Consider the following 57,671-nt stretch of genomic DNA (forward strand, 5'->3'; position numbering starts at 1 on the left):
GAGTATGCCAGGAGAGCCCGCAGGACGCGGGCGAAAGGTGGCGCTGGAACATGGATGTTCCATCGGCACCGGTCCGTTAAGGCAGACGAGTGAAGTGAAGGCACCGCGACAGCGGCGCGAGGACCGCCGGCCCCGGTGCGGCTCCAGACGGCGTTATCATCAGTCGCTTAACTGACAAGCATTACGCCCCTGCGCCCCATGCCATTCTTTAATCATGTTAACGATTCTGTGACCCGCCTCTAAAAAATTAAAGTTAAAACATTAACAACCGATAACTGATAGCGCTGACACCGGCGCTGCCATACCAGACCAATCACGCTGGCAAAGTATTTTCACTATATAAAACATCAACCTGATGCGGGCGGCACGCCTGCTTTTCCATTTTGAAAACAACACATTTTGGCATTACGGGGAGAACCAATGTTGAGCTTAAAGAATATGAAAGTGGGCGTCCGTTTAGGGATTGCCTTTGGTTTGGTTGTGGCACTGTTAGGCGTGGTCGGCGTGACGTCGATTATGAAAATCAACAACATCAAAAATGGCATCACCTCTATTGTGGAAGATCGCTATGTGAAGGTGCGCCTCGGTTTTGATGTGCGTGATGGCGTCAACGATCAGATCAAGTATCTGCGTGGCATGGTGATCGATACCCTGCGTCCAGAATATAACGTGCAACGCTATAAGCAGTTGGATGAAGCCACTGATCGCACCAACAGCGCGATGAAAAAGATCGAAGCGATTCAGGTGACGGAGATTGGTAAAAAGAAAATCGCCGGCCTACTGGCTGCCAGCCAGTTGTTCGAACAACAGAAGAATGAAGTGCTGGATCTGGTACGCGCTGGCAAGCTGGAAGAAGCCAGTACCTATGTACTGAAGAAAATCACCAGTACACAGAACGCCTACCTCGACAGTGCGGTCGCTTTTGCCAATTCCCAGTCTGACCAGTTACGTAACGAAGGTTCCGGCATTATTGATGATGGCTCCACCGCGATTGAAATCACCTTGATCTTCTCAGCCATCGCGATTGCCGCCTCGGTACTGCTTGGCTTTATGCTGACCCGTTCGATTGTACGCCCACTGAATGAAGCGGTAGAAATTGCCGGAAAAGTGGCAGCAGGCGATCTCAGCTCACACATTGAGGTCAGCGGGAAAGACGAAACCGCAGTATTGATGCAGGCACTGCAGGCGATGAATGACAATCTGTTGACCATTGTCTCCAATGTCCGCGCCGGTTCTGACACCATTGCTGTGGCTTCCAATCAGATTTCCAGCGGCAACATCGATCTCTCTTCCCGCACCGAGCAACAGGCCAGCTCACTGGAAGAGACCGCCTCGGCGATGGAGCAGATGACCGCCACCGTGAAGCACAATGCCGATAATGCGCGTGAAGCTAATCAGTTGGTCGCCACCACCTCAACTGTCGCGAAAGAAGGCGGCGTGGTGATGGAACAGGTGATTGAGAAGATGGAAGCTATTACCCTCTCCTCGAAGAAGATTGTCGACATCATCAGCGTGATCGATTCTATCGCCTTCCAGACCAACATTCTGTCACTAAATGCCGCAGTAGAAGCCGCGCGCGCGGGTGAACAAGGTCGTGGTTTTGCGGTGGTTGCCACCGAAGTGCGTAACCTGGCACAACGTTCAGCCTCCGCTGCGAAAGAGATCAAAGTATTGATTGAAGATTCCGTGGCGAAAGTGGATGAAGGTAGCCGTCTGGTGACGCATGCTGGCTCAACCATTGGCGAAGTGGTCAATAGCGTGAAAAGCGTGGCAGACATCATGAGTGAGATTACCATCGCCAGCAGCGAACAGAGCAGTGGTATCAGTGAGATCAATCTGGCGATTACCCAGATGGAAGCGGTGACGCAGCAGAACGCCGCGCTGGTGCAGGAAGCGTCTGCCGCTTCTCAGGCGTTGCAGGAACAGGCCGATCGTCTGGCGCAATCAATGAGTGTGTTTAAGACGGCAGCGGTGTAATTTTATTGTTGTCAGGTCGCCATCAATGGCGACCTGGCAACGGCAGTCATTTTTGTAGGGTGCGCATTGATGCGCACCTGGCCAACATGATTAGCTCATCAGCGAATACGCAATCGACGAAATCGCTAACAAACCAACAATCACCACAAAGACGTTACTGATCTTCCCGCTGTACTGACGCATTGCCGGAACTTTTTGAATGGCATACATCGGCATCAGGAACAGAATCATCGCAATGATCGGCCCGCCAAGGGTCTCAATCATGCCGAGAATACTCGGGTTCCAGGTCGCAACCAGCCAGGTTGTGAGCAACATAAAGCCCGTGGTAACACGGTTCAAACGCTGCGGCGTAACACTTTTGCCACGGCTACGCAGTGATTTCACCACAATGCCGTTGAAGCCTTCACGCGCGCCGAGGTAGTGTCCGAGGAACGATTTAGTGATGGCGACCATCGCGACAATCGGCCCCATCCAGGCAATCATCGGCACGTTAAAGTGGTTAGCCAGATAGGACAGAATGGTGATGTTCTGGTCCTTCGCTGCCTGCAAATCTGCCGGTGACAAGCTCAATACACAACTGAAGACAAAGAACATCACCGTCACCACCATCATCAGATGGGCGCTGGCAAGTATGCGCGAACATTTTTTCTCTGCACCTGCACCATACTCCTCACGCTTCGCCACCGCGAACGAGGAGATAATCGGTGAGTGGTTAAAGGAGAACACCATGACCGGAATCGCCAGCCACAGCGTCATCCAGATGCTGCTATCGCTGCGGTTGTGACTGAAAGAGAGGGTTTCCAGCGCTGCACCGTGCCAGTGTGGCACCAGATAAGCCGCCAGCAACATCAGCACCGCCACAAACGGGAACACCAGCACGCTCATCGCTTTGACGATCATCTGTTCGCCAAAACGTACCACCGTCATCATGCCGATGATCAAAATTAACGACAGCACAGCACGCGGTGGCGACACCATGCCGAGTTGATGCACGATAAAGCTGTCAACCGTGTTGGTTATCGCGACGCTGTACATCAACAGGATCGGGAAAATAGCGAAGAAATAGAGCAAGGTGATGATTTTCCCTGCGCCCACACCAAAGTGTTCTTCCACCACTTCCGTAATGTCTTCACCGGGATTCTTACCAGAGAGCACAAAACGCGCCAGTGCACGGTGTGCATAGAAAGTCATCGGGAACGCAAGGATGGTCATTAAAATCAGTGGAATTAATCCACCCGCGCCCGCATTGATTGGCAGGAATAATACGCCTGCACCAATAGCCGTGCCGTACAAGCCCAGCATCCACACCGTATCACTCTTGCGCCAGCCCGTTGCACTGACCTCAACCGTGCCTTGGGCAACGGTTTGTGAGTTGTCCATCTGTCTCTCCAGAATTTAATGCTTTATCAAAATGCAGCCGGAACGACAGCTGCCAAACATGCCAATAGTACGACCGCGCACATGCTACCCGTTTTTGCCTGATTAAGGTTGCTTCAACGCAAGACATCCATCACAAAGGCACCAAAAATGCGCGAAGTGGCGATTTAATAGACGTAAACGCACAAATCATGCACGCAATCGTTTGCATGGGCGCTATTTGACCTGAGAGCGGGAGAGAGTGCAAGAAGACAACGACGGTTAGCCGGTAGGGGTAAGCCTTGGTGCGCCCGAAAGCGACTAAGGGAGGACGGGCGGCGGCGGGCGGCCTAAAGGCCGCACCCTACAAAACTCAGGCGTGTAAGACGCCAGGAAAGGTGAAACTCCCCCGGTAACTCGCCTCTGGACCCATCATCGCTCCGCGTGTTCCAGAAGGAATAACAGCCGCAGACAATAGCAGAGAAGAATACCGGGGGAATTTCAAATCAGAATGCGCGCATCCTGTAGAGGGCATAAAGGAAATAGTACGCTGTGATAGTATTTAAATTCATAATCATGTACTTCAACTTTTCATTTTTATTGAGCAAAATAAAAATACCTTTTGAGTATTTACCTCGCTTGATTTCATTAATTTCCTGCGCGATATCGGCAGGTGAAAAAGATGAATGATACATCGCCGTCACGATTTGCATATCCAACGCCAGAACGCGTTTAGAAATGCCTTTAAGAAAATAATCGAGATCGCTGCCCTGATATTTTTCCACAATCGAGTCATATAACGCCGTCAGAAACTGCTTTCTGACTTTCAATTCGCTGTATTGCACCTTCCGCTTAGAGAGTGAACCCGCCACATCCTCATAGTGATAAGCGGCACCCGGCGTCACCAGGAAATTACTGATGCAGCTAAAAAACTTCAAATTAAATAGCAGATCCTCACTCATAGAGATTCCCTCCATGAAACGCAGATCATAATCACTCAGAATCTGGCGGCGATAACATTTGTTGTGCAAATAGCCAATGTTATCGCTCATTTCCAGTTCGCCAAGCACATAGGGAATATCCTCGTTGCTGAAAAACCCTGCTTGCGAAACTTTCCCTATCCGGTTGTCATTAAGGTTGCCGACCATCAAATCAACCGATTCCGCGGGCCACGCATCCAGATTCTGCTTGAAGATCATCAGGAAGTTATCATCTACCCAATCATCAGCATCCAGGAATAACACATACTCGCCACTCGCTTGCTGCAGCCCATTATTGCGTGCTGCACTCACTCCGGCATTGATTTGGTCAATCACCGTCACCTGGGAGTAAGATGAAAAACCGGCTAAGATTTGCTGGCTGGAATCCGTGCTGCCATCATTAACCACCACAATTTCATAATTGCTATAGGTCTGTTTAAGCACACTAAGCAACGTACGCTTTATGGTTTTTTGTGCGTTATAGACGGGAATGATAATACTAAATAGTGGTTTTTCATTCATGATAAACTCTCTTTACTGTCTGAGGTTTTGTAATTGATAAATAACAGCCATAACTTCCTGGGGTTGAAGAAAACCTGGTGAATACGCATAACGGGTTGCGCAGAAAAGAAATAATTAAGCAGCGAGAATGAGACGAATTCGGTTAATACCACACTCATTGCGGCACCGGTTAAACCGAAATAAGGCACCAATAAAACAGAAGATGCCAGGCAGATAATTAATACAGCAAAGGTCTTTTTGACTAAGAATCGATAGCCGTTGTACTTAATAATGAAGCGGTCCATCAAACTGCTGAGCACACCGCACATCGCACCCACGCTGAGCAATAACGTCGGCGCAACGGCATCGAGATAAGCTTCACCGTAGAAGTCGCGAATAAACCAACCCGAGAGTTGCCAGATCGCCATGATGACGACCGCCGACACTCCCAATACCAGCAGATGGAGTTTTTGCGCTTTGATAATCGATTGCTCATCATCGCGCTCAGCAAAGAATGCCGGGAAGAATGAGGCCAGCAGCGCATTCGGCAGAAACACCCACGCCGTTGACAGCGTCATCGCTACCGCAAAGATCCCGGCCTCTTTCACGCCGAGGAAATAAGAGACGCTGAGTTGATTGACGCGGGTGTAAATCGCAATCGCGATCACTGAGAACACCAGAGAAACGCCCGATGCCACCATGTAGCGTGAATACTTTTTGATATGGCGCAGCGCAGGAATCGGCACCTGGCGGTGATAGCGCAGGAAGATGGCCAGTTTGATGCTGAACGGCAGTAGCGTGGCGAGTACGATCGGTATCGCCAGGAATTGCGGATCCAGTTGGAACCAGGAAATAAAGAAACGCACCGTCAGGCTGATGGCGAGACCGATGACATTGGCGATCACGTTGAGCCGCGCATTCAGCATCGCCTCGTTGTAAATGTTCACGAGGTCGATCGATGAAAACAGACAGGCAATCGCCGCTGCACAGATAAACACCAGCGCTTCGCGACTCCACTCTTCGCCCATGATCACCATGCCGCTGATGGCTAAGCCGCAATAAATCAGCATCACTAGCAGAAAGGTCGCCATCATCAGGCGAATACCTGAGTGATGATTTTGCGAAATACGTTTGAGCAGAATCACATCGCTGCCCATCACCGCAATGGATTGAATAAACTGAAACACCAGCATGGAGAGTGAGATAATGCCGAACGTGGTAGGGCCAACATATTTCGCCACATAGGAGGTGACGAAAATCAGGCCGAACACCGCGATCAACTTTTCGGCAATCATCCACATCGAATTCTTTAATTTGTTTTTCACAGAACAACCTCAGTGAGATTCATTGATAAGCGATCATGCCATTCTCTTGCATGCGGCTTAACATTGGATTTCAAACTATTTCGGACTTTCCTCAAGGGTAAAGATATGGTCTTAAGCACCTGAGAAAATCTCAAATTAAATAAGACTTTCGCCATTAAATTTTCACAAGGCGATTCAGTTCTTAACGTTAAAATGGGCAGGCTACCGCCCCTGGCTTGCAGCTACCAATTTGCTAAATACATGTAATCATTTATTTTGGCGTAAAGAGGCCTGACTGCACCGATAGCGGTACAGTTAAAAATCAATAGGTTAGAGCCATCACATTTACGACACTCAGCTCATCATTCGTACAATCAAACGCGTAATTTAAATTAAATCAGTCATCTCTTAATCAACACGCTCAACGCGATAACGCGCTATACATGCCTGACGAAATGAAAGAAATGTCGACCGGGGCTGAAAAGGTGCATCTTTAGACGGGCCTTCTCAACGAACGTCACGACATTAACGATTTTTGCTGTATGCCCTGCCCTTTAATTATTTTGGCGCGTCTTTCGCGCGACCATAAAGGCAAGTGGCGTTAATCCAGCACGACTCTCGCAGTCGCACTGCAATGGGCTCTTAACCCTAAAATTGAGATCTGTTTCAAAACTTTTAACGGCATTCTCACCAGGAGCGGTTATAAGGTCAATGGTCCAAAGACCAATACGGAATTTACTCAGTTAGAAAATTGATAAGGCAGGTAGGGAAAGATTAGCAGCAATGAATTGACGTTAAATATATTGATTAGCCAACTGGTGATAGTTAACCAGGAATAATACGAGGAATGGCCCCACGCGAGGCCATACGAAAATTAAACGGAAGGTAAACTGATAAGCATGGCAGGTGCCACGGGAAGTCTTGCACTACTTGCGATGTGTCTGCACGAATGCCGTTAATGCCTTAAGCGCGGGCGGCACTAATCGATGCCCGGGGTAATAGAGACAGAGCGTACCGAGGTTCACCTGCCACTCTGGCAATAATCGCACCAACTTGCCCGCCTGGATGTCAGCGGCAATGTGTTGTTCGGACATACAGGCAATGCCAAGTCCAGCCAGCGCCGCCTGGTGCATGGATGCCACATCGCTCACGGCGAAACGTGGCTCACCTTGCAAGGTGTAGGTTTGCTGTTGGTGGCTCAATGCCCAGCGATAAATACTGCCATCAGACATGCGCATACACAGCGTTTGGTGCTCGCTCAGTTGCTCTGGCTGATCCGGCGCCGTAAAACGTTCAAGATAATCCGGAGCGGCAACCACGATCATCCGCAACTCGGCGGTAAGCTTAACGGCGATCATATCGGCGGGAATGTCTTCAGCAAGACGGATCCCCGCATCAAAGCCTGCAGAAACGATATCCACCTTCTCTCTTTGGCTGCAAATATCCGCGCGAATACGCGGGTATCGTTTTAGAAACGGCATCAGCACGGACTCATACCACAGCGCATGACTTTCTGGCGGCACGTTTAAGCGGAGAATCCCCGAGGGATCGTTGGGTTCGCTGCTGATCTCTTCGGAAGCGCTGCGAATCACCTCAAGTGCAGGGGCGATTTTATCAATAAAGCGTTGACCGGCATCCGTCAGGGCCACACTTCGCGTGGTGCGATTGAACAGACGCACACCCAGCCGTTTCTCCAGCGCGGCCACCGCGTTGGTGATCGCAGAAGGTGACATTTCTAACTCACTGGCTGCGCTTTTAAAGGTTCCGCGCCGCGCCACTGCCAGCAGGATTTCCAGTTCTGTCATACCGGTCCGGTTCATGAATTATTCCGTTTGTCGCAATACCCTTTGCAGGATGAGGCGGATTATTTACGCGCGTCTGGCGTGCTAGTTTTCCTGCATACTCATTTCAGGAAGCTTAACCATGCATATTATCGAACACATCTATATTAATGGCCGTTTTGTTACCCCTGCAGGCAACGAGTGGCTGGAGATGATCAATCCTGCTGATGGCAGCGTCATTGGCAAAGCGCGTCTGGCAAACGAGCAAGACGCTGAGCGCGCGATCGCCGCCGCTCATGCGGCATTTCCCGCTTATGCTCGCACCTCCGTTGCTGAACGTATCACGCTGTTAAAGAAGATGCATGACGCAGTGAAAAGCTGTGAAACCGAGTTGTATGCCGCCGTCCTCGAAGAATATGGCGCACCGGCCTCACGCTCACAGTGGATGGCACGTTATCCGGCTGACGTCATTCTCCAGGTGATGCAAGAGTTGGAACAATACCCTTTTAGCCAGCAAGCCGGACGCGCGCATGTTCAAATGCTTCCCCTCGGCGTCGCTGGTCTGATTACCCCCTGGAACAGTAACGCGGGCTTTATTTGCCACAAGCTGGCCACCGCACTGGCCGCGGGGTGTACCACGGTGATTAAGCCCAGTGAATTTAGCCTGTTACAGACCGAAGTGATCACGCAAGCGCTGCATCGGGCGGGATTGCCTGATGGCTTGTTTAATATTGTCACGGGGCGCGGTGCCGAGGTCGGGGATGCGATTAGCCGCAGCCCATTGGTGGCAAAAATTTCCTTCACCGGTTCAACCGCCACAGGGAAAACCATTTTGCGCACGGCCGCTGAGACTTTTAAGCGCGTGACGCTGGAGCTGGGTGGCAAATCGCCCACCCTCATCCTGCCAGATGCGGATGCCACTAGCGCAGCAGAACTGGCGGTGCAGGCGGGGTTTATCAATAGCGGACAAGCCTGTATTGCTGGCACGCGCATTCTGGTGCCCGAAGCGCGCAAAGCTGAATTTGAACAGGCGCTGACGCGGGCTGTGGCCGCACAATGCTCGGGCGATCCCGCTTCCCCAGCGACCACCATTGGCCCGATGGTGAATGAAAAGCAGTGGCAACGGGTGCAACATTACATTGGCCTCGGCGAACAGGAAGGTGCGCGTATCCTGAGCGGTGGTCTGGGGCGTCCGCAAGGACTGACTCATGGCTGGTATATCAAGCCGACGCTGTTTAGCGATGTGACGCCGCAGATGCAGATTGCCCGTGAAGAGATCTTTGGACCGGTGCTGAGTATCATGAGTTATCGTGACGAAGCTGAGGCGATTGCCATCGCGAATGACACCGATTATGGCCTGTCTGCGCTGGTGATTGGTGCCGACGAGCAGCACGCCCGCGCCGTGGGTGAACAGATACTGGCGGGTCGAGTGATGATCAATACATTGGCACATGAACCGCGCGCGCCATTTGGTGGCTTTGGTCATTCAGGAATGGGCCGGGAGATGGGGCAATGGGGGATTAGCGCTTTTCTGGAGCCGCGAGCCGTCACGGTTGCCTGTTAAACGACTGATGATAACGCAGGCCAGGGCCGCCCCAGCCTGCTCATCAGCTTCAGTGCGAGTTGTCATAAAGGGCATATTGCCTGAAGCCATGTCGCCCCCTTACGTCCGCGCCTCTTTTAACAACTGCTGAATCACCTGCTCCTGTTCCGCATGTTGACCTTCGCCAAACGCGGTGTATCGCAACTGCCCGTGCGCGTCGAAAATATAATGGGCGGGCCAGTATTGATTACCGAAGCGGTTCCAGATGTTGTAGTTGTTATCCGCCACCACGGTATACGGCAGTTGCCACTGTTTAATTGCACGACTCACCGCTTTCTCATCGCGTTCCCACGGATATTCCGGGGTATGAACGCCCACCACTACCAAGCCCTCGGATTGATACTTATTGGCCCAGTCACGTACATGCGGCAGGGTATGCTGACAGTTAATGCAGTCGTAGGTCCAGAAATCCACCAGCACCACTTTGCCTTTTAACGTTTCCGGGGTGACAGCGGCACCGTTCAGCCATGCGGTGCCGCCTTGCAGTGAGGGCAGCGTGCTACGGGTTTGTGGCATCACCACCGGTTCGAGGCGTGGTTTCGTCGCAGGCTCTGGCACCCATTCGCTGAGCCGCTGCTCCAGACGCTGCGCAAACGCGGGGCCACTTTGCAACTGCCCTTGCGCGCCGCTGGCGATCAACAATACGGCAGCCAACATCGATCCCCCTGCCACCTGGCGTAAACGGCTGGTCACTGCCAGGCCAGGCCGCAATCGCATTACCAATCCACGCCCCGCCATACACAGCAGCGCCAGCATCAGTGCGGCACCGCTGCCATAGACTGCCAGTAGCAGACCAACCGAGACGGGATCTTTTCCCACCACCGCCAGGCTGAGAATCGCGCCTAATACTGGCCCCGCACAGGGTGCCCACAACATGCCCGTTGCCATTCCCGCCAACCCTGCCGCGACTAAACCGCGTCGGCGTTGGCTGGCATCATTCATGCGATTGCCTAACGCTACAAAGGGTTGAGTAACATACTGAGCCAGGCGCGATGACAGTAAGGTGAGCGCCGTCACGGCTAAAAAGGCCAGTGCGATCCACCTTCCCGCTGCGGTCACGCTGGCGACCCAATGGCTGGTCACCGTGACCAGCAGTGCCACGGCGGTAAACATCATCACCATGCCACTCAATAACGCCAGCAACTGTCCTTTTTGTCCGCGTACGCTGGCGAACACAAAAGGAATAACGGGTAAGGTGCAGGGGCTGAGCAGCGTCAACATGCCTGCGCAGAAAGCAATTAGAAGTGTCATTGTAAACCTCGTGACAGGGGTTAATGGGTTGCGTGCTTTAGCACGTGCGCTCATTTAACCAGGCTGTTGTGTTCACGAAGTGTCTGGCACCGCCCGTATTGTCAGTCTGTATGTGTACAGGCGGTGCAGATACAAAAGGCTACAAATCGGTTTGCTTTAACGTGATGTGTGCGTCGAGTCCCCCCTCAACCCGATTGGATAAATGCAGGCTGCCAGACATCTGGCTCACCAGTTGCGTGGCGATAGCCAGACCCAATCCGGTTCCGCCGGTGTGACGATTGCGCGAACTCTCCACCCGGTAAAAGGGCTCCAGCACCGCCTGCAGTTCCGCTTCAGGAATACCGGGGCCATTATCCAGCACGTGAATGTCGACCTGATCCCCCTGCGGAGCGCTCATCACCATCTGCGCTTCGCTGCCAAACTTTAGGGCGTTATCGATCAGATTGGTCATGATGCGGCGCAGGGCCTGCGGGCGAACGGCAAAACGGTCCTCGCCGCGACAGGAGGTAAAGCTGACCGCTTTGCCGATATCCTGGTAGTCGCAGGCAATGCTGTCGAGAAAGGCATTCAGACTCACAACCTGCCGCGCCTCCTCCAACACTTCCGATGAGCGTGCGTAGGCAATTCCTTCTCGCACTAAACGGCTCATATTATCGAGGTCGCCCAACAATTTATCGCGCAGCTCCGGTTGTTCTGACATCTCCACTCGCAGTTTCATACGCGTGATGGGGGTTTGCAGATCGTGTGAGATCGCGGCCAGAATCTGCGCGCGCTCTTTGAGATGATCCTGGATGCGCGTCTGCATCGCATTAAAGGCACGTGCCGCCTGCTGCACTTCATCGGGACCGCTTTCAGGCATCAGCTGCGCACGGTTTGATGCCGGTGTCAGCCCTTCGACCGCCTGGGTAAAGCGCATAAAAGGACGCACCACTTGCCGTACCGCCAGCCAGGCACAGCACAGCAACAGCAGCAGTTGGCCGATCAGCACTGCTGGTAACCAGCGGGCGATGGCGGGCATACGCGGCCACAGATCCAGCGTCAAGGGTGCGCCATCGTGGAGTGTCAGATGCACCTGAAGATGCTCACGCGGCCCAGGAATCGCGTGAATACTCATTTGATAGCGCCCGCCGAGGCTCTCCTGTAGCGAGCGCACGGCATCCCGCGCACGCCAACTGCTGGGATAAGGCCCCGGTAAGCCTGCCGATAATTGGTAGCGATAATTGCCGCGTTCCAGTTTTGCCAGCCAACCGGGGCGTTCAGCCGCGGGAAGACGATCAAGAATGGCGACGCTGGTTGCGACGTCATATTCAAGGTTGCCCAGCATCACGGTTTTGGCGCTGCTCATGCGTTCAACCATCAAGCTCACCAGGGTGGTGGCATTCGCCAGCAATAATCCGCCCAGGACGATGATCAGCAGACGAGTCAGTAACGATCTCGGCCACAGTTTCATTCATGCGTCTCTTTGATGATTACCGGTGCGGCCAGCACATACCCTTCGCTGCGTACCGTTTTGAGGTAGGCAGGCTCGCGCGCATCATCACGCAGGCGCTGCCGCAAGCGACTCACCAGCAGATCAATGGATCGCTCGAACAGTTCGGCATCGCGGCCTTGGGTCAGATTCAACAGTTGGTCGCGATTCAATACCCGCTGCGGATGATCAAGAAACACGCGCAGCAGACGATACTCTGCTCCGCTGAGCGCCACAATCACGCCTTCATTATCAATAAGATGCCGGGCAGAGGTATCCAGTTGCCAGTCGCCAAAGGCAATAATACGACCGACCTCAGTAATTTGCAGATTGGGCGGCAAGGCGCGTGTACGGCGCAAAATCGCTTTAATGCGCGCCAGCAGTTCACGCGCGACAAAGGGTTTAACCAGATAGTCATCCGCACCCATTTCCAGGCCGAGAATGCGATCGGTATCCTCACTGCGGGCCGTGAGCATTAAAATCGGTAAGTTGCGCTGCGTATCACTGCGTAGCTGACGACACAGCGTCAGCCCATCATCGCCGGGCATCATAATATCGAGGATCACCAAATCAATGGCATTGGCCGATAACATCGCACGCATCTCTCTACCATTGGCGGCGCCAGTGGCGCGATAACCTGACTTGATCAGGTAATCGGTAATCAGTTCACGGATATCCCGGTCATCATCTACCACCAGGATGTGATCAATGTGCTCCAAAACAACCTCCTGTTTTCAACCTACGCAAAAAAGACCGGCACTCAAGTGCCGGCCCTTAAAAAATTCGCGATTACAGCGCAGCGGCATCTTCCACCGCTTTGACAAACGCCTGCGGATCTTCTGCTGGCGGGTTATGTCCAATATTGCCGGTAAAGGTACGATGCTCATACTTGCCGCTGAATTTCGCGCGATACGCTTGTGGCGCGGGGTGCGGCGCACCGTTGTTATCCCCTTCTATCGTAATCGTCGGCACGCTGATCACGGGCAAGGTGGCTAGCTTTTTCTCATAAGCATCATACTTCTGCTCGCCTTTTTCCAGGCCAAGACGCCAGCGGTAGTTACTGATGGTCACCGCGACCTGGTCCGGATTATCCAGTGCTTTCGCACTCACATTAAAAGTGGCATCACTAAATTTCCAACCCGGTGAGGCTTGCTGCCAGATCAGTTTGGCAAAATCATGGGTATTTTTCGCGTAACCTTGTTCACCACGCTCAGTGGCGAAATAAAATTGATACCACCATTGCAACTCTGCTTGCGGCGGTAAGGCTTTCTTGCCCACGTCCTGGCTGCTGATCAGATAGCCGCTGACGGATACCAGCGATTTCACACGCTCCGGCCACAGTGCCGCCACGATGTCCGCCGTGCGAGCCCCCCAGTCGAAACCAGCAAATACCGCCTGTTTAATGCCCAGTGCATCCATCAACGCCACGGTATCCGCCGCCAGTGCCGAAGGCTGACCGTTACGTGGCGTGTTATCTGACAGGAAGCGAGTGCTGCCGTATCCACGCAAATAAGGCACGATAACGCGATAGCCTTTGGCTGCCAGCTGCGGCGCGACTTTGGCATAGCTTTGAATGTCATACGGCCAGCCGTGCAGCAGAATGACAGCCTGACCATCGCGTGGCCCGATATCGACATATCCAACATTCAGCACCCCGGCCTTAACCTGATGAATGGTGTTAAAGGCGGCAGCGTATTCCGCTTCAGTTGGGGTAGCAGCAAAGGCAGAACTGGTAGCGGTTAAGACCAGTGCAGCAAGCAGAGTTTGGCGTACAAAGAACATGATGTTGTCTCCTCAGACACGGTTGATGTGTATAGAAGACCACGCCCATGTATAGGTGATGTTTGCAGAACAGCGGGTTATGCAACGGGATGTATGTGTGTGGTGGGGAGATACAGTGGGATACAAAAAGGCAGGAGTTGATCAGAGGGTCAGACAGAATAAACGGTTCGTTCTCAGCTAATATTTCATCCGAAATGCTTCAGAGATCATACCGATCTTGTGCATGTTATTGTTATTACGTGCTATTTTATGCTCATTACTTAAACTCAGAGAGATCCTTGTCGTCGAGGCTTTGAAGTAAATTCTTTCCATCTTCAGCAATAGTATGTAAACGCTCAGCCGTTGGTCTAAATCGCGCAGCAGTGTGTAAATGACCTTGCTTCTCTTCTATCAATTCAATGATTTCTTCAAACTTCTTAGCGCTGACCATGTAACCTCCGAGGCGATTTTTTGAAAGTACAGCAACCTGTTCATCAATAAAATACTTCGCTGCTTTTTTCTTCAACTATGTGATGTTAATTGATTTTTCTGCACGAATGCGCTCCATTACAAACAAAAAAGGCGAGGCCGAAGCCTCGCCTGAACGTGTTTGACCTCAATCGTAATAGGGAAGTTTACGATCGACACCGTTGATATTAACCAGCACAAAGCCTGTTGGCGTAGCGGCATTGGTGGGTGTACCAGCAGCGGAAGCCAGCGTCAGCACACCCTTCTCGTTGGCACCGATGCCTGCCAGTCCGTTGTGCATGCCGAAGCGCGCAGCGGGTTTGTACGGCCCCAGCGTGGTGGTATCTGTCACTACTGACAGGTCCGACTGGAACAGTGAGCAAGAGCCGGTATCAAAGCGTGTTGGACCGGTGTTTTTCAGGTTCAGCATGGTGTCACCACTGTTGGCTTTCAGCTTCACCCACACCACGGCATAGGTGGTGCCCACACGGTTGTAACGGATATCCATGATCGCGGGCTGCCCCATATGAAAGGCATCCGCCCATACGGTTTCCAGCCGTTGCAGGTTAATCCAGGTTTTCCCGCTACTCGCTACGTTAACCGGTGTCCCGGCGGTTCCTGTCGGCTGGGTGGCATCGGCTTTGCCAATAAACTCCATGACCCACTGCTGATTCGCGTTCGGGAAGAACAATTGCCCAAGGCGATACCAGTTATCGGTGGTAGTGTTGTTGGTGATCTTGTAGCCGCTGTAGTAACCCGCTCGCAGCGATCCGGTCAGGAAACTGCCGTAGCTTTCGTCACGGCGGTAACCATATTCGAAGGTCGATAACCATTTCCCCGTCACCAAATCGTTCGACACTTTACTGCCAGACTGCACGTTGATTTGGCGCATGGTGACGCGGGCATTGTTGAGGTTGAACGGGTTCAGGCAATCCTCCACGTTCAACGTATCAATGGTCCAGCCACCGTCCGAGAGATCGCCAGGATTGCGCGTATGTTCTATCCACACGTTACGCAGAATCCCCTGCGTACAACGGGGTATGTACAGCGTGGCATCACCATAGCCGGTCTGGAAGTTACAGTTGCAGATCTCAATTGCGGTAGAGTGATCCCATGCGCCGTTGGGGGAATTTGACCAGCCGACATCAAATACACGCGCATAGGTGTACATGGTGTAGATCTGATCAAATTTGCTGTCCAGCGTATCCAGCACCTTTATCACCGTACCGCCGTTATTCTGCGCGCGGAAACAGTAGATATTGACCGTGGTGCCTTCGATGCAGGTATTTTCGAAGAACGGCTGCACGTTGCTGCACATTGCTGAAGTAATGGTGCCTTTGTTGGTGGTGATATCGGCCGACGCCTGGCCGTTCCAGGTGATACCGCGAATCGAGGTGCGGCGCGCCTTTACCTTAAACACCGGGCTGGTACTTTTATCGGAAATGATGGTGGTACGTGGCAGCGAACCCAGTTCCACATCATCACCTTGCAGGCCAAAGAACGCGTTATCCGTGCCGCTGATGTCGATCGGGCTGATCAAAAATTTACCGCCAGGGAAACGAATCGGCAGGTCAACAATATTGGTGTTGTAGGTCTTGGTCCATGCCAGCATACGATTGACCGCATCGGTGTCATTGACATAGCCATCCCCTTTCGCGCCAAAGTGGTAGACGTTGATATCAGAGGGATTGTTAATCACGCGCTTCCAATAGAACCCGTTACCCACCGCCAGCGTACCGCCATCATCCGTTGCGGTGGTGGTGCCAATAAAACCGGTGAAGTCGCCGCCCCCACGAAAGGTGGAGTCCGCGTTATAGCGACGCAGAAAAGCCAGATCGCCGTTTTTGGTGGGCGTGGTGGTACGCAGTTCAGCATAAGAGTTAACTTCGATCATCATAGCCTCCTCGGCCTTTTCAGGTTTGCAATACAACAGCGGAATCAGCCTTACTGCGCATGTTGGCCGCAGTGCTGATCCCAGAGATCGTTGTGATTGTTGATGGCACGTACGGTCCGTACGTCCATGCGTTGGGCGTCATTGCCGTGGGTATAAATCGGGGAAAACAGAGTACAAGCGGAGTCGATAACGACGGGGGATTCAGGGCTGGTTGTATTTCGAGTGCTGCAGCTTGTCACGAGCAGCAGCGTCATCAAGATTAAGGTTGCTGGTTTCCACACGTTTGGCCTCCTCACGCAGCTGTTGCTGCTGCTGACTGACCGCCACCGCCTGAGCGGCGGTTTTTTCCGCACTTTCGGTTGCGGCTTTGGATTGCTGCTGCACCTTGCCAATCTTCTTGCCACCGAAGTAACTGGCAGCCAGTGCCGCAATGATGCCCGCCAGCGCAGCAAGCCAGTGCCAGCTGCCCCCGAGCATTGCCGTAAGAAAAGTCATGGTTTCTCCTCCAGGGTTTTGCGCTGCTCAATCAGGTTCTTCTGCCGCACAAACTGCGCCAGCACCCCCATCGCCACCATGAAGGCGCCAATCAATCCCAGGTAGTTGTGGGGCAAAATATCTTTGATGTCCTGCGGCAGTGCGTTCCAGGCATCCAGAGCCGACGAGGGAAAAGATTGCGCCCACGCGCTGAGCATGGAGCCTAACGATGCCAGCCAAACGGACCAGGTTTTGAACAACAACCGCGCATGTTTCACAAACTCCAGCGTGGTGAAGCGCTGAAGCAGCAGCAGTACGATCACCGCCGTCAGTACGGCGATGACAAACACCATCCATTTCAGATTCATAACAGCCCCCGATAGATGTCATAGGTGCCGCTGCGCATCATTTCAGCATGACGACGGGCGCGCCCCGGTGTTTGGCGAGCCCACAGGCTGTCGAGCATGGCGTTGGCGGCACCGTTGAAATCACCTTGCGTTATCGAGGTCAGCATGCCGCGAAACAGTGCCAGTCCATCGACGCCCATTTGGTACGCCATGCTGATCAGCACATCACAGCGCGCATCACTGCATTTGCTGATCGCCTGCTGTACCAGCACCCGCTGGTTCATCTCTTGCACCTTGTTTTCGACGATGCACTGTTTCCATACATCGCCCACCCGTCGCGGTACCTGAAAGATATAGTTGCTGAGTGACGCACCTTTCGGCCCGATGCGGATACCGCCGGCTACGGTGGGAAATCCTTGGGTATCGAGATAAGGCGCTTCGCGATAGCCCTCTTCAAAATTCAAAATGGCAATAATCTGGCTCATAGCGTTTCCTCTTTGACGGGCGCAACTGTCTGAAAATCACTGCGCAAAAAATCCAAAAACATAAAGTTTGCTGATCGGTTAGCCACGACAGCGCAACGCTAACCCGGCGTGACGCTCAAGCAAGGCTAAAGAGTGAGCAACACCAAAGTGTTCCGCTTAAAACTGGGAAGGGTTAACGCACGGCATAAAGATGAACGTGGGGCAAACAGCAGTTATCGAAGCTGGCACTCTCGGGTTGAATGCGGGTGGGGGCCATCACGGCATTGTCAGCACGCGAGTGTGTCTGGCGCTGACAGATACGTTCGGCACTGCGCAAGGTGACGTTATCGGGTTCAAGACCTAAGGCGCTGTCGATACTGCGCTTGAGGCGGCTGAGGGACTGGCGGCGTCGGTGACGGCGAGTGCGCGCGTTCCCGGTGAAGACTGACTTGCCATACTGAATAATCGCCATAACTCCTCCTGTGAATGAGTCTTTGGCGATGGGGTGACTGGCACGGCATGTCGGCATCGGCCGATGCGTCCGTTGAACCGCTGCAAGCACTCACCATCAGCCAGCCCGGCTGCATTCGCGGCCAGGTATAAGCAGAGGAGAGTGAAGTCAGAGGAGAACTGACGACGCTACAAAGTGCGTATCCACCCCATCCCAAAATCCACTGACTTTGGGTGGTCGGTATCGCGCTTGTGCAGCGCCTCAATTGTTTAAGAGCGGGCTCATCCGGGAGCAGTGATCTCGTCTTTCCATGGTCAAATTATTAACAGGTTCTAATGCATTGGCAAATACCAACAGTTAATTTTTTATTTACCATCAGTTAAATTTATGATTTCAGCCAGAATATTTTTTTGGCTGATTTCGCGCTATTGGCTCTAACCTAAAATCTGGTAATCACGCGCCTGGCTCATGATGACACGCGCAATCACCTGCAGTGTTGCCGCTTCATCCAGCGTAAGATACCAGGTTTCATAACGCTTGTTATCAGAGATCACCGCGACCTTTTTGTGCTGCAGTTGCAGTCGTTTGAGATAGAGTTGATTGTCCAGCGTGAACAGGTAAATGCCATCACCATCAAAGCGCTGCACGCTGATATCGACAAACAGCTGGTCGCGCGGTGCGAAGGTTCCCGCCATCGAATCATTGTTCAGGGCGATCAGCCGAATGTACTCCGCAGCACGGCCGTTAAACAGCACGCGCGCCTCATCCAGACCATACTCAATCGCTTGAATGGTTTCGACCAGCTCATCACGCGCTGCGATGCCTTGGGCGCTACGCTGCCCAATATCCAGACTCTCAACACGGAATATCGGTTTTGTATCAATTCGCGCGGGCGGGTCAATCAACGCAGCAGGTTTCTCCATGCCAAATTGCAACCACTCCACGCGCACGCCCAACAGCTGGCTAAGTGCCAGCAAATTACTGTCATCTGGAATCGATTGGGCGTTAAACCATTTCCAGACCCCCGGTGTTGAGATCCTGCATCCCCTTTGCTGCAGTGCTTGCGCAACCTGTTTGTTTCGTCCATGTCCGACAATTCCCGCGCTGTCACACGCGGCAATCAGCCTGGCAGTAAAAGCTTGTCTCGTACTCTCTTTTTTAACCATCAGTTAATAATCTGCCATCAGTAAAAGACTGAATGTTATTTTCGTTTTTGCTACCAGTTCATTTTATATTACCGCTGGTTTACTACCCAATCGCTTTTATCAATGAAGCTGGATGATCATTATCCCCTTCGGCTCGATGGAAACCAGTAATGAATGCCCGACAGCTTGTTCTGACAGGGGTTTTCAGGAATGTTCTGTGACGCTAAGACCAGCGCCTACAGGAAAAAATGGGCGAAAAGACGCTGACGCGCCATAAATGACAGAATTAAATCAAAAAGCTTTGGAAATAACTGGATCGAAAGCCAAAAAAAAGGCACCCATCAAGGGTGCCCATTGTGATGCAGGAGCGAAAATTAGCCGCGCAACGTATCGTCGCCCCAACCAATCCACTTGTAGGTTGTCAGCGCTTCCAGCCCCATCGGACCGCGCGCATGCAGTTTTTGGGTGCTGACCGCCACTTCCGCGCCCAGGCCAAACTGACCGCCGTCGGTGAAACGGGTGCTGGCGTTAACATAGACCGCAGAGGAATCAACCTGGTTAACGAAGCGGTTAGCATTGCCAATGCTGCGCGTCAGTATGCCGTCAGAGTGCTGTGTACCGTGCTCGCGAATATGCGCCACTGCCTCGTCAAGATCGGCGACCAGCTTGACGTTGAGATCGTTGGATAACCACTCATCGTCGTAATCCTCCGCTTTCACGGCAACCACGCTGGCAGGACCGCTCTGCAGCAGCGCTATTACGTTCTCATCACCGTGCAGCGGAATATCTTCCTGCGCCATACGTTGCAGGAACGCAGGAATAAAACGTTCGGCCTGATCGCGGTGGATCAGAAGCGTTTCCAGCGAGTTACAGGCACTTGGGCGCTGTTTCTTGGCGTTAACGATCACGTCCAGCGCCGGTTCTGTCTCCATGGTTTCATCGAGATAGAGATGGCACACACCAATACCGCCGGTGATCACCGGGATGGTGGAGTTTTCACGGCACAGCTTGTGCAGGCCCGCGCCGCCACGAGGGATCAGCATATCGACGTAACGATCGAGCTTAAGCAGCTGATTGACCAGCTCACGATCCGGGTTCTCAATAGCCTGCACGGCGCCAGCCGGTAAACCATGCTGAGTGAGTGCGTTTTGGATCACGCGCACCGTGGCTGCGTTAGTGCGGTAGGTCTCTTTGCCGCCGCGCAGAATCGCTGCGTTGCCGGTTTTCAGGCACAGGGAAGCCACATCAACGGTAACATTAGGACGCGCTTCGTAAATCACGCCAATCACGCCCAGCGGTACACGGCGGCGTTCAATACGCAGGCCGCTGTCCAGCATGCCGCCATCGATCAACTGGCCAACCGGATCGGCAAGACGGCACACCTGGCGCACGTCATCCGCGATGCCTTTCAAACGCTGAGGATTCAGCGTCAGGCGATCCAGTAAGGCGGCACTCATGCCATTTTGGCGTGCATCAGCCAGATCCTGCTCGTTCGCCGCCAGAATGTCAGCGCTTTCCGCTTCCAGACGATCGGCAATGGTCAGCAGCACCTGATTTTTTTGTTCGGTAGAGAGTTCCGCCAGTTTGTACGACGCTGCACGCGCCGCTTTACCCATTTCTTCTAACATCATCCGCTCCTTAACTGACGATCATGTCGTCGCGGTGTACCGCAACCGGGCCGTATTCGTAACCCAGAATATCGCCAATTTCCTGGCTATGATGACCCGCAATCATGCGCATCGCATCGCTGTTATAACGGGTGACGCCGTGTGCAATATCGCGGCCCTGCAAGCTACGAATGCGGATCACTTCACCACGAGAGAAGTTACCCTGCACTTCGCGGATGCCTTTCGGCAGCAGCGAACTGCCACGCTCCAGCACCGCTGCCAGCGCGCCATCATCAATGGTGATTTCACCGGCTGGCGGTGCACCGAAGATCCAGCGCTTGCGGTTTTCCAGCGGCGACTGCTGCGCGTGAAAACGGGTGCCCACCGGCTTGCCGTACAGCACATCGCTGATCACATCCGGGCGGCTGCCTGCGGCGATGATCACGTCGATCCCCGCGCGACAGGCGACATCAGCGGCCTGCAATTTCGTGGCCATGCCACCGGTGCCCAGACCCGAAACGCTGCCACCGGCCAGCGTACGCAGCGCGTCATCAATCTGATGCACATCGCTGATCAGCTCGGCTTCCGGATTGGTGCGAGGATCGGCGGTGAACAAGCCTTGCTGATCGGTCAACAGCAGCAGTTTATCTGCGCCACCGAGCATCGCCGCCAGTGCGGAAAGGTTGTCATTGTCGCCCACTTTGATTTCAGCGGTGGCAACGGCATCGTTCTCGTTGATCACCGGAACGATATGGTTGTCGAGCAACGCACGCAGCATGTCACGCGCGTATAGGAAGCGTTCACGGTCTTCCATATCGGCGCGCGTCAGCAGCATCTGCCCGATATGAATGCCGTAAATGGAGAACAGCTGCTCCCACAGTTGAATCAAACGGCTCTGCCCCACCGCAGCCAGCAGCTGCTTTGAGGCGATGGTAGGCGGCAGTTCGGGGTAACCCAGGTGTTCGCGTCCAGCAGCAATCGCGCCAGAGGTGACGATAACGATACGATGACCCGCCGCGTGCAGTTGCGCACACTGACGAACCAGCTCCACCATGTGCGCCCGATTCAGCCGACGTGAACCGCCGGTGAGGACGCTGGTACCCAACTTGACCACTAGGGTCTGACTGCCACTCATATTTTCCTGCCATGTAAGAAAAAATTCTGCGAAGGGACGTTTTATCAGGAGTCAGCGAGGAAGCCAACAGCAGCAAGGGGAAAAGCACAAAAATCCCCTGACAATGCGGTAGACCAAAAGTTCGCAATTAACAAGAAATCAGAAAAACTGTCATAAAACTTTCACCGCCAAACGGTAAAACGTCCCGTGTTTTACAAACCCTTTCAAGGGTACAACAAATTTTACTCATTGGGATTGATAGCAAATGAAGAAGAGCACACTGGCATTAGTCGTTTCTGCGTTGGCACTGACCTCCGCTGCACACGCCGCAGAAGTTTATAACAAAGACGGTAACAAACTGGACTTCTACGGCCGCGTTAAAGCTGAGCACTACTTCAGCGATGCGGATTCCAACAACGGTGACAAATCTTACGTTCGTATCGGCTTCAAAGGTCAGACTCAGATCAACGATCTGATGACCGGCTACGGCCAGTGGGAATATCAGTACAACGTCAACAACTCTGAAGGTTCTGACGCGAACGCAGGCAACAAAACCCGTCTGGGCTTTGCCGGTCTGAAATTCGGTCAATACGGTTCATTCGACTACGGTCGTAACTACGGCGTTCTGTACGACGTAGAAGCATGGACTGACGTATTCCCAGAGTTCGGTGGTGACGGTACTGCGCGCTCTGATAACTTCATGACGCAGCGTACTACTGGTGTGGCGACTTACCGCAACAGCAACTTCTTTGGTCTGGTTGATGGCCTGCGCTTCGCGCTGCAATACCAGGGCAAAAACGATGACAAAACCGCTAACGCCCGTGGTACTGCCACTGACGGTACTCGCCAGAACGGCGACGGTTACGGTGCCTCTCTGGGTTACACCATCGGTGATACCGGTGTGAGCCTGATGACGGCAATTACCTCTTCTAACACCACTCTGGCGCAGAAAAACCGCGTTTACGGCGGCGGTGATAAAGCGGATTCATGGGGTGCAGGTCTGAAGTATGACGCTAACAGCGTTTACCTGGCCGCGATCTACACTGAAACCCGCAACATGACCCCGTTCAGCGGAACCTGGCAGGGTGCGTCAATTTCTGGTGCAGCTAACAAAGCACAGAACATTGAATTGGTTGCACAGTATCAGTTCGACTTCGGCCTGCGTCCGTCTATCGGCTACGTGCAGACCAAAGGCAAAGATATGGAAAACGGTATCGGCGACGCGGATCTGGTTAAATACATCGACGTTGGCGCGACTTACTACTTCAACAAAAACATGTCTACCTTCGTTGATTACAAAATCAACCAGCTGGACGACAACAACAAACTGGGTCTGAACAACGACGACATCGTTGCTGTTGGTCTGACTTACCAGTTCTAAGTTGTTAGCGTTACCCTCATTGTGTCTATAAAAAAAGAGCCGGCTCATCACCGGCTCTTTCTTCGTTTGTGTTTCGGGCGGCCTTCAGGGCCTGCAAAATCAGGCACTCAACTTCACGGGCTCTTCTTTAAATCCTGCCGCGGGTTTGAGATCCAGTTTTTGGTCTTTTAACACAGCTTTCAGGCGCTCGTGGAAGTTACGCAGCGTGCTTTCCACTTTCTCGTTGTTCTCTTTGCCCTTAATCGCTGCCACGCTCCAGTCTCCGTCTTTATCGAACAGACCAAAGTGATATTCGTACGTGAAGTGATCTTCTTGCGCTTCCAGATTCATCCACCAACCCCAGAATTCCCGACTTTCTGGCGCAGGTTTCACGTTGACACAGGCTGCCAGACAATCGAAAAAGAAGCGGGTTTCTTCACATTTTCCTTCACGGATATACGGCCCCAATTCGGTGAAGCGCTTAAGCAGGCGACTACGGGGGTGACCACTCGGTAACGTCATGCTAATTCTCCCTCAAATAACCGTAAATTGGCTCTCGTTGCGCTCATCTCGCGCGCAACGTAAACTTTCCCGGATATAAGTTGTAGCAGAGAATGCGTTTTTTGCCAGTCAGACACCCAATTGTTTTGCCAGCCAGTCACAAATTTGATTCAGCGCCTTCTCGAAACTGGAGAACACCGGCTTGGTCGGGATCGCCAACACCTTGCCCTGCGCGGAGGAGTTAGCAATCAACTGTGCCTCTTCCTCAGGGCTAAACAGATCATCCGGCCAGTAAGCGGCCAGCATCGGCGTCGGCGTGCGACGCCCTAACAGCCCCTGCACTTTCAGCGAATAGCGGTTCAGCTCAATACGCAAATTGCTGTCAGAAGCGGAGGACATACCCAAACGGCTGGCCAGCATATCCATATACATATCCGGCAACTGCTGCTGACGCTGTGTATCGACAAATACGTTGTGCACCATCGCGCCGAGCGTCGCCACTGCGCGCAGACGCGGTACTTCCAGATAGGCGAGTCGTGTGGCCACATTCGCACCAAAACGATAACCAAACAGCGCGACACGGGTGTGATCAATCCACGGGACGTTACTCAGCTCTCGCAGCATATGTTGATGCACCTGGCTGGTGTCCTGATTCAGCGTCCATTTACTGCTGAACCCAACCGAAGGCATATCCAGTGTCAGCATGGCAATGCCGCGCGGCGCGAGGTAGTCATGGAACAGACGATAATGGTCGCTTTGCAGTGAATCCAGGCCACCGCACAGCAGCACGGTAGGATATGGCGCGTCGGCCTGGGCCGGCATATGCAGGAATCCCGTCACCGGGCTGCCGCCAGCAATCTGAAAGGTGAGTGATTTAAGCTCACCTGGCAAACGTTTTGTGGCTTCTTCGTAGGCACGGTTCGCCAGCACCTGCGCTTGGTCAGCCAGTTCATCGCCCTTTATATAAGGATAAGCGGCGATGCTGTAGAGGTTTGAGGCGTGCAGCCACTGCTGACCCGCTTCGTCATGGTTTTCATTCTGCATGGCAAGCTGTTGCCACAAGGCGGCCTGCTTCGACCATTCGTAATTCCAGTTGCCGCTGCGATAGCCAATCACCGTGTCCAACTGCGTATCATCCGTGTGTTCAAGATCGCAGATGGCAATACGCGCCAGCACTTCGCTGATCTCTTGTGGCGTCAGGCCACGCCACGTCCACAACAGTTTGTTGAGCATACGATACCAGCAGCGCTGAGTATCGCCTTCAAGGGCACTGTGCACCTGCATCGTGTGATGATGTTGGCGATGCACCAGTGAGGAGGTTTCAGGGTGTTTAAAGCGGGGCTTAAAAAGCTCTTCGCTGAGGTTTTTATCCGACATCTTAGCCATTCTCCCGCGATAGTCGCATCAATGCCTAAGAGTGTACTGCACCCGCAAGATGGGTGCGAGGCGTAGAAAGCACAACGCCCGGCATAACCGGGCGTTGTTTGCGATGCATCAATTAGCTTTTGACGATTGGCGGAATGTACACCACGCCCATGTCCCAAGGCTGCTCGATCCAAGTGTTCTGGGGAATATCGACAATGTAGTCGTCCACCAGCGCACGACCCGCAGGTTTCGCGAAAATAGTGCAAAAACGCGCTTTTGGATACATATCGCGAATCGCTTGTGCAGTACCGCCAGTATCGACCAAATCATCGATCACGATGAAGCCTTCACCGTCGCCTTCTGCACGCTTCAGCACTTTCATTTCGCGCTGATGATCGTGGTCATAGCTGGAGATGCACACGGTATCGACGTAGCGAATACCCAGTTCACGTGCCAGCAGCGATGCCGGAACCAGACCACCACGGCTCACCGCGATGATACCTTTCCACTGTTCCACAGGAAGCAGGCGCTGGGCCAGTTTACGGGCATGGATCTGCAACATGTCCCAGGTGACGACGTATTTTTCGCTCATAAAAGAAATCCCGACCAACAATGTTGGTTTAAAAATAGGCAAGGGGGAAAAGGTTGCGCGAGATTATAAGGATCTGACGCGTTAAAAACCAGCATCTGTCGCACTGGATGCAGGATTTTAGCGCAGGCAAGTACGCACCCGGTGAAAAACAGTGATATTCTCAGCCACATCACGTCAGATGTGCTGACGGCGATCTTTCACTGGAACCCCGCGTGCGAGCGGTATGTCCGCCACGCTGACACAGGAGACGCGTTGTGTCTGAATTGTCGCAACTTTCCCCCCAACCGCTGTGGGATATTTTCGCTAAAATTTGCTCCATCCCGCATCCTTCTTATCATGAAGAAGCGCTGGCTGAACACGTTGTTAGCTGGGCAAAAGAGCAAGGCTTTTGGGTTGAGCGCGATCAGGTCGGCAATATCCTGATTCGTAAACCCGCCACCGCCGGTATGGAAAAGCGTACCCCAGTCGCGCTGCAGGCGCACCTTGATATGGTGCCGCAGAAAAACAACGACACGGTGCACGACTTCACCAAAGATCCGATTCAACCTTATGTTGATGGCGAGTGGGTGAAAGCGCGCGGCACCACCTTGGGTGCCGACAACGGCATTGGTATGGCTTCGGCGCTGGCGGTACTGGCTGATAGCAGCCTGACGCACGGTCCACTGGAAGTGCTGCTGACCATGACCGAAGAGTCCGGCATGGACGGGGCTTTTGGTCTCCAGCCAAACTGGTTGCAGGCAGATATCCTGATCAACACCGATTCGGAAGAAGAGGGTGAGATCTACATGGGTTGTGCCGGGGGTATCGACTTCATCACCACCCTGCCACTGAGCCGTGAAGCCGTTCCTGCGGGCTTTGAAACCCTGAAATTAACCCTCAAGGGTTTGAAAGGCGGACATTCCGGCGCAGACATTCATCACGGTCTGGGCAACGCCAACAAGCTGTTAGCGCGCTTTTTTGCGGTTCACGCGCAAGAGCTGGACGTGCGTCTGATTGAGTTCACCGGTGGTACGCTGCGTAATGCCATTCCGCGTGAAGCCTTTGCGACCCTGGCGATCGACAGCCACAAAGTGGATGCGCTGAAATCGGCTGCGGCCCATTTCCAGGCCACGCTGCTGAATGAGCTGGGTATTAAAGAGAAGAATATTGCGCTCGTCACCGAACCATTGGCGCATCAGGGCCAGGCACTGACCACTGACAGCCGCGATCGCTTCGTGAACCTGCTGAACAGCACCCCGAACGGCGTGATCCGCAACTCTGACGTGGCTAAAGGTGTAGTGGAAACCTCACTGAACGTCGGTGTGGTGACCATGGATCAGGACAATGCCGAAATCATCTGCCTGATTCGTTCACTGATCGATACCGGTAAAGACTGGGTGGTAGAAACCCTGACATCGCTGGGCCAGTTGGCTGGCGCGAAAACCGCACCTAAAGGCGGCTATCCGGGCTGGCAGCCAGATGCCGATTCGCCAGTGATGGAGCTGACGCGTAAAACCTACGAAGCGCTGTTTGGCAAAACGCCAAATATTCAGGTGATTCACGCCGGTCTGGAGTGTGGTCTGTTCAAGAAGCCGTATCCAAATATGGATATGGTATCGATTGGGCCGACCATCACCGGGCCACACTCACCTGATGAGCAGGTGCACATTGAGAGCGTGGGTCTGTACTGGAAACTGCTGACCGCGCTGCTGAATGTGGTGCCAGAGAAGGCGTAAGTTCTTGCTTTTTGGCGGCCTGAAGGCCGCCACTACGATTCAGAACCAGGCTTCGGCCTGGTTTTTTTATCAATTTTTTTAGCCGACTAAATCAGGTTAATCACAATGGTACTGCTGCCATAGAGATCGCCCGGTGATGGGCTGGATGCTCTGAGCGTTGAGGTCACCGTGTGTGTTGAATTACCTGCTGGCAGATATATCGTCCCCGAACTGCGACCATTAAAGGTCAAGGTAGAGGTGACGCCCTTGCCCAGGTTGATAGTGCCTCCGAGGTTAGCGATGGAAGCGTATGTGGCGCGGTTGCAATTGATGGAAATCGAAACGCTGTTTTGCCGACCATTAACCTGGTCTGCGGTCAGGGTGCCGTGATCGATATTGGGCGTGCCAGTAAAGGAACAGCTGGTGGGGTCCGGTGCAGGTGTTGCGACAACGCAGGAGGTGCCGGGTTGATTGAAGAAGCCATATCCACCGTCTGTAGCGCCGTAACAGATTGTCCAGGATGTTGGGCTTGATGTGACTGATGCCGTAAATGTCCCGCTCGCCGGATAGCGCCTTGTAAAGTTATCATATCCATTCACCCATGTGCCATTTGTTGTCATCGTGTTATTACGAAGTGGCCTGGCTTCAGATTCATAACTGTTCCTACCATAAATTCCAATCTGACAATGGACGCAACCAATGCGAGCAGAAGAGTTGCTTCCCGATGAGTAATAGCTAATTTCGACGGTGGATTGATTTAGCATTTTGGCTTGCGAAATAATCACCACCGCCTGTGCGTTTAATGATAGCAGCGCGAAAAATAACGCCACTGCAAGGAATATCGTTTTCATGGAGATCCTGGTTTTGGCAAAAAGAGAGTGATGACGCATGGCATCCGCAACAGGTATTCATCGCGACACCAAGCCCAAGCTTGAGCTATTGGATTTTTTGTAGGCAAAGAGTATGCCCATACGGAGTGGGCAAAGATGTCAGGCCAGGATGCTATATAGAAGGTGAGCCCTGATCGCGTTGTCATATTCCACTGACAATTCTACGTACCGCAACAACTCAAGCTCGTTATCCCCTTTTCGATACCAAACCGACGCAGGCACACGAGCAGCACATTTCACTACTGATTTTGTGGATCACCCCACAAATTCGCTACCACATCACACTCCGCCAGTTTTAGACGTCGTTATGCCCGGATGTCTGGATGGCTAATAAGATTTCGTGCTAGCTTATGCGCTTTCGATTGTTGCCCCGCGTTATGGCTTCAGAAAAAATGCGACCCACTACCTCTATTAAAGGCCTGACTCAATGAGTGCGATTAACCGCCTGGAGATGCGTAATATCTCCATCGCGTTTGGCGGATTTGCCGCGTTGACCCAGGTCGATTTTCTTACGGAAGGCGGCTCGGTGCATGCGCTAACCGGCGCCAATGGTGCAGGTAAATCCACGCTGATGGCAGTGCTGGCTGGTGCGCACAATCATTACACTGGCGAGATTTTGCTTGATGACGTGCCGGTCTCAATTCGTTCCCCGCGTGATGCCAAAAAGCTCGGCATTCACCTGGTACAGCAGGAAGTGGATGTGGCGCTGGTGCCACAGCTCAGCGTGGCGGAAAATATCCTGCTCGATCAGTTGGCCCAGCCGGGCCACGCTTACAGCTGGCGCGAGATTCGCCGCCAGGCACGTGCACTGCTTGAACAGCTTGAAGTCAATATCGACGTTAATCGTCTGGTCGATCGCTGCTCACTGGCGGAGAAACAGCAAATCTTGCTGGCGCGGGCCCTCTCCCACCACTGCCGCTTCCTTATTTTGGATGAACCTACTGCGCCGCTGGATCAGCATGAGAGCGAGCGCCTGTTTAAAGTGGTGCGCCGCCTGCAAAACAACGGCATTGGCGTGGTGTTTATTTCCCACCGCATCCACGAGCTGAAAGCGATTTGCGATCGTTTAACCGTGTTGCGCGATGGCCGACTGATTGAAAGCAGCCCAATGGCAGCACTCAGCGGTGAACAGATCGTTGAGAAGATGCTGGGACATCAGCTCACCGATGTTTACCCACCGCGCCGTGAAAGCAGCCAGCAGCCTGTGCTGCTGTCGGTGGAAGGTTTGCATGACGATCAGCTGCTGGCCGATATCTCACTGCATCTGCGCAAAGGAGAAATTCTTGGTATTGCCGGTCTGGCTGGCGCGGGAAAAACCGAACTCTGCAAAGCGCTGTTTGGTGCCAGCAAAAGCCGGGTGGAGAAAGGCGAGCTGCACGGTAAACCGTGGCGACCACGCTCACCACATGACTCGGTGGAAAACCGTATGGCACTGGTGCCAGAGGAGCGCCGCAAAGAGGGCATCTTTATTGACGAGCCGGTGGCGATGAACCTGAGCGTGACCGCTGATAACAGTTTTTCACGCTGGAGCCTGTTCGGCCATCGCAAGGCATGGCGCTGGGCCGAAGAGGTGATTCAGCGCCTCAACGTACGCACCACCGGCCCCGCACAAACACTGCGTCGCCTGTCCGGCGGTAATCAGCAGAAAGTGGCGATCGGCAAATGGCTGCGCAATAACGCTGATGTGCTGATTTTTGACGAACCCACCAAAGGCGTGGATATCAAGGCTAAAACCGATCTGTTCAGCCTGATTGACGGCTTAGCGCGCGAAGGCAAAGGCATCATTTATGCTTCGGGCGAGTTTTCCGAACTGGTTGGGCTGTGTGACCGTATTTGTGTGCTCTGGGATGGGCGCATTGTGGCAGAGATGGAGGGCAGTCAGGCCACAGAAGAGATGCTATTGCTTTATTCCACCGGAGGAACCCCTGCGTGAGCAGCAAAGAACTATCCCTGAACCCGCAGCTTTCTCTGCGTCATAAGTTATTCGATTTTCTCTACAAATGGGGCATGTTGCTCACGGTGGTATTGCTGATCGCCGGCTTTGGCCTCGCGTCAGACAGCTTCCTTGAGCCCACCAACATCATCAACATCCTGCGTTCGATTGCCATCGTCACGGTGATCGCGATTGGCGTCTCGATTTCGCTGACCATTGGCGGCTTCGACTTGTCCGTTGGATCAACGGCGTCACTGGCGAATGCGCTGGTGATTTCCCTGTTTGTCTGGCACGGCTTTGGCACCACGGAAGCGATTATCATCACGCTGCTGCTCTGTACCCTTGTGGGGCTGTTCAACAGCTTCCTGATTGTGATTCTGCGCATTCCCGACATGCTGGCCACACTGGCCACGCTGTTTGTGATTCAAGGCGTGGCGATGACCTACAGCTTTGGTGGCTCGATTACCGAGAATATGGTGATGCCGAGCGGTGACATGGCTGAAGGCACTATCCCAGCGGCATTTGGTTTGCTCGGTCAGGTGCCGACCATCGTGATCATTATGCTGGTGGTGACGCTGGTTGCGCAGTTGGCGCTGTCGCTGACCAAACACGGACGCCGCATGTACGCGCTGGGCGGCAATCCAGAAGCGGCACGCTTGTCAGGGATTCGCACCACGCGCTATCGCGTGCTGGCCTATGTGATTTCGTCTTTGCTGGCGGGTGTCGGCGGCATTTTGCTGGCTTCGCGTATTGGTTCCTCGCAGGTAAATGCAGGTAGCGGCTACCTGATGGATGCCGTTGCCGCGGCATGGATTGGCTTCTCACTGGCCGGTTCCGGCAAACCTAACGCGCTGGGTACCCTGGTTGGCGCGGTTATCCTCGGTGTGTTGCAAAACGGGCTGGTGATGCTGTCCGTGCCTTACTACGCCATGGACATTATCAAAGGGCTGGTGCTGGCTCTGGCCCTGGCCATTACCTACATTCAGCGCCGCTAAGGCGCGTTTACTGAGAAAGAGATCATAATGAAAAAAATCACCCTTTCGCTGCTGGCGGTAAGCCTGCTGAACGCCAGCATCGCCTTTGCAGACACCGTTGCACCTGTGCCTGCCGTGATTGCCAATCATGAAGGCCCGGTACGCATCGCTATCATCCGTAACCTGGGTTCTGACGATAACACCACGCAGTTTGTGGCCGGAGCCATTCAGCAAGGTCGCCAGTTAGGCTTTAAAGTCAGCACCTTCCTGAGCAACGGCGATGACGCGCGTTTCCAGGATTTCGTTGCCCAGGCGATCAGCCAGAAGTATGACGGCATTATTTTGTCGCACGGTAAAGAGCCCTACTCCACTGCGCTGGTTAAGCGCATCGTCGATGCCGGTATCAAACTGTCAGTGTTTGATACTCCGGTTGATACGCCAGTAAACGGCGTCACCGTTACCGCGCAAGATGATGCTTCACTGGCGCAGGCGTCTCTGGGTCAATTGATCAGTGATTTCCATGGCAAAGCCAACATCATCAAACTGTGGGTCGCAGGCTTCCCGCCGCAGGAACGCCGCCAGGTGGTGTATGAGAAACTGCTGAAAGAGAATCCAGGTATTCATCAGCTCGAATCGATTGGCGCGGTTTCTACCGATGTGCAGGGTGATACCGCCAACAAGGTTGGCGCAATTCTGGCGAAATACCCGAAAGGCAAGATCGATGCGATTTGGGCATCCTGGGATGCTTTCAGTCAGGGTGCGTACAAAGCGCTGCAGGAGAATGGTCGTACGGAGATCAAGATCTACAGTATCGATGTCTCTAACCAGGACCTGCAGTTGATGCACGAGAAGAACAGCCCGTGGGTGCAGACAGTGGCTGTCGATCCGAAAACCATCGGCGCTGTGAACATGCGTTTGGTCGCGAATAAGATTGCGGGCGAGGCCACACCGGCCAGCTACGAATTTAAAGCCTCTTCCATTTCGCAGCAGTTGCTGAGCAGCCAGCAAGGTGCGGTCAACGTGGCATCATTGAACAAGATCATTCCAGGCTGGGGTGAGAACAACGATTTCGTCGCGCCATGGTTTGCCACGCTGGAAGCAAAATACGGTAAGAAATAGCGGCCTTCCCCCCTCACCCCAGCCCTCTCCCGCAAGCGGGAGAGGGTGCAGTCTGAGCGGTCTGACAAAGTGAATACATTCCCCACCATCGCTTGAGCGGTCCCCCTCTCCCATTTTGGGAGAGGGTGCAGCCTGAGCGGTCTGGCAAATTGAATACCTTCCCCACCATCGCTTGATCGGCACCCTCTCCCATTTTGGGAGAGGGTGCAGCCTGAGCGGTCTGGCAAATTGAATACCTTCCCCACCATCGCTTGATCGGTCCCCTCTCCCATTTTGGGAGAGGGTTAGGGTGAGGGAAAACATCCGCACGATTACCAACCCAGCACCAACTGCCGTTCCAGCTGTGGATCCACCAGCGTCACATGCAACCCCACCAGCCTTACGCCACGCCCTGCACGCCGCTCATCCCACGCCTGGCGAGCGACAGCGATCATGTCATCCTTGTTCAACACCTGCCAGACGTGCTCTTGCGTGGTCTGTTGGAAGTCATTGAACTTGAGCTTCACGCCCTGGCGCGCGATCTGCTTATCAGGACGAATGTTGGTGAGCCGGCGATCCAACTCCTCATAGAGAAAATCGATGATCGCCAGACACTGCTCCCAGCTGTGAATGTCTTCCATCAATGTCCGCTCGACCCCCAGCGATTTACGCTCACGCTCCACCACCACATCGCGGTCATCAATGCCGTTGCTGCGTTCCCACAGCACACGCCCGAACTTGCCAAAGCGTTTCAACAACAGCGCCAGATCGCTGCGCTGCACATCCGCGCAGGTGTGCAATCCCATCTCTTCCAGCTTTTTGGTGGCCACTTTACCGACGCCGGGAATTTTGCTCAGCGGCAGCGTCAGTAAAAAGTCGGGCATCACCTGCGGCGTAATCACATATTGCCCATTGGGCTTATTCAGATCCGAGGCGATCTTAGCGAGGAATTTAATTGGTGCGATACCCGCCGAGGCGGTTAAACCGGTTTCACGCAGGATATCCGCACGGATCGCCTGCGCCATCAGCGTAGCCGACCCCTGACAATGCCCGCTGTCGGTGACATCCAGATAGGCTTCATCCAGTGAGAGCGGTTCAACCAGTGCGGTATAGCGCGAGAAGATGTCGCGGATCTGGCGTGACGCCTCTTTATAAGCATCAAAACGCCCAGGCAAGAGCCTGAGATGCGGACACAGCTTCAGTGCCGTTGCGGTTGGCATTGCGCTGCGCACGCCGTATTTACGCGCCGGATAGTTGGCGGTGCTGATCACCCCGCGCTGGACGCGGCTGCCGCCGATGGCGATGGGAATATCACGTAATGAGGGATCGTCGCGCATTTCTACCGCTGCGAAAAAGCAGTCCATATCAACATGAATGATTTTACGCATACGCCCTCCGAATACTGGATAAGTATACAGCAGCGAAAAATATCGGCAATAAATGTTGTGCGGCGAATTAAAGTTTACAAAATTCTGGTCGTAATCCCTTTAGGAATGCACCATTTTCACCGACACTGACTTGATTAAACGTCAGACAATGTTAATGTTGCGCTGCGGTAGCGGATATTTCCGATAATGCAATACCAAGACGCTCAGCGTCATCGTCTCTCTTCACTTCAAGGTATACACAGAATGGGCAGAATCGCATTGTTGCTTGCGATGATTCTTATGCCAGTCCTTAGCTGGGCAATTTCGCCAGAGCCAACCCAACCGTCGGCTCCGGTGAGCAAAGAGTTAAAGAAACAGTTACTTGGCACCCCCGTTTTTATTCAGATTTTCAAGGAAGAGCGTACGCTGGAACTGTACGGCAAAATCGGTAATGAATATCGTCTGCTGGACAGCTATCGCATTTGTAATTTCTCTGGCGGTTTAGGACCTAAGCGTCGTCAGGGCGATTTCAAAAGTCCGGAAGGCTTTTATAACGTTAAGCTGAACCAGCTAAAACCGGACAGCCGTTTTTACCGCGCAATTAATACCGGATTCCCGAATCAATACGACCGCGATAAAGGGTATGACGGTAACTATTTGATGATCCACGGTGATTGCGTATCGATTGGCTGCTACGCCATGACCAATGCATCGATGGATGAGATCTTCACTTACGTTAACGCCGCGCTGCGTAACGGTCAGCAGGACGTGCAGATTAATATCTTCCCGTTCCATATGACCGACAGCAACATGCAGCGTCATCGTTACTCGACGTACATCAATTTCTGGCGTGAACTGCAGCCGGGGTATGCGTACTTTGAAAAGTACCATGTGCCGCCGACGGTGAATGTGACCACCACCGGGCAATATGCGGTCAACAGCACGCCGGTGATTTCAACACCGGATGCTGCCTCGAAGTCATTCCTGGCGCTCACCCAGGCAAAATAATGCCCACTCGCCTGGCACTATCCGGTGCCAGGTTTCATTCCCCGTCAGCGGCTGTGTCGCAATCACCGTCACCACATCTTTTGGCGTGGTTTGCTGCAGGAAATCAATCTCTACATCCTGATCGAGCAAGGTGGCTTTGCCAAACGGCGCACGGCGCGTGATCCAATACAGATTGGTTGAACAGAATGCCATCAGGTAACGCCCGTCTGACAGCAGCATGTTAAACACGCCCTTCTGCCGCAGTTCGCCTGCCAGCTCAGCAATATAGCGAAACACCGCTGGCCAGTTGCCTGGGGTACGTGGATAGCGCTCGGCCAGTTTATGCAGGATCCAGCAAAATGCCTTCTCGCTGTCTGTTTCACCTACGGGCCTAAAATGGCCGGTTTCCAGCTGGCGATAGCCTTTTAACTGCCCATTGTGCGCATAAGTCCAGTTGCGGCCCCACAGCTCACGGGTAAAGGGATGGGTATTTTCCAGCGACACTTCACCACGGTTCGCCTGGCGGATATGTGCTACCACCGAATGCGATTTGATCGGGTATTCCTGCACTAAGCGGGCAATGGGTGAGTTAAAGCTGGGTTGTGGATCTTTGAAGGTGCGGCAGCCTTTTCCTTCATAAAAAGTAATGCCCCAGCCATCTTTGTGCGGCCCGGTTCCACCGCCACGCTGCACCAGACCGGTAAAACTGAAACAGATGTCCGTAGGGACATTGGCGCTCATCCCGAGCAATTCGCACATAGCAACCGCCTTAAGTCAGAACCTCCCACGCGGGTGGGAGGGACACGTCATTACTTAACCATCTCTTTTTCGATCAGCAGCATCAAGATATGAATCACTTTGATGTGGATCTCCTGAATGCGGTCGGCATAGCCGAAGTGCGGTACACGAATTTCGATATCCGCCGTGCCTGCCATTTTGCCGCCATCTTTACCGGTCAGAGTAATCACTTTCATGCCTTTAGCACGTGCCGCTTCCACCGCTTTGATGATGTTGGCGGAGTTGCCGGAGGTCGACAGACCGAGCAGTACATCGCCTTCACGGCCTACGGCTTCAATATAGCGTGAGAAGACGTAGTCATAGCCGAAATCATTGCTGACGCAAGAGAGATGGCTGACATCAGAGATGGCAATTGCCGGGTAGCCAGGACGATTTTCACGGTAGCGTCCGGTTAGCTCTTCCGCGAAGTGCATCGCATCACAGTGTGAGCCACCGTTGCCGCAGGAGAGCACTTTACCACCGGCTTTGAAGCTATCAGCCAGCAGCACCGCGGCGCGCTGAATTGCGTGAATGTTCGCTTCATCACTCAGAAACTTGTTGAGCGTATCGGCTGCTTCATTGAGTTCTGAGCGAATAATGTCCTGATACATAGGGATGTCCTTTAGAGGAAAGATTGACCCTGCAAGTTTAACGGAATGGGGCAAAGCCGCAAAGCGCCTGCATCGAGTAAAAACACCTTGTGAGCTAACCGTTTCGCCTGTTCTTGACGGCAAGCGGTGATTTTGTGAGTTCTGTTGTAATTGCGATGTAAACAGATTGCTAAATCTCGTCCGCTGCTCTAAACCTTAATGCATAACAGGTCAGACCTCTTACAACTTACGGAGCAGTTCATTATGTTGCTTGCCTCGATTGTCGCGACGCTGATTTTGATTAGCGCCCTCTTCTACCATCAAGTGTCGCTGCGCATCAGCAGCGTGGTTCTTCTGTTGTGGACGGCAGGACTCGCCGCTGCAGGCCTCTGGACGCCTTGGCTGCTTCTGCCTTTGGCGATTATCCTGCTGCCCTTCAATTTGCCGGCCATGCGCCGCAGCATGTTCTCAAAACCGGCGCTGCACAGCTTCCAGAAGGTGATGCCGCCGATGTCTCGTACCGAAAAAGAGGCCATCGATGCCGGTACCACATGGTGGGAAGGCGACCTGTTCCGCGGCAAGCCAGACTGGCAGAAACTGCATAACTATCCTCAACCGCGTTTAACGGAAGAGGAACAAGCCTTTATTGATGGGCCAGTTGAAGAAGCCTGTCGCATGGCCAACGATTACCAGATCACCCACGAGTTGGCTGATTTGCCACCCGAACTGTGGGCCTATCTGAAACAGCATCGTTTCTTCGCCATGATCATCAAGAAAGAGTATGGCGGCCTCGAATTTTCGGCGTATGCACAAGCGCGCGTCCTGCAAAAGCTGGCGGGCGTGTCGGGCATTCTGGCAATCACCGTCGGCGTACCAAACTCACTCGGCCCAGGCGAATTGCTGCAACATTACGGCACTGACGAGCAGAAAGATCACTATCTGCCACGTCTGGCGCGCGGTGATGAAATTCCTTGCTTCGCGTTAACCAGCCCGGAAGCGGGTTCCGATGCCGGTGCGATTCCCGATACTGGTGTGGTGTGCATGGGTGACTGGCAGGGTCAGCAGGTGCTGGGTATGCGCCTGACCTGGAACAAGCGCTATATCACTCTGGCACCGATTGCGACGGTGTTGGGCTTAGCCTTTAAACTGTCCGATCCCGATCACTTACTGGGCGATGTCGAAGAATTAGGCATTACCTGTGCGTTAATTCCTACCCAAACTCCCGGCGTGGAAATTGGTCAACGCCACTTCCCGCTCAACGTGCCGTTCCAGAATGGTCCAACGCGCGGCAAAGATATTTTCGTACCGATCGATTTCATCATCGGTGGCCCAGCGATGGCCGGTCAGGGCTGGCGCATGCTGGTTGAGTGCTTGTCTGTGGGTCGTGGCATCACCTTGCCATCCAACTCGACTGGCAGCCTGAAGAGTATCGCGTTGGCAACCGGGGCTTATGCGCACATTCGTCGCCAGTTCAAAGTCTCTATCGGCAAGATGGAAGGCATCGAAGAGCCGCTGGCACGCATTGCGGGCAACGCCTACGTGATGGACGCCGCCGCAACCTTGATCACCAGCGGCATTATGCTCGGTGAAAAACCGGCGGTGCTGTCCGCGATCGTGAAGTATCACTGCACCCATCGCGGTCAGCGAGCGATTATCGATGCGATGGATATCGCAGGCGGTAAAGGCATCATGCTCGGTGAGAACAACTTCCTGGCACGTGCTTACCAGGGCGCGCCGATTGCTATCACCGTGGAAGGGGCCAATATCCTGACCCGAAGCATGATCATCTTTGGTCAGGGGGCGATTCGCTGCCATCCTTGGGTGTTGGAAGAGATGAACGCCGCCGCTAAAAATGACCTGGTTGCTTTTGACCGTGCGCTCTTCAGCCATATCGGCCATGTCGGCAGCAACAAAGTGCGCAGCCTGTGGCTTGGCTTAACCGGTGGTCGCACCAGCGCCGCACCAACCCGTGATGTGACGCGTCGCTACTACCAGCAACTCAACCGCCTCAGCGCCAACCTCGCGCTGCTGTCCGATGTCTCTATGGCCGTGCTGGGCGGCAGCCTGAAACGTCGTGAGCGTATCTCTGCGCGCTTAGGTGATGTGCTGAGCCAGATGTATCTGGCGTCCGCCACGCTGAAACGCTATGACGATGAAGGCCGCAACGAAGCCGATCTGCCGCTGGTGCATTGGGGCGTTCAGGATGCGCTGCATCAGGCGGAAGTGGCGATGGACGATCTGCTGCGTAACTTCCCGAATCGTTGGGTCGCGGGCGCAATGCGCATGGTGATCTTCGCCGGAGGTAAACACTGCCCAGCACCGTCAGACAAACTGGACCATAAACTGGCGAAACTGCTGCAATTGCCATCCGCCACGCGCACCCGTCTGGGACGCGGTATGTATTTGACGCCAAGCGAGCATAACCCGGCAGGCCAACTGGAGCAGGCGCTGCAGGATGTCATGGCAGCAGAAGTGATTCATGAACGTCTCTGCCAGCAGCAGAAAAAACATCTGCCCTTTACCCGACTGGATGCCCTGGCGCAGCGTGCGCTGAAAGAGGGTTGGATTGATGAGAGCGAGGCGAAAGTGTTGACCCGTGCTGAAGCCAGTCGCTTAAAAGCGATTAACGTGGATGATTTTGCACCTGAAGCGCTGGCGGCCCCGAAGCCACAAACGCCTGCCAAAACACGCGAGAATGAAGCCGCGTAAACCTAACCGGCGGCCCTCGGGCCGCCCTCAATTTTATCCTGCCTGACGAATCCGCGCGATCAACGCATCAACATCCGCAATATGGTCTGCTGCCAGAATCAACGTACGACCCAGCGTAATGCAGCTACGAATACATTCCGTACGCATGGTGTCATCAGCAATCTGTTTGAAATCAGCCACGTGTGACATCCCGACCGTGCGGCGAATCAGCTCCGTGCCGCAATAGCCAATGGTGTCGCTCCACACTTTGCGCAGGAAGGCTTCGGCATAGCCCGGATAAGCCAGCGCAACGTCAGTGGTGTTCGCCTGTGCCAGTTCCAGGAAGCGGCGAGAGAATTGGCTCCACACTTCATGCACATCACTTAAGCGACGCTCACGCCCTTCCGCGGCTTCACGCGGTGCCAGCAAGCCCGGCAGGCAGCAGTAGTTAATCAGCAGATTGCCGATGGCGCTGCCGACATCAAAACCAATTGGACCGAAATAGCCAAACTCGGCGTCAATCACCTTCAGGCTGCCGTCTGCCACAAAGATTGAGCCGCTGTGCACGTCGCCATGCAATAAGGCTTCGGCATCCGCGAAGAAACGATGCTTCAGACCGGCAACAGCAATTTTCAACACGTCGTCTGTGCGCAGGCTGACCACCAGCGACTCCAGCGCAGCCGGGTATTTATTACGCTCGTGATCGATGAAGGGATCGTTGAAGAACAGGTCTTCGGTGATTTCGCACATTTCCGGATTAATGAAGCGCGCCACCTCAGCTTTTTTCTTGTGCGGATGCAGGAAGAAATCGGACGTATGGAACAGCGTCTGCGCCAGATACTCTCCCAGCTGATGACCGGCTTGAGGATAGTAAGCCCCTTTCACCAGTTCGCCGCGCCAGATGCGATGGCTGGAGAGATCTTCCATCACCATCACCGCCAGTTCGGCATCGTAATGGGTGACGTTGACGGTGTGCGCTGGGCAATGCTTATAGTGCTCAACCAGCGTCTGCGCCTCCAGACGCGCGCGATCCAGCGTTAACGGCCAGGACTCTCCGACGCAACGCACGTAGGGCAATGCCTGCTTGACCACCACACGGCTCTGACCTTGATTATCAAAAATTTTAAAGACCAGGTTGAGATTGCCATCGCCGATCTCCTCTGCGCTGACCAGCGCTGACGGATCGTCCACACCGCCAAATTTTTTAGCATATTCCACAGCATCAGCAGCGGTGAAGGTACGGTATTGCGACATTGCCTGTTCCTCGACATTCGATAGTAATAAGCCGTTTGGACGTCTATACATCCGTCACGCATGTTGGCACAATAGCCGCTATTAACGCAACAGGGATTTCACACCATGCAAACACTTCGTACCACCAGCCTTGAGGTCCGCGATAACCAACTGTGGATCCTCGATCAACAGGCGCTGCCACAACAACAGAATTGGCTGCCAGCGCACACCGTTGCCCAGTTGGTCGACCATATTCATGCGCTGCGCGTACGCGGTGCACCGTTAATCGGCCTGTCTGCCAGCCTGCTGCTGGCGCTGCTGGGTGAACAAGGCGTAGCGCGCGCTGAGTTAGCCGAAGCGCTGGAGGTGCTCAGGGCAGCACGCCCAACGGCGGTGAACCTGATGAACAATCTGGATCGCATGAAAAATGCACTGACGGAGAGCGATCACGTTACGGCGCTGAGTACCGAGGCGCTGCGTCTGGTGGCGGAAGATAAGCAACTGTGTGACAACATTGCTCGTGCCGGATCGGCTTTGGTTAAGCCTGGCAGCCAACTGCTGACGCACTGCAACACGGGCGGCCTTGCCACGGCTGGCGTCGGTACCGCGTTAGGGGTGATCGCCCATGCGCATCAGCAAGGCTTAGTGAGCAATGTCTGGGTGGATGAAACCCGCCCTCTGTTGCAAGGCGGCCGCTTAACCGCATGGGAACTGGGCGAACTGAATATCCCTTACCAACTGATCACCGATTCAATGGCGGCCAGTCTGATGGCGCGCGGCGTGGTCGATGCGATTTGGGTCGGTGCCGATCGCATCGCGGCTAACGGCGATGTGGCCAACAAGATCGGCACCTACAGCCTGGCCGTGCTGGCGCACTATCACGGTATTCCCTTCTATGTTGCAGCACCGCACACCACGCTGGATCGCCTTTGCCCGAACGGCGAAGCGATTCCAATTGAGCAGCGCGCCGCCAGTGAAGTCACCGGCGTGTCCGGCAGTTTTGGTAGCGTACAGTGGGCACCAGAGAATGCCGCCGTCTATAACCCGGCATTTGATGTCACGCCTGCGGCGTTGATCAGCGGTTGGGTGTTGGATACTGGCGTGGTGACGCCTGCGCAGGTGAAGGAAGGGATTTTTCAGCCGTAATCTGTGCCGTTGAGGACAAGGTCGCCATAAATGGCGACCTTACAAGCGTCTGTAGGGTGCGCATTCATGCGCACCGATAATTACGCCAGGCGCGGATAGGCGTCAGCAATCTTGTCGCCGGTGAAGTTGGCGATCCAACCTTCCTGATTATCAAAAATACGGATCGCCGTGAAGTGCGGCTCTGAACCCATATCAAACCAGTGCGCGGTTCCCTCTGGCACCGAGATCAGGTCATTCTTCTCACACAGAATCTGATACACCTCATTGCCAATGTGCAGGCAGAACAGGCCAGATCCTTCAACGAAGAAACGCACTTCATCTTCGCTGTGGGTGTGTTCATTGAGGAACTTCTCGCGCAGTACCTGTTTGTTGGGATTGTCCGCACGCATGCTCAGCACATCCCAGCTCTGATAGCCCTTCTCAGCCACCAGACGATCAATCGCATGTTGATACGCTTTGATTACCGTTTCCGCGTCAGGATCGTTACCCAGATCGCGATCCGCTTCCCAGCGTTCAAATCTAACGTTTTTGGCATTCAGTCGCTCGCGAATGGCTTCAGCATCGGTGCTGTGCCAAACCGGCTGGCTGGCTTCGGTATCGCTAAAAATGGTCAGTGCACTCATGTTAAATCGACTCCGGTTTAATCTGGGAAAAATCATTCACCTGATGATGACGGCTGGCATTATCCGCCTCGCCACGAATTAACTGCAATGTGTGCCAACCCGCCTCTGCTGCCGCATCGAGTTCCTGATGAATATCCGACAGGAACAACAAGGAAGAGGGGGCAAGGCCAATCTGTTCGGCAATATTGCGATACGATTGCACTTCACGTTTGGCACCGACATCCGTATCAAAATAGCCGCTAAACAACGAGGTTAAATCACCTTCGTCGCTGTAGCCAAATAACAGTTTCTGCGCGGGGACCGATCCCGAGGAATAAACGTACAAAGCAATCCCCTGCTGCTGCCAGCGCTCAAATGCGGGCAGCACATCCGGATAGAGATGACCGGTGAACTGACCTTCAACATAGCCTGCGCGCCAGATCATGCCCTGTAGCGCTTTCAGGCCGGGGGATTTGCGGTCCTGATCGATGTAACCCAGCAGCGTGGTGATCACCTCTTCCAGCGTCGCCTGTGGCGCGTCGGACTCGGTGCGTACTGCATTCAGTGCCGCAATCACCTGTTCATCCGCCTGATTCTCGCGGACAAATGTTGCCAGATGCTGGCGCGCATAGGGGAACAGAACGTTGTGCACAAACTGAATATCGCTGGTGGTGCCTTCAATATCGGTAACAATCGCGCGAATCATTTAGCCTCCAGCAGGCGACGTTGTAGTTCACATTCGAACAGAAATTCCAGACCTTCCAGATGGCGACGCGCTTCATTAACGTCTTTCCCCCAGCAGGTCAAACCATGGCCACGCAGCAGAAATCCGTACTGCAGCGGCGTATCCGCGGCAAAGGCTTCAATACGCTGTGCCAACGCATCGATATCCTGGTCGTTATCAAACAGGGGAATCGAGACGGTGTTGAGGTGTGTGTCTTGACCGGCGAGGGTTTTCTGCATCTCGTAGCCACTCAGCAGCAGCGCACTGCCCTTCTCAACGCGTGACAGCACGGTGGAATTAACGGTGTGCGTATGCAGCACGGCCCCCGCTTGCGGGAACAGACGATAGATTAAAGTGTGCAGCCCGGTCTCTGCTGAAGGTTTACGTCCCGAAGGCACAAGATTGCTGGCAATTTCTACCTGAATAAAGTCTTCACGCGTCAGGTTACCTTTGTCTTTGCCTGATGCGCTCAATAAGCAGTATTCCGCATCCTGGCGAACCGACATATTACCGCCGGTGGCAGGCGCCCAGCCTTTGGCACCAATCCAGTGGCAGGCGGCCACTAAATGTTCCAGTGGGAGAAAATCCGTCATAGCGATGTACAGGCTCCGCAGGTTAGATTTAGACGTCTAAGCGTCTCGATTGCCAAATATTACCATCCTGTTTATAGTGGCAGCAACACAGGGTTTCTCCGCATCGACATTCGCGCTTAAGGCCACTAAATAATGACGCAGCTCAACCTGATCCCCGAGAGCAAATTACCGGCACTCGGTACCACGATTTTTACGCAAATGAGCGCCCTTGCCGCGCAGCACAACGCCATCAATCTGTCACAAGGTTTCCCGGACTTTGATGGCCCACACTATTTGCAGGAACGTCTGGCCTATCATGTCAGCCAGGGCGCAAACCAATATGCACCGATGACCGGTGCGTTACCACTGCGCGAAGCGATTGCCGATAAAACCGTTGAGCTTTACGGTCATAAACCCGATGTGAACAGCGATATCACCGTCACTGCCGGTGCAACGGAAGCGCTGTATGCCGCGATAACGGCGTTGGTGCGTCCGGGCGATGAAGTGATCTGTTTTGATCCCAGCTATGACAGCTACGCGCCTGCGGTGCAATTGGCTGGCGGCGTATTAAAACGTATTGCGTTGCAGCCGCCAGGATTTCGCGTTGACTGGTCTGCATTCCGCGGCCTGTTAAGCACTAAAACCCGCCTGGTGATTCTGAACACGCCGCACAATCCCTCTGCCACGGTGTGGCGTAAGAGTGATTATGCCGAGCTGTGGCAGGCCATCGCCGAGCAGGAAATCTATGTGCTGAGCGATGAAGTTTACGAACATATCTGCTTCGATGAAGAGGGACATGCCAGCGTATTAGCCCATGCTGAACTGCGTCAGCGCGCCATTGCCGTCTCCTCTTTCGGCAAAACCTTCCACATGACCGGCTGGAAAGTGGGCTACTGTATCGCGCCTGCCGCCATCAGCGCGGAAATCCGCAAAGTGCATCAGTATCTGACGTTTTCGGTCAATACCCCGGCACAGTTGGCGATTGCCGACATGCTGCGTCAGGAGCCGGAACATTATCGCGATTTGCCGGCGTTTTATCGTGCGCGCCGCGATTGTCTGGTGGATGCCTTGTCCTCCAGCCGCTTCAAAGTACTGCCGTGCGAAGGCACCTACTTTGTATTGCTGGACTACAGCGCGATTTCCGATCTGGATGACGTCAGTTTCTGCCAGTGGCTGACCAAAGAAGTCGGCGTGGCGGCCATTCCGCTGTCAGTATTCTGTGCCGATGCTTTCCCGCACAAACTGATTCGCCTGTGCTTTGCCAAACAAGAAGCGACGCTTATCGCCGCTGCGGAGCGCTTATGTCAGCTTTGAAAATTACCGTTCTGCAGGAAACCCTGAGCTGGATGGATGGCGCGGCTAACTTGCGCCATTTTGACGGCGTGCTGAAAGGCATTGAAGGCCGCGATTTGATTCTGCTGCCGGAAATGTTTACCACCGGCTTTGCTATGGAAGCCGCAGAAAGTTCGCTGCCACAAGAGCAAGTGGTGGAGTGGTTGCACGCTCATGCGAAAGCCACCAATGCGCTTGTCGGCGGCAGCGCAGCCATTCAAACGAAAAAAGGGGCAGTTAACCGCTTCCTGTTGGTGGAACCGAATGGCACGCTGCATCAGTACGATAAGCGCCATCTGTTCCGCATGGCAAATGAGCATCAGCACTATGTACCGGGTGAGACGCGTGAAGTGTTTACCTGGCGTGGCTGGCGTATTCTGCCGCAGATTTGCTACGACCTGCGTTTCCCGGTGTTCTCACGCAATCACAACGATTACGATCTGGCGCTCTACGTCGCCAACTGGCCTGCACCGCGTGCCCTGCACTGGCAGTCTCTGCTGTTAGCCCGTGCCATTGAAAATCAGGCTTACGTGGCCGGTTGTAACCGCGTTGGCAGTGACGGCAACAGTCATCAATACAGTGGCGACAGCCGGATTATTTCGCCATTGGGTGAGATTCTGGCCGCAGGCGAGCCTTTCGCCCGCACCCGCCTGGACGCTGAGCTGTCACTGGACGATCTACAAGCCTACCGCGAACGCTTCCCGGCGTGGCGCGATGCCGATGCGTATACATTGAAGTAATAAAAAACCCCGGCTAGCCGGGGTTTTTTATTTATCGAAACAGCATCACAAATCGAAGCGGTCCAGGTTCATAACCTTGGTCCAGGCGGCGACGAAGTCATTCACAAACTTCTGTTTAGCATCGCTGCTGGCGTACACTTCGGCCAGCGCACGCAGGATGGCGTTGGAACCGAATACCAGGTCTGCACGTGTTGCGCTGTACTTCACTTCACCACTAGCACGATCGCGGCCTTCAAACAGCTCGCTGCTTGCATCCGTGGCGCGCCACGCGGTGCGCATATCCAGCAAATTAACGAAGAAGTCATTGCTCAATACGCCAACGCGATCGGTGAACACGCCGTGCTGGCTGCCATCAAAGTTGGTACCCAGCACGCGTAAGCCACCGATCAGCACCGTTAATTCCGGTGCGCTCAGCGTCAGTTGCTGTGCTTTATCCAGCAGCAGGGTTTCGGTAGAAGAACCACCAGCAATACGACGATAGTTGCGGAAACCATCGGCCATTGGCTGCAACACATCAAACGACTCGACATCGGTTTGATCCTGACGCGCATCCACACGCCCCGCCGTGAACGGTACCTGCACCGCCACGCCAGCGGCGGCAGCCGCCATTTCAATGCCGACACTTCCCGCCAGCACAATCACATCTGCCAGTGAGGCTTTGCCAGACGCTTGCTGAATGTTTTGCAGCGTTGGCAGCACATCGTTAATCACGTTGGCATTGACCGCCCAACTGTTTTGCGGTGCCAGTGCCAGACGTGCGCCGTTGGCACCACCGCGCTTATCACCGCCACGGAAGGTTGAGGCTGAAGCCCAGGCCACAGACACTAACTGGCTGGCGCTTAAGCCGGAAGCGGCAATTTTTGCTTTCAGTTCGGTGATATCGTCCGCTGTCGGCTGATGCGTGGCCGCCGGTAACGGGTCCTGCCACAGCAGATCTTCCTTCGGCACTTCTGGACCGATGTAACGCGCTTTTGGCCCCATATCACGGTGGGTCAGTTTGAACCAGGCGCGGGCAAAGGCTTCATTGAACGATTGCGGATCGTTGAGGAAGCGACGTGAGATTTTCTCAAATTCAGGATCAAAGCGCAGCGTCAGGTCAGTCACTAGCATGGTCGGTTTACGCTTTTTCTCCGGATCGAATGGATCGGGAATAATCGCTTCAGCATTCACCGCTTCAAACTGGATCGCACCTGCCGGACTGTGAGTCTGGACCCATTCGTATTTGAACAGGTTCTCGAAGAAGTAGTTGCTCCACTGCGTTGGCGTCTGGGTCCAGACCACTTCAAGACCAGAAGTGATGGCATCTGCACCGGCACCACTGCCGTAACTGCTGTTCCAGCCTAAGCCCTGTGCTTCCAATGGTGATGCTTCAGGATCGGCACCGACGTGGCTGGCGGCCGCCGCACCGTGCGTTTTACCCAGAGTATGACCACCGGCAATCAGCGCGACGATCTCTTCATCGTTCATGCCCATATTACCGAAGGTGGCGCGAATCGCCGGTGCCGCTGACTTTGGATCGCCGCTGGCTTCTGGTCCTTCCGGGTTAACGTAGATCAGGCCCATTTCGGTGGCACCGACCGGTGCGTTCGCCAGGCTCTCTGGATGGCGATGCGCCAGCCACTCTTTCTCGTTACCCCAATCCACATCCAGATCCGGTTCCCACACATCTTCACGGCCTGCGCCGAAACCAAAGGTACGGAAGCCCGCGTTTTCCAGCGAGACGTTACCCGCCAGGATGTAGAGGTCGGCCCAGGAGATTTTCTGGCCATATTTTTGCTTCACCGGCCACAGCAGGCGACGCGCTTTATCAAGGCTCACGTTATCCGGCCAAGAGTTGAGCGGTGCAAAGCGCTGCTGACCACGGCCCGAACCGCCGCGACCATCTACGGTACGGTAGGTACCGGCACTGTGCCACGCCATGCGAATGAACAGCCCAATATAGCTGCCCCAGTCGGCTGGCCACCAGGATTGGGAGTCGGTGAGGATGGCACGAATGTCGGCTTTCAGCGCTGAATAGTCCAGCTTGCTGAATTCGTCACGGTAGTTGAACGTGTCACTGAGGGGGTTGGAACGGTTGGAGTGCTGGCTTAGCAGATCGACACGCAGTTGATTGGGCCACCAGTCACGGTTAGTCGTGCCATCGCCGGCACCACGTGCAGGTGGATTAGGATTTTCCGCGCCCCCATGATGGAAGGGACATTTACCTGAGGCTGCTACATTATCGTTATCATTTGACATGCTCATTTTCGGCTCCGTTAGCTTCTCGTTGTGCAATTAAGATAACCGCACATAATGATAGCTTAAACTTGGAATAACCGAAGATTTTGATAGTTTTAGTCTTTCAAAAGAAGAGTGTGAAGTGCCACACATAACATTTGCTTGTTGATAGCGAGGTGCGCATAAATGCGCACCCTACAGACCCGCACCTGTAGGGGCGCCATTTATGGCGACCGCTGGTGAAACAGAGACCGATCAACTGCCGCGATACGTCGACCACGACCACGGCGAAATCAGGAACGGCAGATGATAATGGCTACCCGCTGCGCCAATGACGAAATCAATTTGCGCGCTGACATACAGGGCATCGCGACCATCCGCCGCAAAGTAGTCACCAATTTCGGCGGTGAGTCGATAATGGCCGGGTGCTAAGGGTTCTGGCGTAAGGTCTTTCAGGCGACCATCGCTGTCAGTTTCCCCTTCCGCCAATGGCAACCAGCCTTCCGGGCTATTCTGCTCCAGCGAAATGGCCACGCCAATCGCGGGTTTACCCAACGCGGTGTCCAGAATGTGCGTAGTAATGGTGCTCATACGATGCTCTCCTTTAAGCGTAACAGGGTGATTTCCCGCAATTGCGTCAGCGCCTCTTGCTGCTCGGTTTCATCATTATTGTTGAGCCTGCGCTGCAACTCCGCCAGCATCTCCTCGCCACTGCGTCCTTTGGCTCGGATCAAAAACACCCGACCAAAGCGCTGCTCATAGGATTGATTGCCCGCCAGCATGGCAAATTGTAATGCGCCATCAGCCTGCTGCATCGCTGACTGCTCATTGCGCGACAAAGACGCCTCTTTACCCACACCTTGCGCTTTTTCACCAATGCGTGGATGAGCACTTAGCGCTTGCTCCAGTTCTTCACGTTGCCAATTCTGCGCCAGGCGATCGGCGGCGCTGTGCAGCGCGGTTAGATCGTCAAAAGGACGTGCAGCAACCAACGCCTGTTGCCAGCCTGGAATCGCCACGCAATGCGCTATCGCAGCCTGCGCATCGGCTTCAGCAGCCTGATTAAAACTTGCTAAATCCATGCCGTCACTCCCTTAACTACGCGCCAGATCGCACACCGCTTGCAGATACGCCTGCACACCAAAGGCCACGTCGACCGTTTGTACAGACTCCGCCGGATGATGGCTGATGCCGCGATGATTGCGCACAAACAGCATCCCAACCGGCCACCGTTCTGCAATCGCTATCGCATCGTGACCGGCACCGCTTGGCAGCGACACACTGCGGCCCTGGACGGTTTCAACGGCATGGCTCAACGCTTGCTGCAAGCGCGCATCACAGGCGGTGGCAGCAATGCGATAAAACTCGTTCGAGGTAAACGTCAGGCCACGGCGCAAGGCAATCGCTTGTGCCTGGGTTAACAGCATCGACTGCAAACGCTCCAGCGGCTCATCCACTGGACCACGGACATCCAGCGATAGCTGAACCTCGCCAGGGATAACGTTCACCGCGCCCGGTAAACAGCTTAAGGTGCCGACGGTGGCGACCAGCTGTGGATCTTGCTCACGTGTGGTCTGCTCAACAAACACCATCCATTCCGCCGCAGCGGCCAGCGCATCTTTACGATGTGCCATCGGCACGGTGCCTGCGTGACCCGCTTCACCGATAAAACTGCAGTTCAGGCGGCGTGCACCGTTGATGGCGGTGACCACACCCAGCGCCAGATCTTCCTGCTCAAGACAAGGCCCTTGTTCGATATGCAGTTCAAGGTAAGCAGCAATATCGTTTACGTCGCGTGCCGCCTGCATAATCTTTGCCGCATCCAGCCCAACATCCTGCATCGCTTCCGCAACCGTAATGCCGTTTCCATCTGGGTGCGTCACCCAGCTTTCTGGCCAGGTGCCGGTAATACCGCGACTGCCCAGCAGCGTGATACCAAAACGCGTGCCCTCTTCATCGCCGAAGCCGACGATCTCAATCGCCAGCGGCAGCCGCTGTTGATGGTCGTGTAACCACTGCACCGTTTCGATGGCACTCAGCACGCCCAGCATGCCGTCATAACGCCCTGCGTTGCGAACGGTGTCGAGATGGGAGCCCAGCAATAGTGCTTTCGCCCCCGGTTCTGCCGCTTCATATCGGCCGCAGATGTTGCCGACTGCATCCTGCCAGGTGCTCATGCCAGCCGCCTGCATCCACTCTGCAACACGGGCGTTGGCACGAACCTGCTCAGGGGATAAATAGACACGCGTCAGGCCATCTTCACTTTCGCTGATCTCAGCCAGTGCATCGCAGCGCGTCATGACACGAGCGGCGGCGGTTTGCGCCTCGCTGGCGGTCATCAGGCTGTTGCTCATGCGTGGCTCCCATAATGATCCCACGCGGCCTGCAATGCTGCGCCCTGAGTGGAACGGAAACCAACATGATTGAGAACCGCTTCCAGCGCGCTCAGCGTTTGCATCACGCAATCTTTACGCGCGTTGTAACCCATGGTGCCGATACGCCACACTTTGCCGTGCAGAGGACCAAATGAGGTACCGATCTCAATGCCGAAATCTTCCAGCACCAGCTTGCGCACCTGATCGCCATTCACACCCTGCGGGATCACCACGCCGAGCACGTTATTCATCTTGTGTTTCAGATCGCCAAAGGTCTCAAGACCCATGCCCTGAATGCCTTTCAGCAGCGCTTCACCGTGCAATTTATGACGCGCAATGCCGTTATCCAGACCTTCCTGCATCATCAGACGTGCGCATTCACGTGCACCGAACAGGGCAGTGGTGGCTTCGGTGTGATGGTTGAGACGCTCAGGTCCCCAGTAATCCATAATCATGCCGAGATCGAAATAGTTGGAGTAGATCATCTCGTCGTCGCCATCCTGATGATCCGCCGTACGAATGCCTTCTTCGACACACTTACGTTTGCGGATCACCGCTTCCATTTGCGGGCTGAGGGTGATCGGCGAGGTGCCAGAGGGGCCACCCAGGCATTTCTGCATACCTGCGGAAACCGCATCCAGTCCCCACGCATCGGTCTCCAGTGCGTTGCCGCCCAGTGACGCGGTGGCATCGGTATAGAACAGCACACCATATTTCTGGCAGATGGCACCCAACTGCTCCAGCGGTTGCAGCATGGTGGTGGAGGTATCGCCTTGCACTGTCAACAGCAGACGCGGCTGTACCTTTTTGATCGCATCTTCGATCTGATCCGGCGTGAAGACTTCGCCCCACGGGACCTCAATGGTGTGCACTTCAGCACGGCAACGGCGGGCTATCTCACACAGCAGATGACCAAAGCGGCCAAATACCGGCACCAGCACTTTGTCACCCGGACGGATGGCGGAGAGCAGAATCGCTTCAATGCCTGCGCGTGACGTGCCGTTAATCAGCATGGTCCAGCGGTTTTCGGTACGGAATACGCCACGGTAGAGCGCCATCACTTCATTCATGTAGTGCGTCATCGCCGGATCGTACTGCCCCAGCAACTGGCTCGACATGGCGCGCAGCACGCGCGGATCGGCATTAATCGGGCCAGGCCCCATCAACAGGCGCTGCGGCGGATTGATTTGCGAAAACTGACTGATATCCATGGTGTATTCCTTATTGAAAACTTAGAGGCGCACGGTCGAAATAAATTGCTTCAGCTCAGCGGTTTGCGGGTTAGCGAACAGCGTTTTGCTGTCGCCCTGTTCCCAAACGCGCCCCTGATGCATAAAGACCACGCGATCGCCCACATCACGGGCGAAGTTCATTTCGTGGGTAACGAGGATCAGCGTCATGCCTTCGGCAGCAAGCTGCTCCAGCACTTTCAACACTTCCCCCACCAGCTCGGGATCGAGCGCCGAGGTGATTTCGTCACACAATAAAACTTTCGGCTGCATCGCCAGCGCACGGGCGATCGCCACGCGCTGCTGCTGGCCGCCAGATAAATTGGCCGGGTAATAATTCAGACGCTCGCCGAGGCCGACTTTTTCCAGCATCTGTGCCGCCAGTTCACGGCATTCGGCTTCACTCTTTTTCAACACGCGACGCGGGGCCAGCATCACGTTTTCCAGTGCGGTCATGTGCGGGAACAGGTTAAAGTTCTGGAACACCATCCCCACCGAGCGGCTGATTTCGCGCGCTTGTGATTCACGGTCAGTGATGGTCATCCCGCCGAGTTTGATGCTGCCTTCCTGATAGCCTTCCAGCCCGTTCATACAGCGCAGCAAGGTGCTTTTGCCCGACCCGCTGCGGCCGATGATCGAGATCACTTCACCGTGATCGACGTCGAGATCGACCCCTTTCAACACATGGTTGTCGCCGTAGTACTTCTGTACCTGATTAATGGTGATGAGCGGCATTGAATTTTTTCTCCAGGTACTGGCTGTAACGCGACAGCGGATAACACATCAGGAAGTAACCCAGCGCCACCAGGCCAAACACCTTGAAGGGCTGATACGTCACATTGTTCAAAATGGTGCCGGCTTTGGTCAGCTCAACGAAGCCGATAATCGATGCCAGGGCGGTGCCTTTAATCACCTGCACCGCAAACCCCACGGTGGGCGCGATGGCGATACGAATCGCTTGCGGCGCCACGACACGGTACAGCGTCTGACCAAAGTTCAGGCCGAGGCAGCGTGAAGCTTCCCACTGGCCTTTCGGCAAGGCACGAATACTGCCGTGCCAGATATCCACCAAAAATGCGCTGGTGTAGAGGGTTAACGCCAGTGACGCGGCGGTCCAGGGTGCCACATCAATGCCGAACAAGCCCACACCAAAGAAGGCAAGAAACAGCTGCATTAACAGCGGGGTGCCCTGAAACAGCTCGGTGTAGCAGCGAATCACACGCGTCAGCCAGGGGCGCTTCAGCAGGCGTAAAAACAGCAGCGGTAAGGTCACCAGCGTGCCGCCAAAGAAGGCCACCAGTGACAGTAAAATCGTCCAGCGCGCCGCCAGCAGCAGGTTGCGCAGGATGTCCCAGTCGGTAAACGTTGTCATGCGGGCTGCGCTCCGAACCATTTACGTCCCAGCGCCAGCAGCAGCTGTCGCATGGCAATCGACAACGCCAGATAGATCAACGTGGTCACCAGATAGACTTCAAAACTCAAAAAGGTACGCGACTGAATCAGGTTGGCGGCGAAGGTCAACTCTTCATAAGACACCTGAGACACCACCGAAGAGCCGAGCATCACAATGATGCACTGGCTCACCAACGCCGGATAAATACGCTGCAGCGAGGGTGGCAATACCACACGAATAAAGGTCTGGGTACGGCTTAGGCCCAGTACGCGGCCCGCTTCCCACTGCCCGCGCGGCGTCACCTGAATCCCGGCACGAATAATTTCGGTGCTGTAGGCGCCGAGGTTAATCAACATCGCCAGCAAAGCAGCTTCGCCTGCCGTCAGTTTCAGACCAAGATTGGGCAAACCAAAGACGATAAAGAACAGCTGCACCACGAATGGCGTGTTACGAATCAGCTCGACATAGACGCCCCAGATACGGCTTGCCCAACTCGGTTTGCCACTGCGCAACGCTGCACCGAGAATGCCCAAGCTAACGCCGCCTACCGTGGCTAATACTGTTATCTGAATCGTGACCCACAGTCCGGCCAGTAACTCTGGCCAGTGCGGCCAGAGATCTGCAAAATTGAGTTGCCCAATCATCGTGTTATGCGCCGAGGTTGGCTGGCAGTGGTGCTTTCAGCCACTCTTCCGACAGCTTGTTCAGGGTGCCGTCTTTAATGCCCTGCTCAATCAACGCATTCACTTTGTCTTTCAGCGCCGGCTCGTCCTTCTTCAGGCCAATAAAGCACGGTGAATCTTTCAACATGAACTGTGGCACTGGCGCTTTTTCCGCGTTCTGGCGGGCAATCGCAGCGACCACCAGGTTGCCCGTGGCAACATACTGCACTTGGCCAGACAGGTAAGCCGACAGCGTGGTGTTGTTATCTTCATAACGTTTCACCTGCGCATCTTTCGGGGCAATATCGCTTAACACCATGTCTTCCACCGCACCGCGGGTAACGCCGATAGATTTACCGCTCAATGCTGCGGCATCTTTCAGTGGCTCACCTTTCGGACCGAATACGCCGAGGAAGAACGGTGCGTAGGCACGGCTGAAATCGATCACTTTCTCGCGCTCGGCATTTTTACCCATGCTCGAAATCACCAGATCGACTTTATCGGTTTGCAGATAAGGCACGCGGTTAGCACTGGAAACGGGGACCAGCTGCAACTTCAGTTTCATCTGTTTCGCGAGGTATTTGGCCATATCGATGTCATAGCCTTGCGGCTGCAAATCGGTACCCACTGAACCAAACGGCGGGAAGTCCTGAGGTACCGCAACGCGGATCACGCCACGCTTCTGGATATCCTGCAGCTGATCTGCCATGGCGCTGCCAACCTGAGCCATCAACAATGCTGCGCCTGCCACTGCCAGTAAAACTTTCTTCATTATGCACCCCGGTGAGTTTTCGTGAAACAAAAGATTCTTGATAAATCGATTTGCAACTAATGTGCCAACCAAACGCAAGGGAAGTGAAAGTCAGAAAAATCGAATGGATGCTGAGTTTTAGGCAAAAAAACGGGCTTAACGCCCGCGATTTTTTACGATCAAAAAAGGTGCAAAGCACCAAATTGGTGCCCCTTATCGGTGTTCTAACTCATCGAGATGCTGATAAAGGTCGGCTATCTGATGGATACGCTGGCGGCCCTGCGACAACATTTCATGCAGCAATGCGTTGGCCAGCAGATTGATCAGACTCATTGCAGAGGCGTAGCTATCAAAGGCGGAGACGCTATCCAGTGGGGCGCATAATTGCCAGGTCGCCAGCGTGATGATGCCCTGCGCCTGCGGCTCACACAGCGCCAGCACAGGAATGTTGCTCTGCTGCAGTTGCTGCATCAGCGGGCGAATAATGCGTGGTCGCCGACGAAACGCCATCACCACCACCATGTCCTCTGGCGTGATATCCACCAGCTCTTCGCCCAGCGTCTGACCAGGCTGCGGCAACACATGTACCTGCGGGCGCGCCTGCATCAGTTGCTGACGCAGGTGCAAGGCCACCGGATAGGCGTTACGCATACCGATGATAAACACCCGTTTCGCCGCCCCCAGCGCCTGAATCACCTCGCCAAATTGCTGAGGATCAATGCTGTTGACCCACTGCGTCAGGTTAGCCATCTCCTGCTTATAGTGGCGTGATAACAGCGTGTTACCTTGCACCGCATCACGGTTATCGGTCAGTGGCATGCCGCTTTGGCGCAACACGCGCAGCTCGTCGCGCATGTCTTTATATTTCTCATAGCCCAGACGTTTAAACAGACGGCTGACGGTGGCCTTAGATACCCCGCTAAGCCTTGCCAGCTCTGCGCTGTTGTAGCTAATCAGGTCATCAAAATGGTCAAACACAAAATCAGCAATGCGCTGCTCTTGCGGCGACAGTTGCGGATAGTGACTGCGAAGGCGTTCATCAAGCTGTTTCATCATTGGTCCTGTAACTTTCGTTTCACCACAAGCTAGCATAAATCGATCCAGATTAGGTGTTCGTCTAAAACTGGAACAGCTCTTGCTTGAATCTCTTCACGAACGGGCTAAGTCGACTGGTACGCATAAATGCGTACCCTACAAAAAAGGCTGTGCAGCCGTAGGGTCGCCATTTATGACGACCGCTAACAATGCGCGCGCAAATACACACCCTACAAAGCAATATTCGAGAAGAGTTGATTATGATACAGAGCAACATGGCCCCGCTTGGGATGGCCGTCACCCCACATCATCTCGCCAGTGAAAGTGCTCTGGCGGTGCTGCGCGAAGGCGGGAGCGCCATTGAAGCGATGGTCGCTGCCGCTGCGACTATCGCGGTGGTGTATCCGCACATGAACGGCTTAGGCGGTGATGGCTTTTGGCTGGTGGTTCCGCCAAATGGCGATCCAATAGCCATTGATGCCAGTGGTGCAGCAGGTGCGCTGGCGCATCTCGACTTCTATCATGGTGAAAGCCACATCCCACATCGCGGCCCAAAAGCGGCGTTAACCGTCGCGGGCACGGTCAGTGGCTGGCAGGAAGCGTTAACGCTGGCGACTGAACTGGGTGCCACTCCACTGCCGCTTTCACGTTTGCTGCGCGACGCCATCCGTTATGCCGCCGACGGTATTCCCGTCACCGCCTCACAAGCTGCAGCCACCGCTGCCAAGCAACATGAGTTGCTGCAGCAGCCCGGTTTTGCTGCCACCTTCTTACCCGACGGTACTGTGCCCGCGGCAGGCAGTCGCTTCACCCAGCCTGCGCTGGCCAATACGCTCAGCCTCCTCAGTGAGCAGGGTTTAGAGAGCTTCTATCGCGGCGAACTGGCACATCATCTGGCGCGTGAAATGACCGCGCTCGGCATGCCTATCACGCTGGAAGATTTGCAAAAGCAGCAGGCGCGCCGCTGCACACCACTGCATCTGGCACACAGCGAAGGCGATATCTGGAATATGACGCCGCCGACGCAAGGACTGGTATCGTTGGCGATCCTGGGCATCACCGATCGCCTGAACATGGCAGAGGCGGATGAAGCCCAAACCGTGCATCGCATCGTTGAAGCCACCAAGAAAGCCTTTGCGCTGCGTGACAAACACATCACCGATCCCCGCCACATCGACTTCAATGTGCAGGATCTGCTGGATGCTGAACACCTCGCCTCACTGGCGGCGCAGGTTGATGATCAACAAGCGGCAGCGTGGGGCACCGGAAAAGGGCCTGGCGATACCGTGTGGATGGGCGTGATGGACAGCAGCGGTCTGGCAGTTTCCTTTATCCAGAGTATCTACCATGAATTCGGCAGCGGCGTGGTGCTACCCGGCACCGGCATCACCTGGCAGAACCGCGGTGCCGCATTCAGCCTGCAGCCAGGCCACATGCTGGCGCTGGCACCCGGCAAGCAACCGTTTCACACCCTCAATCCCGCAGCCGCTCGTCTCAAAGATGGCCGCACCATGGTGTACGGCTCGATGGGCGGCGATGGGCAGCCACAGACGCAGGCCGCCATCTTTACCCGCCATGTGATCCAGGGCCAGCCATTGCAGCAGGCCGTGAGTGCACCGCGCTGGTTGCTGGGGCGAACCTGGGGCCAGTCCTCTGATTCACTCAAACTGGAATCACGCATCGCACCTGAAACGGTAGAGCAACTGCGTCAGCTCGGTCACGAAGTGGAGTTATTGCCCGACTTCAGCGAAGTGGTCGGCCATGCGGGGGCGATCGTCAGACACAATAACGGCATGCTGGAAGGTGCGTTCGATCCACGCAGCAACGGCAGCGCCGCCGGTTTCTAAGGAGATAACGATGAGTACACAACCGGACTGGGCCACCTATATCGCCCAAATGGAACAGATCCTGGCACTGGAGTTAGATGACGCACGCCGTGCCGAACTGCTCATCCAGTTTAACCGTATTGCGGCCATGGCCGAGCCATTGATGGCCTTCCCACTTGATGATCGACTGGAAGTGGCAGGAGTATTCCATCCATGAAACTGGCCTCGCTATCGATCAAAACCTTAAACCAGGCCCTGAATCAGGGTGAGATCTCCGCCCGTGAGGTAGCTGAACAAACGCTGAATGCCATTGAGCAGCATAATCCGGCGATCAACGCCTGGACCGAAGTCACCGGGCAACGCATGCTGCGTGAGGCCGAACAGGTTGATGGGCAACGCCAACGCGGTGAAGCGTTACCTGCTCTGGCTGGAATTCCCTATGCGGTGAAAAACCTGTTTGATGTTGCAGGTCACAGCACCTTAGCCGGTGCCAGCTTATTCAGTGAGCGCGCAGCGGCACGTGAAGATGCCTGGGCGGTCAGCAAGCTGCGCCAGTCTGGTGCCCTGCTCTCCGGCATGCTCAACATGGATGCCTACGCGTACGGTTTTACCACCGAAAACACCCACTACGGTGCCACTCATAATCCCCGCGATCTGACTCGTATCGCTGGCGGATCTTCAGGTGGTTCGGCTGCAGCGGTGGCGGCGGGCTTAGTGCACTTCTCGCTGGGCACCGATACCAACGGTTCGATCCGTGTGCCTGCCTCGCTGTGTGGCATTTATGGCCTGAAGCCGACCTTTGGACGTTTATCACGTAGCGGTAGCCATCCGTTTGTTGCCAGTCTCGATCATATCGGTCCCTTTGCCCGCTCAGTCGAGGATCTGACCCTGGTGTATGACGCGCTGCAAGGTCGTGACCCTGCTGATGCCTTCCAGTCTGAACAGCCTTTGGCTCCGGCGAGTGAGGGTTTAAGCAAAGGCGCTGAAGGCATACGCAGTGCGGTGCTGGGCGGTTTCTTCTCTACCTGGTGCAGCGATGAAGCACGTGCTGCTGTCGCGGTGGTGGCGCAGG

General features: G+C 54.4%; 53 protein-coding genes (1 of these 53 running past the window's edge). 15 read left to right on the forward strand and 38 right to left on the reverse strand.

Going from position 1 to position 57,671, the window contains the following annotated elements; translation table 11 throughout:
* Positions 1–420: 420 nt before the first annotated feature.
* A complete protein-coding gene (locus QMZ30_RS24250; RefSeq protein WP_283229210.1) occupies positions 421–1,977 on the forward strand; it encodes a methyl-accepting chemotaxis protein in 1,557 nt (518 codons plus the stop codon).
* A 90-nt stretch (positions 1,978–2,067) separates the two neighbouring features.
* Here QMZ30_RS24250 and QMZ30_RS24255 read toward each other — a convergent pair whose 3' ends face one another.
* The 4 genes from QMZ30_RS24255 to QMZ30_RS24270 form a co-directional block, all read right to left on the reverse strand.
* Positions 2,068–3,357, reverse strand: coding sequence for an HAAAP family serine/threonine permease (locus tag QMZ30_RS24255; protein WP_283229211.1), 1,290 nt, complete (start codon positions 3,355–3,357; stop codon positions 2,068–2,070).
* 482 nt (positions 3,358–3,839) lie between these two features.
* On the reverse strand, positions 3,840–4,835 hold the full coding sequence (locus QMZ30_RS24260; protein ID WP_283229212.1) for a glycosyltransferase family 2 protein: 996 nt from the start codon (positions 4,833–4,835) through the stop codon (positions 3,840–3,842).
* Entirely contained in the window at positions 4,832–6,139 is a 1,308-nt protein-coding gene (locus QMZ30_RS24265) for an oligosaccharide flippase family protein (RefSeq protein ID WP_283229213.1), read from the reverse strand. The genes QMZ30_RS24260 and QMZ30_RS24265 overlap by 4 nt, the downstream gene beginning before the upstream one ends.
* Before the next feature lie 905 nt (positions 6,140–7,044).
* Positions 7,045–7,938 (reverse strand): LysR family transcriptional regulator, encoded by an 894-nt coding sequence (locus QMZ30_RS24270; protein ID WP_283229214.1) that lies wholly within the window; start codon positions 7,936–7,938, stop codon positions 7,045–7,047.
* A 103-nt stretch (positions 7,939–8,041) separates the two neighbouring features.
* Between QMZ30_RS24270 and QMZ30_RS24275 the strand changes: the two genes are divergently transcribed.
* Entirely contained in the window at positions 8,042–9,463 is a 1,422-nt protein-coding gene (locus tag QMZ30_RS24275) for an aldehyde dehydrogenase family protein (protein WP_283229215.1), read from the forward strand.
* Between the two features lie 99 nt (positions 9,464–9,562).
* Here the strand turns inward: QMZ30_RS24275 and QMZ30_RS24280 are convergent, their stop codons facing one another.
* The 13 genes from QMZ30_RS24280 to proB all read right to left on the reverse strand — a co-directional run bounded on the left by QMZ30_RS24280 (position 9,563) and on the right by proB (position 21,967).
* A complete protein-coding gene (locus tag QMZ30_RS24280) occupies positions 9,563–10,753 on the reverse strand; it encodes a cytochrome c biogenesis protein/redoxin (protein WP_283229216.1) in 1,191 nt (396 codons plus the stop codon).
* A 139-nt stretch (positions 10,754–10,892) separates the two neighbouring features.
* The gene (locus QMZ30_RS24285; protein WP_283229217.1) at positions 10,893–12,203 is read right to left on the reverse strand and encodes an ATP-binding protein; all 1,311 of its coding nucleotides are present in this window, start codon (positions 12,201–12,203) and stop codon (positions 10,893–10,895) included.
* Entirely contained in the window at positions 12,200–12,940 is a 741-nt protein-coding gene (locus QMZ30_RS24290) for a response regulator (protein WP_283229218.1), read from the reverse strand. Before QMZ30_RS24290 ends, QMZ30_RS24285 begins: the two co-directional genes overlap by 4 nt.
* Before the next feature lie 70 nt (positions 12,941–13,010).
* Positions 13,011–14,003, reverse strand: coding sequence for an alpha/beta fold hydrolase (locus QMZ30_RS24295; RefSeq protein WP_502921496.1), 993 nt, complete (start codon positions 14,001–14,003; stop codon positions 13,011–13,013).
* A 256-nt stretch (positions 14,004–14,259) separates the two neighbouring features.
* On the reverse strand, positions 14,260–14,508 hold the full coding sequence (locus QMZ30_RS24300; RefSeq protein ID WP_283229219.1) for a type II toxin-antitoxin system Phd/YefM family antitoxin: 249 nt from the start codon (positions 14,506–14,508) through the stop codon (positions 14,260–14,262).
* A 90-nt stretch (positions 14,509–14,598) separates the two neighbouring features.
* Positions 14,599–16,344 (reverse strand): putative phage tail protein, encoded by a 1,746-nt coding sequence (locus QMZ30_RS24305; RefSeq protein ID WP_283229256.1) that lies wholly within the window; start codon positions 16,342–16,344, stop codon positions 14,599–14,601.
* Positions 16,345–16,545: 201 nt separating this feature from the next.
* Positions 16,546–16,839 (reverse strand): hypothetical protein, encoded by a 294-nt coding sequence (locus QMZ30_RS24310; RefSeq protein WP_283229220.1) that lies wholly within the window; start codon positions 16,837–16,839, stop codon positions 16,546–16,548.
* Positions 16,836–17,186 carry a DUF7940 domain-containing protein gene (locus QMZ30_RS24315; RefSeq protein ID WP_039333132.1) on the reverse strand — a complete coding sequence of 117 codons (351 nt, stop codon included), beginning with the start codon at positions 17,184–17,186 and terminating at the stop codon, positions 16,836–16,838. Before QMZ30_RS24315 ends, QMZ30_RS24310 begins: the two co-directional genes overlap by 4 nt.
* Positions 17,183–17,650, reverse strand: coding sequence for a glycoside hydrolase family protein (locus QMZ30_RS24320; protein WP_058973246.1), 468 nt, complete (start codon positions 17,648–17,650; stop codon positions 17,183–17,185). Before QMZ30_RS24320 ends, QMZ30_RS24315 begins: the two co-directional genes overlap by 4 nt.
* Positions 17,651–17,822: 172 nt before the next feature.
* Positions 17,823–18,101: a transcriptional antitermination N peptide gene (locus tag QMZ30_RS24325; RefSeq protein ID WP_283229221.1), complete on the reverse strand. Its 279-nt coding sequence runs from the start codon at positions 18,099–18,101 to the stop codon at positions 17,823–17,825.
* Between the two features lie 413 nt (positions 18,102–18,514).
* Positions 18,515–19,246: a S24 family peptidase gene (locus QMZ30_RS24330; protein ID WP_283229222.1), complete on the reverse strand. Its 732-nt coding sequence runs from the start codon at positions 19,244–19,246 to the stop codon at positions 18,515–18,517.
* A 353-nt stretch (positions 19,247–19,599) separates the two neighbouring features.
* Positions 19,600–20,853: a glutamate-5-semialdehyde dehydrogenase gene (gene proA / locus QMZ30_RS24335; protein WP_283229257.1), complete on the reverse strand. Its 1,254-nt coding sequence runs from the start codon at positions 20,851–20,853 to the stop codon at positions 19,600–19,602.
* Between the two features lie 10 nt (positions 20,854–20,863).
* Positions 20,864–21,967 (reverse strand): glutamate 5-kinase, encoded by a 1,104-nt coding sequence (gene proB / locus QMZ30_RS24340; protein ID WP_039333147.1) that lies wholly within the window; start codon positions 21,965–21,967, stop codon positions 20,864–20,866.
* A 244-nt stretch (positions 21,968–22,211) separates the two neighbouring features.
* Between proB and ompC the strand changes: the two genes are divergently transcribed.
* A complete protein-coding gene (gene ompC, locus QMZ30_RS24345; protein WP_283229223.1) occupies positions 22,212–23,327 on the forward strand; it encodes a porin OmpC in 1,116 nt (371 codons plus the stop codon).
* A 99-nt stretch (positions 23,328–23,426) separates the two neighbouring features.
* Here ompC and crl read toward each other — a convergent pair whose 3' ends face one another.
* From crl to gpt, 3 genes are all read right to left on the reverse strand, one after another.
* Positions 23,427–23,828 carry a sigma factor-binding protein Crl gene (gene crl / locus QMZ30_RS24350; protein ID WP_039333151.1) on the reverse strand — a complete coding sequence of 134 codons (402 nt, stop codon included), beginning with the start codon at positions 23,826–23,828 and terminating at the stop codon, positions 23,427–23,429.
* A gap of 108 nt (positions 23,829–23,936) precedes the next feature.
* Positions 23,937–25,184 carry an esterase FrsA gene (frsA, locus tag QMZ30_RS24355; protein ID WP_283229224.1) on the reverse strand — a complete coding sequence of 416 codons (1,248 nt, stop codon included), beginning with the start codon at positions 25,182–25,184 and terminating at the stop codon, positions 23,937–23,939.
* A gap of 121 nt (positions 25,185–25,305) precedes the next feature.
* Positions 25,306–25,764: a xanthine phosphoribosyltransferase gene (gpt, locus tag QMZ30_RS24360; RefSeq protein ID WP_007887137.1), complete on the reverse strand. Its 459-nt coding sequence runs from the start codon at positions 25,762–25,764 to the stop codon at positions 25,306–25,308.
* A 254-nt stretch (positions 25,765–26,018) separates the two neighbouring features.
* Here gpt and pepD point away from each other — a divergent pair, with 254 nt between their 5' ends.
* Entirely contained in the window at positions 26,019–27,479 is a 1,461-nt protein-coding gene (pepD, locus tag QMZ30_RS24365) for a beta-Ala-His dipeptidase (RefSeq protein WP_283229225.1), read from the forward strand.
* An 86-nt stretch (positions 27,480–27,565) separates the two neighbouring features.
* On the opposite strand, the gene QMZ30_RS24370 is transcribed toward pepD, so the two are convergent.
* The gene (locus tag QMZ30_RS24370) at positions 27,566–28,309 is read right to left on the reverse strand and encodes an MrpH family fimbial adhesin (protein WP_283229226.1); all 744 of its coding nucleotides are present in this window, start codon (positions 28,307–28,309) and stop codon (positions 27,566–27,568) included.
* A 466-nt stretch (positions 28,310–28,775) separates the two neighbouring features.
* Here QMZ30_RS24370 and QMZ30_RS24375 point away from each other — a divergent pair, with 466 nt between their 5' ends.
* The 3 genes from QMZ30_RS24375 to QMZ30_RS24385 are packed head-to-tail and all read left to right on the forward strand — an operon-like array spanning position 28,776 to position 32,374.
* Positions 28,776–30,281 carry a sugar ABC transporter ATP-binding protein gene (locus tag QMZ30_RS24375; RefSeq protein WP_283229227.1) on the forward strand — a complete coding sequence of 502 codons (1,506 nt, stop codon included), beginning with the start codon at positions 28,776–28,778 and terminating at the stop codon, positions 30,279–30,281.
* Positions 30,278–31,276, forward strand: coding sequence for an ABC transporter permease (locus QMZ30_RS24380; RefSeq protein WP_039333160.1), 999 nt, complete (start codon positions 30,278–30,280; stop codon positions 31,274–31,276). The genes QMZ30_RS24375 and QMZ30_RS24380 overlap by 4 nt, the downstream gene beginning before the upstream one ends.
* Positions 31,277–31,303: 27 nt before the next feature.
* Positions 31,304–32,374 carry a sugar ABC transporter substrate-binding protein gene (locus tag QMZ30_RS24385; RefSeq protein ID WP_283229228.1) on the forward strand — a complete coding sequence of 357 codons (1,071 nt, stop codon included), beginning with the start codon at positions 31,304–31,306 and terminating at the stop codon, positions 32,372–32,374.
* A 311-nt stretch (positions 32,375–32,685) separates the two neighbouring features.
* Here QMZ30_RS24385 and dinB read toward each other — a convergent pair whose 3' ends face one another.
* On the reverse strand, positions 32,686–33,741 hold the full coding sequence (dinB, locus tag QMZ30_RS24390; protein ID WP_039333164.1) for a DNA polymerase IV: 1,056 nt from the start codon (positions 33,739–33,741) through the stop codon (positions 32,686–32,688).
* Between the two features lie 243 nt (positions 33,742–33,984).
* On the opposite strand from dinB, the gene dpaA reads away from it, so the two are divergent.
* Positions 33,985–34,728 carry a peptidoglycan meso-diaminopimelic acid protein amidase gene (gene dpaA, locus QMZ30_RS24395; RefSeq protein WP_039333166.1) on the forward strand — a complete coding sequence of 248 codons (744 nt, stop codon included), beginning with the start codon at positions 33,985–33,987 and terminating at the stop codon, positions 34,726–34,728.
* Here dpaA and QMZ30_RS24400 read toward each other — a convergent pair.
* Together QMZ30_RS24400 and lpcA are read right to left on the reverse strand one after the other, a co-directional pair.
* Complete coding sequence (locus tag QMZ30_RS24400) at positions 34,699–35,466, reverse strand: class II glutamine amidotransferase (protein ID WP_039333168.1); 768 nt, start codon at positions 35,464–35,466, stop codon at positions 34,699–34,701. The genes dpaA and QMZ30_RS24400 overlap by 30 nt on opposite strands.
* A gap of 50 nt (positions 35,467–35,516) precedes the next feature.
* Positions 35,517–36,095: a D-sedoheptulose 7-phosphate isomerase gene (gene lpcA / locus QMZ30_RS24405; protein WP_021507284.1), complete on the reverse strand. Its 579-nt coding sequence runs from the start codon at positions 36,093–36,095 to the stop codon at positions 35,517–35,519.
* Between the two features lie 243 nt (positions 36,096–36,338).
* Between lpcA and fadE the strand changes: the two genes are divergently transcribed.
* Positions 36,339–38,783, forward strand: coding sequence for an acyl-CoA dehydrogenase FadE (gene fadE, locus QMZ30_RS24410; protein ID WP_283229229.1), 2,445 nt, complete (start codon positions 36,339–36,341; stop codon positions 38,781–38,783).
* A 33-nt stretch (positions 38,784–38,816) separates the two neighbouring features.
* On the opposite strand, the gene mtnK is transcribed toward fadE, so the two are convergent.
* Positions 38,817–40,016, reverse strand: coding sequence for an S-methyl-5-thioribose kinase (gene mtnK / locus QMZ30_RS24415; protein WP_283229230.1), 1,200 nt, complete (start codon positions 40,014–40,016; stop codon positions 38,817–38,819).
* Positions 40,017–40,121: 105 nt separating this feature from the next.
* Between mtnK and mtnA the strand changes: the two genes are divergently transcribed.
* On the forward strand, positions 40,122–41,141 hold the full coding sequence (mtnA, locus tag QMZ30_RS24420) for an S-methyl-5-thioribose-1-phosphate isomerase (RefSeq protein WP_283229231.1): 1,020 nt from the start codon (positions 40,122–40,124) through the stop codon (positions 41,139–41,141).
* A gap of 80 nt (positions 41,142–41,221) precedes the next feature.
* Here mtnA and QMZ30_RS24425 read toward each other — a convergent pair whose 3' ends face one another.
* The 3 genes from QMZ30_RS24425 to QMZ30_RS24435 are packed head-to-tail and all read right to left on the reverse strand — an operon-like array spanning position 41,222 to position 43,060.
* Positions 41,222–41,764 (reverse strand): 1,2-dihydroxy-3-keto-5-methylthiopentene dioxygenase, encoded by a 543-nt coding sequence (locus QMZ30_RS24425; RefSeq protein WP_039333177.1) that lies wholly within the window; start codon positions 41,762–41,764, stop codon positions 41,222–41,224.
* A gap of 1 nt (position 41,765) precedes the next feature.
* Positions 41,766–42,449: an acireductone synthase gene (gene mtnC / locus QMZ30_RS24430; RefSeq protein ID WP_283229232.1), complete on the reverse strand. Its 684-nt coding sequence runs from the start codon at positions 42,447–42,449 to the stop codon at positions 41,766–41,768.
* Positions 42,446–43,060: a methylthioribulose 1-phosphate dehydratase gene (locus QMZ30_RS24435; RefSeq protein WP_283229233.1), complete on the reverse strand. Its 615-nt coding sequence runs from the start codon at positions 43,058–43,060 to the stop codon at positions 42,446–42,448. Before QMZ30_RS24435 ends, mtnC begins: the two co-directional genes overlap by 4 nt.
* A 132-nt stretch (positions 43,061–43,192) precedes the next feature.
* Between QMZ30_RS24435 and QMZ30_RS24440 the strand changes: the two genes are divergently transcribed.
* Positions 43,193–44,353: a pyridoxal phosphate-dependent aminotransferase gene (locus QMZ30_RS24440; protein WP_283229234.1), complete on the forward strand. Its 1,161-nt coding sequence runs from the start codon at positions 43,193–43,195 to the stop codon at positions 44,351–44,353.
* Positions 44,341–45,111, forward strand: coding sequence for an amidohydrolase (locus QMZ30_RS24445; RefSeq protein WP_283229235.1), 771 nt, complete (start codon positions 44,341–44,343; stop codon positions 45,109–45,111). Before QMZ30_RS24440 ends, QMZ30_RS24445 begins: the two co-directional genes overlap by 13 nt.
* A 45-nt stretch (positions 45,112–45,156) precedes the next feature.
* Here QMZ30_RS24445 and katG read toward each other — a convergent pair whose 3' ends face one another.
* The 10 genes from katG to hpxU all read right to left on the reverse strand — a co-directional run bounded on the left by katG (position 45,157) and on the right by hpxU (position 54,791).
* Complete coding sequence (gene katG / locus QMZ30_RS24450) at positions 45,157–47,355, reverse strand: catalase/peroxidase HPI (RefSeq protein ID WP_283229236.1); 2,199 nt, start codon at positions 47,353–47,355, stop codon at positions 45,157–45,159.
* Between the two features lie 228 nt (positions 47,356–47,583).
* Positions 47,584–47,919, reverse strand: a complete 336-nt coding sequence (gene uraH / locus QMZ30_RS24455; protein WP_058972913.1) for a hydroxyisourate hydrolase — start codon at positions 47,917–47,919, stop codon at positions 47,584–47,586.
* Positions 47,916–48,410 carry a 2-oxo-4-hydroxy-4-carboxy-5-ureidoimidazoline decarboxylase gene (gene uraD / locus QMZ30_RS24460; protein WP_283229237.1) on the reverse strand — a complete coding sequence of 165 codons (495 nt, stop codon included), beginning with the start codon at positions 48,408–48,410 and terminating at the stop codon, positions 47,916–47,918. Before uraD ends, uraH begins: the two co-directional genes overlap by 4 nt.
* A gap of 12 nt (positions 48,411–48,422) precedes the next feature.
* Positions 48,423–49,682 carry an allantoate amidohydrolase gene (gene hpxK, locus QMZ30_RS24465; RefSeq protein WP_283229238.1) on the reverse strand — a complete coding sequence of 420 codons (1,260 nt, stop codon included), beginning with the start codon at positions 49,680–49,682 and terminating at the stop codon, positions 48,423–48,425.
* Positions 49,679–50,914 carry a pyridoxal-phosphate-dependent aminotransferase family protein gene (locus tag QMZ30_RS24470; RefSeq protein WP_283229239.1) on the reverse strand — a complete coding sequence of 412 codons (1,236 nt, stop codon included), beginning with the start codon at positions 50,912–50,914 and terminating at the stop codon, positions 49,679–49,681. Before QMZ30_RS24470 ends, hpxK begins: the two co-directional genes overlap by 4 nt.
* A gap of 21 nt (positions 50,915–50,935) precedes the next feature.
* Positions 50,936–51,667, reverse strand: a complete 732-nt coding sequence (locus tag QMZ30_RS24475; protein ID WP_039333202.1) for an amino acid ABC transporter ATP-binding protein — start codon at positions 51,665–51,667, stop codon at positions 50,936–50,938.
* The gene (locus QMZ30_RS24480) at positions 51,648–52,304 is read right to left on the reverse strand and encodes an amino acid ABC transporter permease (protein ID WP_058972917.1); all 657 of its coding nucleotides are present in this window, start codon (positions 52,302–52,304) and stop codon (positions 51,648–51,650) included. Before QMZ30_RS24480 ends, QMZ30_RS24475 begins: the two co-directional genes overlap by 20 nt.
* Positions 52,301–52,969 (reverse strand): amino acid ABC transporter permease, encoded by a 669-nt coding sequence (locus QMZ30_RS24485; RefSeq protein ID WP_058972918.1) that lies wholly within the window; start codon positions 52,967–52,969, stop codon positions 52,301–52,303. The genes QMZ30_RS24480 and QMZ30_RS24485 overlap by 4 nt, the downstream gene beginning before the upstream one ends.
* Before the next feature lie 4 nt (positions 52,970–52,973).
* Positions 52,974–53,759, reverse strand: coding sequence for a transporter substrate-binding domain-containing protein (locus tag QMZ30_RS24490; protein WP_039333205.1), 786 nt, complete (start codon positions 53,757–53,759; stop codon positions 52,974–52,976).
* A gap of 192 nt (positions 53,760–53,951) precedes the next feature.
* On the reverse strand, positions 53,952–54,791 hold the full coding sequence (gene hpxU / locus QMZ30_RS24495) for a MurR/RpiR family transcriptional regulator HpxU (protein ID WP_283229240.1): 840 nt from the start codon (positions 54,789–54,791) through the stop codon (positions 53,952–53,954).
* A 242-nt stretch (positions 54,792–55,033) separates the two neighbouring features.
* Between hpxU and QMZ30_RS24500 the strand changes: the two genes are divergently transcribed.
* The 3 genes in view from QMZ30_RS24500 to QMZ30_RS24510 are tightly spaced (at most 10 nt apart) and all read left to right on the forward strand, a layout consistent with a single transcriptional unit that may run on beyond the window.
* Positions 55,034–56,620: a gamma-glutamyltransferase family protein gene (locus QMZ30_RS24500; RefSeq protein WP_283229241.1), complete on the forward strand. Its 1,587-nt coding sequence runs from the start codon at positions 55,034–55,036 to the stop codon at positions 56,618–56,620.
* Between the two features lie 10 nt (positions 56,621–56,630).
* The gene (gene hpxX, locus QMZ30_RS24505; protein ID WP_039333209.1) at positions 56,631–56,816 is read left to right on the forward strand and encodes an oxalurate catabolism protein HpxX; all 186 of its coding nucleotides are present in this window, start codon (positions 56,631–56,633) and stop codon (positions 56,814–56,816) included.
* Positions 56,813–57,671, forward strand: the 5' portion of a protein-coding gene (locus tag QMZ30_RS24510) for an AtzE family amidohydrolase (RefSeq protein ID WP_283229242.1). The gene runs 539 nt beyond the window's last position; the window shows 859 of its 1,398 coding nt (coding positions 1–859); the start codon lies at positions 56,813–56,815; its stop codon lies off the right edge, out of view. The genes hpxX and QMZ30_RS24510 overlap by 4 nt, the downstream gene beginning before the upstream one ends.

The sequence above is a fragment of the Pantoea sp. EA-12 genome (assembly GCF_030053355.1).
In the GTDB taxonomy this organism is placed as follows: Bacteria; Pseudomonadota; Gammaproteobacteria; order Enterobacterales; family Enterobacteriaceae; genus Pantoea; species Pantoea vagans_C.

Coding starts and splice junctions, on each gene's coding strand:
- QMZ30_RS24305 (WP_283229256.1), bottom strand. CDS start 16,344: ATGATCGAAGTTAACTCTTATGCTGAACTGCGTACCACCACGCCCACC.
- gpt (WP_007887137.1), bottom strand. CDS start 25,764: ATGAGCGAAAAATACGTCGTCACCTGGGACATGTTGCAGATCCATGCC.
- uraH (WP_058972913.1), bottom strand. CDS start 47,919: ATGAGCACCATTACTACGCACATTCTGGACACCGCGTTGGGTAAACCC.
- QMZ30_RS24330 (WP_283229222.1), bottom strand. CDS start 19,246: ATGGTTAAAAAAGAGAGTACGAGACAAGCTTTTACTGCCAGGCTGATT.
- QMZ30_RS24320 (WP_058973246.1), bottom strand. CDS start 17,650: ATGAGCCAGATTATTGCCATTTTGAATTTTGAAGAGGGCTATCGCGAA.
- QMZ30_RS24255 (WP_283229211.1), bottom strand. CDS start 3,357: ATGGACAACTCACAAACCGTTGCCCAAGGCACGGTTGAGGTCAGTGCA.
- mtnK (WP_283229230.1), bottom strand. CDS start 40,016: ATGTCGCAATACCGTACCTTCACCGCTGCTGATGCTGTGGAATATGCT.
- dinB (WP_039333164.1), bottom strand. CDS start 33,741: ATGCGTAAAATCATTCATGTTGATATGGACTGCTTTTTCGCAGCGGTA.
- hpxU (WP_283229240.1), bottom strand. CDS start 54,791: ATGAAACAGCTTGATGAACGCCTTCGCAGTCACTATCCGCAACTGTCG.
- QMZ30_RS24385 (WP_283229228.1), top strand. CDS start 31,304: ATGAAAAAAATCACCCTTTCGCTGCTGGCGGTAAGCCTGCTGAACGCC.
- QMZ30_RS24295 (WP_502921496.1), bottom strand. CDS start 14,003: ATGTTCTTTGTACGCCAAACTCTGCTTGCTGCACTGGTCTTAACCGCT.
- lpcA (WP_021507284.1), bottom strand. CDS start 36,095: ATGTATCAGGACATTATTCGCTCAGAACTCAATGAAGCAGCCGATACG.
- QMZ30_RS24260 (WP_283229212.1), bottom strand. CDS start 4,835: ATGAATGAAAAACCACTATTTAGTATTATCATTCCCGTCTATAACGCA.
- QMZ30_RS24325 (WP_283229221.1), bottom strand. CDS start 18,101: ATGGCGATTATTCAGTATGGCAAGTCAGTCTTCACCGGGAACGCGCGC.
- QMZ30_RS24270 (WP_283229214.1), bottom strand. CDS start 7,938: ATGAACCGGACCGGTATGACAGAACTGGAAATCCTGCTGGCAGTGGCG.
- uraD (WP_283229237.1), bottom strand. CDS start 48,410: ATGGATTTAGCAAGTTTTAATCAGGCTGCTGAAGCCGATGCGCAGGCT.
- QMZ30_RS24475 (WP_039333202.1), bottom strand. CDS start 51,667: ATGCCGCTCATCACCATTAATCAGGTACAGAAGTACTACGGCGACAAC.
- mtnC (WP_283229232.1), bottom strand. CDS start 42,449: ATGATTCGCGCGATTGTTACCGATATTGAAGGCACCACCAGCGATATT.
- dpaA (WP_039333166.1), top strand. CDS start 33,985: ATGGGCAGAATCGCATTGTTGCTTGCGATGATTCTTATGCCAGTCCTT.
- QMZ30_RS24400 (WP_039333168.1), bottom strand. CDS start 35,466: ATGTGCGAATTGCTCGGGATGAGCGCCAATGTCCCTACGGACATCTGT.
- hpxX (WP_039333209.1), top strand. CDS start 56,631: ATGAGTACACAACCGGACTGGGCCACCTATATCGCCCAAATGGAACAG.
- hpxK (WP_283229238.1), bottom strand. CDS start 49,682: ATGAGCAACAGCCTGATGACCGCCAGCGAGGCGCAAACCGCCGCCGCT.
- proB (WP_039333147.1), bottom strand. CDS start 21,967: ATGAGTGGCAGTCAGACCCTAGTGGTCAAGTTGGGTACCAGCGTCCTC.
- QMZ30_RS24310 (WP_283229220.1), bottom strand. CDS start 16,839: ATGACTTTTCTTACGGCAATGCTCGGGGGCAGCTGGCACTGGCTTGCT.
- QMZ30_RS24490 (WP_039333205.1), bottom strand. CDS start 53,759: ATGAAGAAAGTTTTACTGGCAGTGGCAGGCGCAGCATTGTTGATGGCT.
- QMZ30_RS24250 (WP_283229210.1), top strand. CDS start 421: ATGTTGAGCTTAAAGAATATGAAAGTGGGCGTCCGTTTAGGGATTGCC.
- frsA (WP_283229224.1), bottom strand. CDS start 25,184: ATGTCGGATAAAAACCTCAGCGAAGAGCTTTTTAAGCCCCGCTTTAAA.
- QMZ30_RS24445 (WP_283229235.1), top strand. CDS start 44,341: ATGTCAGCTTTGAAAATTACCGTTCTGCAGGAAACCCTGAGCTGGATG.
- QMZ30_RS24440 (WP_283229234.1), top strand. CDS start 43,193: ATGACGCAGCTCAACCTGATCCCCGAGAGCAAATTACCGGCACTCGGT.
- katG (WP_283229236.1), bottom strand. CDS start 47,355: ATGAGCATGTCAAATGATAACGATAATGTAGCAGCCTCAGGTAAATGT.
- QMZ30_RS24425 (WP_039333177.1), bottom strand. CDS start 41,764: ATGAGTGCACTGACCATTTTTAGCGATACCGAAGCCAGCCAGCCGGTT.
- QMZ30_RS24480 (WP_058972917.1), bottom strand. CDS start 52,304: ATGACAACGTTTACCGACTGGGACATCCTGCGCAACCTGCTGCTGGCG.
- QMZ30_RS24285 (WP_283229217.1), bottom strand. CDS start 12,203: ATGAAACTGTGGCCGAGATCGTTACTGACTCGTCTGCTGATCATCGTC.
- QMZ30_RS24370 (WP_283229226.1), bottom strand. CDS start 28,309: ATGAAAACGATATTCCTTGCAGTGGCGTTATTTTTCGCGCTGCTATCA.
- crl (WP_039333151.1), bottom strand. CDS start 23,828: ATGACGTTACCGAGTGGTCACCCCCGTAGTCGCCTGCTTAAGCGCTTC.
- proA (WP_283229257.1), bottom strand. CDS start 20,853: ATGTTAGAAGAAATGGGTAAAGCGGCGCGTGCAGCGTCGTACAAACTG.
- QMZ30_RS24485 (WP_058972918.1), bottom strand. CDS start 52,969: ATGATTGGGCAACTCAATTTTGCAGATCTCTGGCCGCACTGGCCAGAG.
- QMZ30_RS24470 (WP_283229239.1), bottom strand. CDS start 50,914: ATGGATATCAGTCAGTTTTCGCAAATCAATCCGCCGCAGCGCCTGTTG.
- QMZ30_RS24315 (WP_039333132.1), bottom strand. CDS start 17,186: ATGAATCTGAAATGGATGGTGTTTGTCATCGCCGTACTGACGGCGGTG.
- QMZ30_RS24500 (WP_283229241.1), top strand. CDS start 55,034: ATGATACAGAGCAACATGGCCCCGCTTGGGATGGCCGTCACCCCACAT.
- QMZ30_RS24280 (WP_283229216.1), bottom strand. CDS start 10,753: ATGACACTTCTAATTGCTTTCTGCGCAGGCATGTTGACGCTGCTCAGC.
- fadE (WP_283229229.1), top strand. CDS start 36,339: ATGTTGCTTGCCTCGATTGTCGCGACGCTGATTTTGATTAGCGCCCTC.
- QMZ30_RS24375 (WP_283229227.1), top strand. CDS start 28,776: ATGAGTGCGATTAACCGCCTGGAGATGCGTAATATCTCCATCGCGTTT.
- mtnA (WP_283229231.1), top strand. CDS start 40,122: ATGCAAACACTTCGTACCACCAGCCTTGAGGTCCGCGATAACCAACTG.
- ompC (WP_283229223.1), top strand. CDS start 22,212: ATGAAGAAGAGCACACTGGCATTAGTCGTTTCTGCGTTGGCACTGACC.
- QMZ30_RS24435 (WP_283229233.1), bottom strand. CDS start 43,060: ATGACGGATTTTCTCCCACTGGAACATTTAGTGGCCGCCTGCCACTGG.
- QMZ30_RS24275 (WP_283229215.1), top strand. CDS start 8,042: ATGCATATTATCGAACACATCTATATTAATGGCCGTTTTGTTACCCCT.